A 54,127-nucleotide genomic window follows, 5' to 3' on the forward strand; every position below is an offset into this window, starting at 1 on the left:
GCGTGCAGCCGGTGCCGTGGGTGTTGTCGGTGGCGTGGCGCGGCGCCGACAGCCACAGCGGCCCCTCGGCGGAGAACAGCAGGTCGATGCTCTCGGCACCGCCACCGTGGCCGCCCTTGACCAGGACGGCCCCGGGACCCAGCGCCAGCAGTTCCTCGGCGGCGGCCAGCATCGACGCGCGGTCGTCGCCGACCGGTCGGCCGACGAGGCGGGCGGTCTCGGGCAGGTTGGGCGTCACGAGCGCGGCGCGCGGGAACAGTGCGGCCTTCAGCGTCTCCACCGCCTCCTCGCGCAGCAGCGGGTCGCCGCTCGCGGCCACCATCACCGGGTCGAGCACCACCGGACCGTGGCCCCAGGCATCGAGCCCGGCGGCGACCGCCTCGGTGACGGCGGGGTTGGCGAGCATGCCGATCTTCACCGCGTCGACGACGAGGTCGGAGAACACCGCGTCCATCTCGGCGCGCACGAAGTCGGCGGGCACCTCGTGGATCGCCGAGACGCCGAGGGTGTTCTGCGCCGTCAGCGCCGTCACCACGCTGGCGCCGTAGACGCCGAGCGCGGAGAAGGTCTTGAGGTCGGCCTGGATGCCGGCGCCGCCGCCCGAATCCGAGCCGGCGATGGTGAGCGCGATCGCGGTCATGTCCTCTCCCCTCTCCTCCACGGCCTCCCGCCGGCCCGGCCGGCCTTGCGCCGCCGGATCTCTTCTGGTGCACTGCGCGCCGATCGAACCCGACCCCGCGCGAGGCGCCCGATGAAGCCGTTCTTCGTTCTCGTCAAATGCCAGCTCGGCAAGGCCTACGAGGTCGCCTCCGCCCTCGCCGAGGCCGAAATCGCCTCGGAGATCTACTCGACCGCCGGCGACTACGACCTCCTGACCAAGTTCTACGTCGACGCCGACACCGACATCGGCCACTTCGTCAACGAGAAGGTCCATTCGGTGCCGGGCATCCTCGACACCAAGACCATCATCACCTTCAAGGCGTTCTGATCAGGCCCGGCTCGCCTTGAGCCAGGCGGCGCAGCGCGCCTCCGGATCGGCGGCCTGGAGCACGTCCGAGACCACCGCGATCGAATCGGCGCCGGCGGCGTAGACCCCCGGCGCGCGCTCCAGCGTGATGCCGCCGATCGCCACCAGCGGTCGGCCGGCGAGGCGCTTCCACTCGCCGACGCGCTCGAGGCCCTGCGGCGCCCACGGCATCACCTTCAACGTCGTCGGATAGACCGGGCCGAGCGCGACGTAGTCCGGATCGGCCGCGAGCGCGCGGTCGAGTTCCTCGTGCGAGTGGGTGGAGAGGCCGAGCCGGATGCCGGCGCGGCGGATCGCCGGCACGTCGGCCTCCACGAGATCCTCCTGGCCGAGGTGGACCCAGTCGGCGCCGAGGTCGATGGCGTCCCGCCAGAAGTCGTTGACGACCAGCGTCGCGCCGGCGGCGCGGCAGAGCGCGATCGCCTCGGCGATCTCGGCGCGGCGGAGGGCGGCGTCGTCGGTCTTGGTGCGCAGCTGCACGAGCTTCAGGCCGAGCGGCAGGAAGCGCGGCAGCCACGCGGCGCGGTCGACGATCAGGTAGAAGCGGTCGAGCATGGTCACCCCGAAAACGGCGAGAACGGCGCCCCGAACACGGGCGTCGAGGGCTGGGCGAGGTCGGTCTCGGCCATCAGGCCGGCCTCGTGGGCGCGGCGGCCGGCGCGGATCGCCTCGGCAAAGGCCTCGGCCATCGCCGGCGGGTCGCCGGCGGTGGCGACCGCGGTGTTGAGCAGGATGGCGTCGTAGCCCATCTCCATCGCCGCGGCGGCGTGGCTCGGCGCGCCGAGGCCGGCGTCGACCACCAGTGGGATGTCTGGGAAGCGCCGGCGCAGCAGCTTCAGGGCGTAGGGGTTGTTGAGCCCGCGCCCGGTGCCGATCGGCGCGCCCCAGGGCATCAGCACCCGGCAGCCCGCCTCGACGAGACGCTCGCAGAGGACGAGGTCGTCGGTCGTATAGGGGAACACCTCGAAGCCGTCGGCCACCAGCGCCCGCGCCGCCTCGACGAGGCCGAACGGATCGGGCTGCAGCGTCTCGTCGTCGCCGATCACCTCGAGCTTGATCCAGGGCGTGCCGAACACCTCGCGCGCCATCTTGGCGGTGGTCACCGCCTCGCGCACGCCGTGGCAGCCGGCGGTGTTCGGCAGCACCGCGACGCCGAGCGACTTCACAAGGTCCCAGAAGGCGTGACCGGCCTTGGCGCCGCCGACCGACTCGCGCCGGAGCGACACCGTCACGATCTCGGCGCCGGAGCGGATCACCGACTGCCTGAGCGCCTCCGGCGAGGGATAGCGCGCGGTGCCGATCAGGAAGCGGCTCTCGAAGGAGCGGCCGTAGAAGGTCACCATGGCTCAGCCTCCCTGCCGCGGGCTGAACACCTCGATCGAGTCGCCCTCGGCGAGCACGACGTCGGCGCGGGCGTCGCGCGGCACGAACTCGCCGTTGACGGCGGTCGCGACGACGGTCGGGTCGAAGTCCTGCGACAGGACGAAATCCGCGAGGGTGCCGGCGGCGCCCTCGACGGGTTCACCGTTGAGCGTCACGCGCATGGGCGGGGGTACTCCGGTCCGTGATCAGGTTGACGATCGCCTCCGCCAGCGCCGGCGCGATCAGCCAGCCGTGGCGGTAGAGGCCGTTGACGGCGACGAGCCGGCCGTCCTCGACGATCCGTGGCTCGTTGTCGGGGAAGGCGGGGCGCAGCCCGGCATTGAACTCCAGCACCTCCGCCTCGGCGAAGGCCGGGTGCAGCGCGTAGGCCTGGGTCAGGAGTTCGCCGGCCGAGCGCAGCGTCACCGTGTCGGAGACGTCGGTCTCGATCGTGGTGGCGCCGATCATGTAGACGCCGTCGGCGCGCGGCACCACGTAGAGCGGGTGGCGGTGGTGCAGCAGCCGCACCGGCCGGCGGATCGCGATCTCACGGCAGCGGATCAGCGCCATCTCGCCCTTGACGCCGCGCAACTCCGGGAAGCGGTCGCGAGCGCCGAGGCCGCGGGCGTCGACCACCCGCTCGGCGGCGAGGTCGGCGACGTCGCCCGTCCACGAGAACAGGATCGGCACGCCTGCCTCCGCCAGCGCGGCGGCGAGCCCGGCGTAGGCGTCGCGGGTGTTGAGGTGTCCCTCGGAGGGGTAGAACAGCGCGCGGCGGAAGCGCTCGCCGACCTGGGGCTCCAGCGCCGCGAGTTCGTCGGCGCCGAGGAGGCGGTGGTTCGCGGTCTTGGCGGCGAAATGGTCGAGGGCGCCGGGCTCGCGGGGGCCGGCCACCACCAGCGAGCCGTTGCGCTCGACGCCGGGGAAGAGATCCGGCCAGAGGTCCATGGCACGGCGGCCGAGTTCGACCAGCGCCGGTGACGACACCTCGGCTTCGATCTCCGGCGCCAGCATGCCGCCGGCACGCCAGCCGGCACCGGCGGAGAAGTCGGCCGCGCGCTCGTGGACCGTCACCGACAGACCGGCGCGCGCCGCGGTCAGCGCCGTGACGAGGCCGAGCGGACCGGCGCCGACCACGGCGAGGTCGGTTCGGGTGGGCTTGGGACCGGGCTCGTGAAGCATGTCGCCCTCGCGGTCGTGCGGCGGGAGGGCGGTGGCGGCGTTGCCGCTTCCGGTGACGTCCCTCCGCCGGCATGACCCGGATCAGGTTCTAAGGGTTCGTCTCAGCCCGGCACGCGGGCGCCCCTCGTCACTGCGCCGACATATGAGCGCCGCGACCGCCGCTGTCAATCGCGGGAGAGGCCGGCCCGATGGTTCAGCGCGGCGCCGCCTCGCGCGCGGCGCTCGCGCGGCCGAGCCGGCGCTCGCGCCACATCACGAAGATCCCGGACCCGATGACGATGGCCGAGCCGAGCGCGACCGCGAGGCTCGGGACGTCGCCGAAGACGAGATAGGAGATCGCCACGATCCAGATCATGTTGGCGTAGTCGAACGGGGCCACCACCGAGGCCTCGGCGTGGCGGTAGGCCTCGGTCATCAGCACCTGCCCGACGCCGCCGAACAGGCCCGCCGTGACCAGGATCGCCGCTTCGGCCGGTGTCGGCACCACCCAGCCGAACGGGATGGTGAAGAGCGCGAAGCAGGCGGCGGCCGAGGAGAAGTAGAACACGATCGCCCCGGTGCCCTCGGACCGGGTCAGTTCGCGCACGGTCACCATGGCGAGGGCCGCGAAGATCGCCGACGCCAGCGAGAAGGCGGCGCCGATCGCCTGCCCCGGCCCGGCCGTCGCGAAGCCGCCGACGTGCTCGGACAGCACGATCAGCACACCGAGAAAGCCGATCGCCACCGCGGACCAGCGGTAGAGCCGCACGGTCTCGCGCAGGATCAGCGCCGCGAAGATCACGCCGAACAGCGGGCTGGAATAGTTGATCGCGGTGGTGTCGGGCAGCGGCAGGTAGGCGAGCGAGGCGAACCAGCAGAACATCGAGATCGTGCCGACCACGGCACGGCGGACGTGGCCGAGCGGTTTCGACGTGACCAGTCCCGACGGCAGCTCGCCGCGCACTGCGAGCCAGACGAGCACCGGCAGCGTTCCGAAGGCGGCGCGCGCGAACAGCACCTCTCCGGGCGGAATCGCCGCGGAGACGAGCTTGATCAGCGTGACCATGGCGGCAAAGGCGAGCGTCGACAGGATCTTGAGGACGACGCCACGGGTCTGGGAGGGCACGGGAGGGATTCTGAAACGATTTTGGGGCGCCCCGTTCTGACCACGAAGCACCCCGTCGCGCAACTGTCCGTTTCCGCGAGGACGCGCGACCGCTCCCGGCCGGCAACGGCTGCCGACGCCGGGAGCGAGCGCGTCGTACCTGCCTCGCAACGTCCCGACTCGTCGGGACTTCGCGAAGCTTCGGTCTTTCGGCCGGCGCCCGGTCGGGCGCCTATCGCCCGCAAAGCTCCGACCACGGGTCGGAGCGTCGCGAGCTCGGTTTCAGGCGAGGTTCGCCTTGAAGAAGGCGATCGTCCGGCCCCAGGCGAGATCGGCCGCCGCCTTGTCGTAGCGGGCGGCCGAGGTGTCGTTGTTGAAGGCGTGGTTGACGCCGTCGTAGACGTGGATCTCGTGGGCGACGCCCGCCGCCTTCAGCGCCGCGTCGTACTCCGCGATGCCGGCGTTGATGCGCTCGTCGAGGCCGGCGTAGTGCAGGAGCATCGCCGCCTTGATGTTCGTCACCGCCTTCGGATCGGGCGTGCGGCCGTAGTAGGCGACGCCGGCGGCAAGATCCGGCGCGGCGGTGGCGAGCTGGTTGACGAGGCCGCCGCCCCAGCAGAAGCCGACCGCGCCGACCTTGCCGGCCGCGTCCTCGCGGCCCTTCAGGTAGGCGACCGTGGCGACCGCATCGTTCAGCGTCGCCATGGCGTCGAGCTTGCCGATCATGTCGCGGGCCTGATCCTCGTCGGCGGGCGTGCCGCCGGCCGGTGACAGGAAGTCCGGCGCCAGCGCCACGAAGCCCTCCACCGCGACCCGGCGGGCGACGTCGCGGATGTGCGGGTTGAGGCCGCGGTTCTCGTGGATCACGATCACCGCCGGCAGCTTGCCCGTCGCGCCAGCCGGCTTGACCAGATAGCCGGACATCTCGCCCGAGGCGCCCTTCCAGCTCACCGTCTCGGCGGCGACGCGCGGGTCGTCCTCGGCGAGGATCGCCGCGCGGGCCTGATTGGCCTCGAGCAGCGGCACGATCGCCGCGGCGGCGGCGGCCGAGCCGGCGGCGCGCTTCAGCTTCTCCATGAAGCCGCGGCGGTCCAGCGTGACGTGGGTGTACTCGTCGTAGAGCCGGATCATCTCCGGCGTGATGGTGACGCGCTCGCTCATCCCCTCTCCTCCTCGGCTGGCTCCGTCGAAGCCCCCGTCGGCAGAATGGGGAGGTCGGCGCCCCTTGGAAGGGGCTTCACGGCTTCGTGACCGGCGGGCCAGCCCGAGCGAACTCACACCTCGTCGGGATCGAGACTCACCCGGGCCTTGGCCTCCTCCCAGATCCGCTCGGCGCGCGCCTCGTGCCAGCCGAGGCAGTAGCCCATCGCCCGCTCGATCGCGGCGACGTCGGCGCCGGCGTATTCCGGCGCGGCGTGGACGACGCCGGCCATGCGCTCGGCCATCAGCACGTCGTTGAGATAGCCGAGCACGTCCTGCGCCGCCTTGACGTCGCGCAGCGCGCGCCGGCGGTCGCGCGAGGACATCTCGCGGCCGAAGAAGTCGAGGCCGTAGCGCAGCTTCTTGAAGGCCTTGCGCAGGTCGTGGCGCTCCTCGCCGGAGAGGGCGTCGACGTCGCGGCCCATCCGCGCGACCTTGGTCCAGAGCCGGCGCAGCGCTTCCTCGGCAAACGCCTCGGCGGGCGCCGCCAGCGCCTGCGACTGGCCGAGGTCGGTGAAGGACAGCCAGCCGCGGCCCTCCACATAGGCCGCGAGGTCGATCAGGTAGGCGCCGACGCGCGGGCCGCCGAGCGTCTTCACGAGTTCCGCGCGCAGGCTCGCCCGCCGCGCCGCGAGCACGGCGAGCAGCGGCGCCGCGTCGACCCGGTGGGCGCAGGGGGCGACGATCTCCTCGGCGAGCACGTCGAGGTCGCGCAGGTCGCCGACGACGCCGGCGAGCCAGCGCGTCTCCTCGATCAGCCGCGCCGCGGCCGGACGGTCGATCACCTTGCCGAAGATCGACAGCGCGCTGCGCAGCCGGCGCAGCCCGACGCGGAGCTGATGCGGCCCCTCCGGATCGGCGCTCTCCTGCACCACCACCGCGTTGGCGGCGATCTGCGCGAAGCAGGACCGCAGCACCGCCCGCAGCGCCACTTCCACGGTCATGTCGGCGGTGATTTCGGGCTCCTCGGCCTTCACCGGTGCCGTCGGCCCGGCGGCCGCCTCCGCCTCGGCGAGGCGGTAGCCGCGTTCGGACTTCGGCACGTCGGAGAAGCGCACCGGCACCGTGGCGAGCGCCTGCCGCGCCACCTGGAACAGGGCGCGGGGATCTCCGCTCTTCAGCTCGAACTCGGCCTCGGCGAAGGTGGCGCGGCGCTCGCCGGCCACGATTTCGGCGTCGTCCACCGCATATTCGATCTCGTCGCCGCCGCGCGTCACCAGGAGACGCTGCGTCCGCGTCATCCGGATCGTGAACAGCTCGACCAGTTCGGCCGTGCCGATCAGGTCGCGGATCCGGGCCTCGAGATCGCCGTCGCCGATCGCCGAGAGGTCCGGCGCCTCGCCGGCGAGCGGCACGGTGACCTCGCGCCGCTCGGCGAGCGCGCCGATCGGCCGGTCGGCGGTCTTGACGGTCTGCTCGATCCGCCGGCCCTTGCGCCGGATCCGGAGCGAGACCGCGGCGGCGCGCAGCGCCCGCTCGGGCGTGTCGTAGTAGGTCGAGACCAGCGTCTCGGTCTCGGCCGTGCCGACCGCCAGGTCGTCGACCGCACCGGAACGGCGCAGCGCCTCGACCTCGCCCGCGCGCAGGTCGAACTTCAGCTCGGTCTCGGTCTCTGCGGCCATGGAATCCCACCGGTGTCGCGGCACTCGGCCGGGCGGTCCGAGTCGGCGCACACGGCAGCCGACTTCGGTGTCACAATCAATCACGCTCGCGCGCGGGCGAATACGTGGCGACCCGCCAGACATAGGCCGCGACCACCAGCCCCACGACACCCTTGGAGACCGGATCGACATAGGCCTCGACCTCGGCGAAGCGCGCCTCGAGCATGTATCCGGCCGTCGCCAGCAGGCCCGTCCAGATCAAAGTTCCGAGCGTCGTCCAGACGAGGAAGCGTCCCGTGTCCATCCGCGCGATGCCGGCCGGCACCGACACCAGCGTGCGGATCGCCGGCACGAGGCGGCCGAGGAACACCGCGAGGTTCGCCCGCCAGCGGAACCAGTCGCGGGCGCGGTCGAGGTCGTCGAGCGACATGGTCAGGAGCCGGCCGTGGCGGACGATCAGCCGTTCGATCCGCCCGGCACCGAGCCAGCGGCCGACCAGGAACCACACCCACGCCCCCGCCACCGACCCCGCCGTGCCCGCCAGCACGACCCCGATCGGGTCGAGGCTGCCGCGCGCGGCGGCGAAGCCGGCCAGCGGCATGATGATCTCGGAGGGGATCGGCGGGAACACGTTCTCGAGGAACATCAAGAGCGCGACGCCGGGATAGCCGCCCTTCTCCACCACCCCGACCACCCAGTCGAACATCGCCCGTCTCCCCGCCTCGCGCTCCCACATATGAAGACGCGCCGGCCGCGCGCAAGGGCGCCGCGGTCCCGCCGCGCCCGCCGCGGGTTTCGCCGGGGCGGCGGAGTGTTTCGGAACGTCTTTGCGGCTCCTTGCCGCAAACCGCCTCCGCCACGCCAAGCCGCTGCCACAATCGCCCCGACGATTGGAAAATCGTGCTCGCAAACACCCCGAATGCGGCGATCACCGCGCGTTCCCTTGATACGATTGGAAAATTCGACTTGAAAACTTGGGCGCACTCCGCTCCGATGGTCGCACGCACGGCGGCGTCGAAGAACGCGAACGAAGGACGGCCGCCGCACGCGTCGATTGCGTGAACGCCGGCCGGGGGCCGGCATCAGGGAGTGCGCACTCATGAAACTCGTCACCCGCCTCCTGGCGGCCACGATCCTCGCCGCCGGCCTCGCTTCGGCCGCCGAGGCCAAGACGCTCGTCTACTGCGCGGAAGGCAGCCCCGAGGGCTTCGACCCGGCGCCCTACGCCGCCGGCACCACGCACGACGCCTCGTCCGTTCCGGTCTACAGCCGCCTCACCGAATTCGAGCACGGCACCACCAACGTGATCCCGGGCCTCGCCGAGAGCTGGGACGTGTCGGCCGACGGCAAGGAATACACTTTCCACCTGCGCAAGGGCGTGAAGTTCCACACGACGGAGTATTTCACCCCGACGCGCGACTTCAACGCCGACGACGTCCTGTTCTCGTTCAAGCGCCAGAACGACAAGGAGGACCCCTGGTACTCCTACGCCGGCGGCACCTGGGAATACTGGGTCGGCATGGACATGCCCGCCCTGATCAAGGACATCGTCAAGGTCGACGACTACACCGTCAAGATCGTCCTGAACGAGCCGAACGCGCCGATGCTGGCGAACCTCGCCATGGCCTTCGCCTCGATCATGTCGAAGGAATACGCCGACAAGCTCGCCGCCGAGGGCAAGCAGGCCGACCTGAACCAGATGCCGATCGGCACCGGTCCGTTCAAGTTCGTCGCCTATCAGAAGGACGCGGTGATCCGCTATCAGGCCTTCGCCGACTACTTCGGCGGCAAGCAGCCGATCGACGACCTCGTCTTCGCGATCACGCCGGACGCCTCGGTGCGCGTGCAGAAGCTGAAGGCCGGCGAGTGCCACGTGGCGCCCTATCCGAACCCGGCCGACATCGAGGCGCTCAAGACCGATTCCTCGATCCAGATGCTGGATCAGGCCGGCCTCAACATCGGCTACCTCGCCTACAACACCATGATGAAGCCCTTCGACGACGTGCGCGTCCGCAAGGCCCTCAACATGGCGATCAACAAGAAGGCGATCCTCGAGGCGGTCTACCAGGGCTCCGGTCAGGCGGCCAAGAACCCGATCCCGCCGACCATGTGGTCCTACAACGACAAGGTCCAGGACGATCCCTACGACCCGGAGGCGGCCAAGAAGCTGCTCGCCGAGGCCGGCGTCAAGGATCTGTCGATGAAGATCTGGGCGATGCCGGTGTCGCGCCCCTACAACCCGAACGCCCGCCGCATGGCCGAGCTGCTGCAGGCCGACTTCGCCGCCGTCGGCGTCAAGGTCGAGATCGTCTCGTTCGAGTGGGGCGAGTACCTGAAGCGCGGCCAGGACAAGAACCGCGATGGCGCCCTGCTCCAGGGCTGGACCGGTGACAACGGCGACCCCGACAACTTCCTCGGCGTACTGCTCGGCTGCGCCGGCGTCGGCGGCTCCAACCGCGCCAACTGGTGCAACCCGGAGTTCGACGAGCTGATCAAGAAGGCCCGCACGATCCCGAACCAGGCCGACCGCGCCCTGCTCTACGAAAAGGCGCAGGAGGTCTTCAAGGCCGAGGCGCCGTGGGCGACCATCGCCCACTCCACCACCTACATCCCGCTCGCCAAGGGCGTGACGGGCTACAAGGTGGACCCGCTCGGCCTGCACTGGTTCGACGGCGTCGACATCACCGAGTGACGCTCGTCCGCTTGCGCCGGGACGGCGCCGGAGGTCTCCCCTCCGGCGCCGTCGTCGTTCCGGGCCGCACCCGCAGAGGCATCGCCACGACGTGACCGCCGCCACGCCCGTCTTCCGCCCGCTCGCGCCCGCCGACACCGCCGCCGTGGTCGCGCTCTGGCACGAGGGTTGGCACGACGGCCACGCCGCGCACCTTCCCGAAGATGTCGCGGCCGAGCGGACGCCCGAAACATTCGCCAAGCGGCTCGCCGACATGACGGAAGATGGTTTCGTCGCCACGATCGACGGTTCCGTCGTCGCATTCGCGGCGCTGTGGCAAGACGAAGTCGACCAGTTCTACGTCGCTCGCGCCGCGCGCGGCACGGGGCTTGCGCGCCGGTTCCTTTCCGTGCTTGAAGGCGCGCTCCTGGAGCGGGGGGTGGACTTCGGCAAGATCCAGTGCGCCGGCGGCAACGTCCGGGCGCACGCGTTCTACACGGCCTGCGGCTGGCGCGACGGCGGCTTGCGCGATCTGCCGCTCTGGACCGCGGACGGTCGTCCAGTGCACCATCCGACCCATCTCTTCGAGAAGTTCCTGACCCGTTGAGGTCCCATGCTCGGGTTCGTCCTCAGACGCCTCGGCCTCCTGATCCCGACCTTCGTCGGCGTCAGTCTGGTCGCCTTCCTGTTCATCCGGTTCCTGCCCGGCGACCCGATCCTGCTGCTCGCCGGCGAGCGCGGCCTGCCGCCGGAGAAATACGCCGAGCTGATGCACGCCTACGGCTTCGACCGCCCGGTGTGGGAGCAGTATCTGACCTACGTCTGGAACCTGCTCCACGGCGACTTCGGCACCTCGATCAACACGAAGCGCCCGGTGCTCTCCGAGTTCGCGACGCTGTTCCCGGCCACGATCGAGCTGTCGCTCTGCGCCATCCTGTTCGCCACCGCGATCGGCGTTCCCGCCGGGGTGGTCGCCGCGGTCAAGCGCGGCTCGTCCTTCGACCACGGCCTGATGTCGGTGGCGCTGGTCGGCTACTCGATGCCGATCTTCTGGTGGGCGCTGCTCCTCATCATCGTCTTCTCCGGCACGCTGCAGTGGACGCCGGTGTCGGGACGGATCTCGCTGCTCTACTTCTTCCCCTCGGTCACCGGCTTCATGCTGGTCGACAGCCTGATCTCCGGCCAGAAGGGCGCCTTCGCCTCGGCGGTGTCGCATCTGGTGCTGCCGACCATCGTGCTCGGCACCATCCCGCTCGCCGTGATCGCGCGCCAAACCCGTTCGGCCATGCTTGAGGTGCTCGGCGAGGACTACGTCCGCACCGCCCGCGCCAAGGGTCTGTCGCCGTTCCGCGTCGTCGCGGTCCACGCCCTGCGCAACGCCATGATCCCCGTGGTCACCACCATCGGCCTGCAGGTCGGCGTCCTGCTCGCCGGCGCGATCCTGACCGAGACGATCTTCTCCTGGCCGGGCGTCGGCAAGTGGCTGGTCGACAGCATCTTCCGGCGCGACTATCCGGCGGTGCAGGGCGGCCTCGTGCTGATCGCCGTGGTGGTCATGGTGGTCAACCTCGTCGTCGACATGCTCTACGGCCTCGTCAACCCGAAGATCCGGCACGTGAGGTGAGGCCATGACCGACACCGCCCGCCCCGCTACCCGCACCGCCGCCGTTCGTCCCGGCCCGCTCGCCGAGTTCTGGCGCTATTTCTCGGAGAACCGCGGCGCCGTGATCGGCCTCGTCGTCTTCGTGTTCCTGGTCGCGATCGCGCTCGCCGCGCCGCTGGTCGCGCCCTTCGGCCCCGGCGAGCAGTTCCGCGACAAGCTGCTGTCGCCGCCGGCCTGGGTCGCCGGCGCCGACCCGCGCTTCCTGCTCGGCACCGACCCGATCGGCCGCGACATCCTCTCGCGCCTGATCTACGGCGCCCGCTTCTCGCTGTTCATCGGCGTGGTCGTGGTCACGCTGTCGCTCGTCGGCGGCATCGTGCTCGGCCTCGTCGCCGGCTATTTCCGCGGCTGGGTCGACACGCTGGTGATGCGGGTGATGGACGTCGTGCTCGCCTTCCCCAGCCTGCTCCTGGCGCTGGTGCTGGTCGCCATCCTCGGACCGGGCCTCCTCAACGCCATGATCGCCATCGCGATCGTGCTGCAGCCGCACTACGTCCGCCTGACCCGCGCCGCGGTGATGGCCGAGCGTGGCCGCGACTACGTCACCGCCGCCCGCGTCGCCGGCGCCGGGCCGATCCGGCTGATGTTCGTCACCATCCTGCCGAACTGCATGGCGCCGCTGATCGTGCAGGCGGCGCTGTCCTTCTCCAACGCGATCCTCGACGCCGCCGCGCTCGGCTTCCTCGGCATGGGCGCGCAGCCGCCGACGCCGGAATGGGGCACCATGCTCGCCGAGGCGCGCGAGTTCATCCTGCGCGCCTGGTGGGTCGTCACCTTCCCCGGCCTCGCCATCCTGATCACCGTGCTCGCGATCAACCTGATGGGCGACGGCCTGCGCGACGCGCTCGACCCGAAGCTGAAGCGGAGCTGACCGGCCGATGCCGTCACTCCGCGCCCTCGCCACCGCCGTCCTCGTCCTCGCCCTGTCGTCCGGCGGCGTCGCCGCCCGCGGCGAGCGTCCGGCCGTGCCGGCGCCGTCCGAGCCCGCGCCGGCGCCGAAGACCGGAGAGCCGGCGAGATCCGACGCCGCCTCCGGGGAAGCCGGCACCGCACCCGACAGCGACAAGTCGGCGGAGAAGACCTACGACCTCGCGATTCCCGCCGACTTCGCCGCCGCCATGCGCGACCTCGGCTACCGCGCCGATCTCGACCGCACCGACGGCGGCCGTCCCTCGATCCTGAGCCGGGTGGCGCGCACCGACTTCGACGTCACCTTCTTCGGCTGCGAGGACGACCGGCGCTGCACCCACGTGCTCGTCACCGCGACCTGGGACTACGGCGAGAGCGGCGACCCGCTCGCCGCCCTCAACGAGTGGAACGACACCAAGGTCTTCGGTCGCGCCTGGTACCACGAGGACACCGACGCCGTCGGCCTCGACGTCACCTGGACCCTCGCCGGCCGCATCGACCTCGCGACGCTCGACGACCAGCTGCGCTGGTGGAACGACGCCGTCGAGGAGTTCCGGACCTTCCTGAACGAGAACATCTACGAAAACGGCCCTCCGGAGACGCAGGATGCCTCTGCTCGAGATATCTAACCTCTCCGTCGACTTCAGGACGGCCGGCGGCCGCTTCCGCGCCGTCGACGGCATATCCCTGTCGGTCGACGCCGGCGAGATCGTCTCGGTGGTCGGCGAGTCCGGCTCGGGCAAGTCGGTGTCGATGCTGGCGCTGATGGGCCTGCTGCCCTGGACCGCCACCGTCACCGCCGACCGCCTCGCCTTCGACGGCAAGGACCTCCTGACGATGTCGGCGCGCCAGCGCCGGCGCATCGTCGGCAAGGACATGGCGATGATCTTCCAGGAACCGATGTCCTCGCTGAACCCGTGCTTCACCGTGGGTTGGCAGATCGAGGAGGTGCTGAAGGTGCACCTCGGCCTCGACCGCGCCGCCCGCCGGCGCCGGGCGATCGAGCTGCTCGACCTCGTCGGCATCCCCTCCCCGGCCGAGCGGGTCGACGTCTATCCGCACCAGATGTCCGGCGGCATGAACCAGCGCGTGATGATCGCGATGGCGCTCGCCTGCAATCCGAAGCTGCTGATCGCCGACGAGCCGACCACCGCCCTCGACGTCACCATCCAGGCCCAGATCCTCGACCTCCTGGTCCGCCTGCAGCGCGAGACCGGCATGGCGCTGGTGTTGATCACCCACGACATGGGCGTCGTCGCCGAGACCGCGCACCGCGTCCAGGTGCAGTATGCCGGCCAGAAGGTCGAGGAACAGGCTGTCGCCGGCCTGTTCGCCGACCCGCACCACCCCTACACCGCCGCCCTGCTCGCCGCCCTGCCCGAGCGCGCCACCGAGCGCCGGCTGCCGTCGATCCCCGGCGTGGTGCCCGGTCAGTTCGACCGGCCGGAGGGCTGCCTGTTCTCGCCGCGCTGCGGCTTCGCCACCGCCCGCTGCGTCGAGAAGGCGCCGCCGCGCCAGGGCGCCAAGGCCGGCATGGCGCTCTGCCACTACCCGCTCGCCCAGGGCCGCCCGGTCGGCCATCCCGGCCCGGCCCAGATCCTCGACCGCAGGCTCTCCGCATGACCGTCGCCGCGCTCTCCACCGCCCCCGTCCTCGCCGCCGAGGGACTCGCGCGGCACTACCGGCTGTCGCGCGGGCCCTTCGCCGAGGCCGCCACCGTACGCGCCCTCGCCGAGGCGAGCTTCACGCTCACCGCCGGCCGCACCCTCGCCGTGGTCGGCGAGAGCGGCTGCGGCAAGTCCACGCTCGCCCGCCTCGTCACCATGATCGAGCCGCCGACCGCCGGCCGTCTCGTCGTCGACGGCAAGGCGGTCGAGCCCGGCGCCCGCGTCGGCGCCGAGGTCCGCCGCGCCGTGCAGATCGTGTTCCAGGACCCCTACGGCTCGCTCAACCCGCGCCAGAAGATCGGCCACATCCTCGAGGAGCCGCTCGGGATCAACACCAAACTCGCCGCCGCCGAGCGCCGCGCCGCCGCCGAGGCGATGATGGCCCGCGTCGGGCTCCGGCCCGAGCACTACGACCGCTACCCGCACATGTTCTCCGGCGGCCAGCGCCAGCGCATCGCGATCGCCCGCGCGCTGATGCTGCGGCCGAAGATCCTCGTGCTCGACGAGCCGGTCTCGGCGCTCGACGTCTCGATCCAGGCGCAGGTGCTCAACCTCCTGATGGACCTGCAGCAGGAATTCGGGCTCGCCTATCTCTTCATCAGCCACGACCTCTCGGTGGTCCGCCACATCGCCGACGAGGTGATGGTGATGTACCTCGGCCGGGCGGTCGAGCACGGCAGCCGCGACGAGATCTTCGGCAACCCGCGCCACCCCTACACCCGCGCCCTGTTGTCGGCGACGCCGACCACCGATCCCGAGGCGCGGCGCGAGCGCATCCGGCTCACCGGGGAGCTGCCCTCGCCGCTCCGGCCGCCGTCCGGCTGCGCCTTCCACCCGCGCTGCCCCTACCGCTTCGAGCCCTGCGACCGCGACACCCCGGCGCTCGCCGCCTCCGGCGCCGACCACCCGGTCGCCTGCCACGCGGTGCACCAGGGCAAGATCTGAGCGCTTCGTCGTGCTGTTCCCGACCGTCGATCCCGTCGCCGTCGCGCGCGCCCTGATCGGGGCGCGCCTGACGATCGACGGCGTCGGCGGCGTCGTGGTGGAAACCGAGGCCTACGACCGGGACGACCCGGCCTCGCACTCCTTCGCGGGCCCGACCGACCGCAACCGTTCGATGTTCGGGCCGCCGTTCCACGCCTATGTCTACCGCTCCTACGGCATCCACTGGTGTCTCAACGTCGTCTGCGGCGCGCCCGGCCACGGCGCCGGGGTGCTGATCCGCGCCCTCGAGCCCACCGACGGTCTCGACCGCATGGCCGAACGGCGTGGCGTCGCCGAGCCGCGGCTACTCTGCTCCGGCCCCGGCCGGGTGGGTCAGGCGCTCGGCGTCACCCGCGCCCTCGACGGCCTGCCGGTCGACGCGCCGCCCTTCGCCCTCGAACCGCCGGAGTTGCCGTGTCCGGTGGTGACCGGACCGCGGATCGGCATCTCGCGCGGCGTCGACAAACCCTGGCGCTTCGGCCTCGCCGGTTCGCGCTTCGTCAGCCGCCCCTTCGCCGGCACCGCCCGGACGCGGGTTGGCGGAGCGCCGCGCGAGGGCTAGCCTGAAGCGGGCGATCAGGGAGGGACGACATGGCGACCAGCACGACCCGGCGGCACGTCCTCGCGCTCGCCGCGGCGATCCTCGCCACGACGACGATCGGAGGCGGGGCGATGGCAGCGGACGGCGGCGTACGCGGACCGAAGGACATCTTGATCCGCGAAGCGCAGCGCTGGGGCACCGTGCGCATCATCGTCATCCTGAGGATGGCCGAGGCCGACAAGACCGACGAGGCCAAGATCCGCAGCGCCCAGGACGCGGTGCTGATGCGCGCCTTCGGCCGCACCGACATGCCGGACCTGCGCCGCCACACCCTGATCCCGAGCTTCGCCCTCGACGCGAAGCCCGACGAGATCGAACGCCTGTTCGCCGACCCCGACGTCGCCATCGTCCAGGTCGACGGCATGGCCGCGCCGAACTGAAGGCCGGCCGAGCGGCGCCCGGTGCGTGTCGGGCGACAGCAAGGCCCGCCGGCGCGCGCTTCTCGCGCTCGGCACAGCCCTCCCTCCTCCAAACCGACTTGGTCCGCGTAGGCGGACCACCCACGAGAGTCTTCGCTCCACGTCCGCCGGCACATTTCATGGCCACGTCGTAGATGGTCCGCCTACGCGGACCAAGCCGGGTCCGGAGTGTGGTGGAGAACGCGCAGCCCCCTGGCGATGCCCGCAGTGCGACGCCGTTCCCCGCATGGCCGCACCCGGCCACTACCGCTCCCCCGTCAGCCCGCGGCCACGTGGGCGCGCCAGCCGCCGGTGGCAGTGATGTCGGTGGCGCCTTCCGCGCCCGCCGCCTCGCACAGGAAGCCTTGCACGGACGTGCCGTCGGCGAGGCGGACGACGCCGACGCCGAGCGGTGCGGGGATCGCCGCCACGAAGCGGCCGAAGCCGGCCGGCGGCAGCGCCCACACCTCGAGCGCGATGCGCCCGCCCGTGCCCGGCGCGACGCGGACGAGGCCCGGCCGGTGCGGCGGGCCGCCCGGCAGCGCGTAGAAGCGGTAGTCCGGCGCGGTCTCGCCGGCGCGCACGAACACCGCGCCGAGGCCGGTCAGTTGGCCGTTCAGCGCCATGCCGGAGAGATGGGCGCCGACCACCGCGATCGGGATGAGGCCGTCGGGCACGCCCGCCGCCGGCGGCGGTGCGTCCGGCAGCGTCAGGCCGGTCGCGCCGAGCGTCGGCCGCACCGCCGCGTGCAGCCGACGCCCCACCGCCGCGAGCAGCCCGTCGGCGCCGGCACGGCCGATCAGCGTCACGCCGCCGGGCCGGCCGTCGGAGCGGAAGCGGCCGGGCACGGCGAGGGCCGAGAGGTCCATCAGGTTGACGAAGTTGGTGTAGGTGCCGAGCCGGCTGTTGGCGGCGATCGGCTCGGCCGCGATCTCGTCGAGTGTCACCGGCGAGGGGTAGGTCGGCACCACCATCAGGTCGATGCCGGCGAGCACCGGGTCGAGCGCCCGCCGCGCCGCCGCGAGCCGGTAGAGACCGTCGAAGGCGTCGGCCGCCGAGCGCGACCGCGCGCCGCCGACGATCGCCCGCGTCACCGGGTGGACCTTGTCCTCGTTCGCCTCGAAGAAGCCGCGGATCGCCGCGTAGCGCTCGGCGACCCAGGCGCCCTCGTAGAGCAGGTCCGCCACCGCGTAGAACGGTTCGAGGTCGACCGGCACGAAAGTCGCGCCGAGGGCCGCGAGATCGGCGACGCTCTCGTCGAAGGCCGCGCGCGCGATGTCGTCGCCGAAGAAGCGTAGGCTTTCCGCGGTCGGCAGGCCGACGCGCAGCACCGGCGGATGGGCGACCGGCCCGCGCGGCACGTCCTTCGACCACGGATCGGCCGGGTCGTAGCCGGCCATCACCGTGAACACCGCGTGGGCGTCGTCGACGGTCGTCGCGAACACGGAGACGCAGTCGAGCGTGCGGCAGGCCGGCACCACGCCGCGGGTCGGCACCGCGCCGACGGTCGGCTTCAGGCCGACGACGTTGTTGAGCGCCGCCGGCACCCGGCCGGAGCCCGCCGTGTCGGTGCCGAGCGCGAACGACACGAGGCCGCGCGCCACCGCCACCGCCGAGCCCGACGACGAGCCGCCCGGCACCAGCGCCGGGTCGCAGGCGTTGACCGGCACCGGATAGGGCGTTCGCACGCCGACGAGGCCGGTGGCGAACTGGTCGAGGTTGGTCTTGCCGATCACGATCGCGCCGGCTGCCTTCAGCCGCGCCACGGCGGTGGCGTCGGCGGCGGGCACGTAGGCGTATTCGGCGCAGGCCGCCGTGGTCGGCAGACCGGCGACGTCGATGTTGTCCTTGACCGCGAAGGGCACGCCGTAGAGCGGGCGCGCCGGGTCGAAGGCTCCGAGCGCCTCGGCGGCGGTCACCGCCTCGGCCTCCGGCGTCAGCGCGGTGAAGATGCCGGGGTCGGCCGCCGCCGCGATGCGGGCGTAGACCTCCCGCACCACGTCGGCGGGCGCGAGCCCGCCGGCGTAGGCGGCGCGGAGCCGGACGAGGTCGAGGGCGAGATCGGTCATGGGCGGATCGGAAGCTCCGGGAAAACGGGCGCCGACGGCATCGGCCGGCGGAGAACGGGGTGTCAGGGCGACGGCTCGGGGCCGCCGAGGGCGTATTCGTCGAAGGCCTGTTCGACGGTGCCGATGTGCTCGCGCATCGCCGCCTCGGCGGCGGCGCGGTCGCCGCGGTCGATGGCGCGCACGATGCGCTCGTGCTCCTCGTAAGAGCGGGCGAGGCGACCGAGGGTGCGGAACTGGGCGCGGCGGAACGGCTGCAGCCGCATCCGCGCCGACAGCGTCACCTCGGCGAGATAGCCGTTGTGGGCGCCGAGGTAGATCGCGGTGTGGAAGCTCTCGTTGATCTCGTGGTAGCGCTGCGGATCGCCGGCGTGGACGAGGTCGCGCAGCAACTCGTGGATCTCGGTGAGGTTGCGCCGTTCGGACGCCGTCATCGACTGCGCCGCGAGGCCGGCGCAGACCGCTTCGAGCTCGCCCATCGCCTCGAACAACTCGTGCAGCCGCTCGGTCGACAGCCGCGCCACCACCGCACCCCGGTGCGGGCGGATCTCGACCAGCCCGCTCGCCGCCAGCTGGCGCAGCGCCTCGCGCACCGGCGTGCGCGACACCCCGAAGCGCGTCGCGATCCGCGTCTCGTCCAGCGCGGTGCCCGGTGCGAGTTGGCCGCTGACGATCTCGTCGGCGAGCGTCAGGCGCAGGTCGTCGGTCAGCGTGCGCCCGCGCCGCTCGCCGAGGTCGCCGGTCGCGCTCACCGTGCCGCCTCGGGATCGTCGACGACGCTGACGTGGGCGGCGACCACGCGCCACCCCTCGGGCGTGCGCACCCAGGTCTGCATCTGCCGCCCCACCTTGCCGGGGGCACCGTCGCGGCGGAACAGGGTCGCGGCCACCGCGAAGTCGTGGCCGTAGGTGGTGATCACGGTGCGCTCCAGCCGGCGGGCCAGCCCCGCCGGCGAACGGGCGGCGCGGAAGGCCATGATCTCCGCGTAACCGTAGAGGTTCTCGCCGCCGCCGTAGCGGATCGTCGTCGGCGCGTCGAGGAACAGCCGATCGAGCACGGCGACGTCGTTGCCGACCAGCGCCGTCTCGTACTCGGCGAACACGGCCTCGACCTCGGCCTTCACGTGGGGAATGTCGATCTCCATCGCCTCACGTCCGGCTCTCGATGCGGGCGCGCAGGGCCCGCAGGAAGGGAATGTCGCGGTACTGGTCGTCCTCTACCACGTCCCAGGCGACGCCGGCGGGCTGAGGATGACGGGTGCCCGTGACGATCAGTTCGCGCTCGGTCGCGACATAGTGGAGCGCGGAATCGTGGCCGAGCATGGGCACGCGTTCGTCCGCGACCACCTGGACCGAGTGCACCGAGGTCGCGATCGGCGTCGCGGCGGTGACGATGCCGATCTCGCGGAAGATGCCGAGTTCGAGGTCGGCGAAGCCGCCGCCCTTGCCCGTGCGCCCACCGGCGCGCGTCGCCGCCACCGACCCCACCACCACGAAGTCGAGCGGCTCCATCTCGTCGAACTCGACCGGCGTGCCGTGCTCGAGGAAGCCCTGGCTGGTGGCGGCGAGCTCGAACTGCACGCCCCTCGCCTCGAGGTCGGCCGGGTCGAGCCGGACGAAGGGGAAGCCCTTCGTCAGCTCCGGCACCGGGGCGTAGACGATCTTGCCGTCGTAGAGCGCACGCAGGCGCACCGGGATCTGCGGCGGATCCGGGTTGCACTTGACGATCCGCGCCGCCTTCCATTCCGGCGCCCGGGACAGGTGCAGCGCTGCGAGGTCCGCCCCGGCGAAGTTCGGGATCCGGCTCGCCGCCGGCCCGACCGCCACGCCCGTCTCGACCAGCCGCGTCCACACCTCGTGCCGCAGCGCGTCCTTGGTCCCGTTGCGCCCCGCCCAGCGGGCCTCCTCGCTCATGTCCCTACGTTCCTCGTCCACGCGCCCGTTCCCCCGTTCTCCCCCGGGACCGGCCGTCCGCCGATCCCGGGGGAGAAGGGTCTCATTCCTCGACCATCGCGATCGGGGCCTTCGCCACCCCGGCCGCCTCCAGCGCGGCGGCGACGCGCAGCGCCACGTCCTCGCGCCAGGGTGCGGCGATCACCTGCACGCCGATCGGCATCCGCTCGCCCGCGAGCCAGATCGGCACCGAGGCCACCGGCAGGCCGGCGAAGGAGATCGGCTGGGTGAAGATGCCGATGTTCTGGCGCGCGAGCACCGGCTTGCCGTTCACCGTCATCGTGGTCTCGTCGAGGCCGAGCGCCGGGAACGGCGTCGCCGGGGCGAGCACCACGTCGACTTCCTCGAACAGCCGGTTCACCGCCGCCCGGTACCACGAGCGGAAGCGCTGCGCCGCCACGTACCAGCCGGCCGGCACCATGGTGCCGGCGATGAAGCGGTCGCGGGTCTCCGGGTCGAAGTCGCCGGGACGGCTGCGGATCCGCGACAGGTGCAGCGTCGCCGATTCGACGTTGGTGATCAGGAAGGCCGCCGCGCGCGCCCGCGCCGCCTCCGGGATCTCGACGATCCGGTCGGTGCCGAGCGCCGCCGCCACCGCGTCGACCGCCCGGTCGGCGGTGTCGAAGCCCTGGCCGCGGAAATAGCCGCCGGCGATCGCGATCCGGAGCCCTGCCGTGCCCGCGCCGACGAGCCCGGCGGTCGCCAGCACGGGCCGGTCGGCCTGGTGCGGGTCGAGCGGGTCCGGCCCCTGCAGCGCGTCGAAGGCGAGCGCGAGGTCGGCCGCCGAACGGGCGAACGGCCCGAGGTGGTCGAGGCTGGCGGTGAACGGGAACGAGCGTGCCCTGGAGATCCGCCCGAAGGTCGGCTTCAGGCCGAAGGTGCCGCAGAAGGACGACGGCACCCGGATCGAGCCGTTGGTGTCCGAGCCGATCGCCAGCGCCACCATGCCCGCCGCCACCGCCGCGCCCGAGCCCGACGACGAGCCGCCGGTCATGCGGCCGAGGTCGTGCGGGTTGCGGCAGTCGCCGTCGTGGGCGTTGCGGCCGGTGAAGTCGTAGGCGTATTCGCCCATGTTGAGGGCGCCGAGGCAGACCGCGCCGGCGGCCTTCAGCTTCGCCACCACGGTGGCGTCGTGGCCGGCGACGGAATTGTCGCGGTTGATCTTCGAGCCGGCGCGGGTCGTCACGCCCTCGAGGTCGCAGAGGTTCTTGACCGCGTAGGGCACGCCGGCGAGCGGCAGCACCTCGCCGGCGGCGACGCGGGCGTCGACCGCGTCGGCCTCGGCGAGCGCGCGCACGGCGGTGACGTCGGTGAAGGCGTTGACCCGTTCGTCGAGTTGCGAGATGCGGTCGAGCGCCCGGCGGGTGACGTCGCGCGCGGTGATCGTGCCGCGCGAGACCAGCGCCGCGATCTCCGCAGCGGTGCCGTCGAGGGGATCCATGGTCATCGGCCGGCCTCGAAGTTGCCCGCGGGCTCGACGTCGTCGGCGAGCGGGAAGTCGAGCACCAGGGCAGCCATGCGCTGCGCGGTCGCGACGTTGGCGATCACGCCGTCGCGCCACTCCGGGGCGATCTCGAGGCCGACGACGGCCTCCATGTGCGCCACGTGCGCGGCGGCGTCGAATTCCGGTGTCCTCATCATGCCTCCTTGGAGACCGCGTCGGCGAGCGCGGCGAACGGCGTCGACCAGCCGACGATGGCGCCCTGCGCCCGGATCATGGCGAGGGTGGCCTCCTTGAAGGCAGCAAAATAGCTCTCGGTCGCGTCTTCAATCAGAAGGTTGACGTATCCACGGTCGTTGGCCTCGCGCATCGTGGTCTGGACGCAGACCTCGGTGGTGACGCCGGCGAAGACGAGGTGGGTCACGCCGAGTTCCTTCAGGAGGTCGCCGAGCGGCGTGGCGTAGAACGCGCCCTTGCCGGGCTTGTCGATCACGTGCTCGCCCGGCAGCGGCGCCAGTTCCGGCACGATCTCCGCCCCGGGCTCGCCGCGGATCAGCACCCGGCCCATCGGCCCGGGATCGCCGATCCGTAGCGACGGCTCGCCGCGGTCGCGCTTGGCGGGCGGACAGTCCGAGAGGTCCGCCGCGTGGTTCTCGCGGGTGTGCACGATCGGCCAGCCCTTGGCCCGGAAGAGGCCGAGGAGGTCCGCGACCGTCGGCACGATCGCCTGCAGGCGCGTGACGTCGTTGCCGAGCGATTCGCCGAAGCCGCCGGGCTCGACGAAGTCGCGCTGCATGTCGATCACCACCAGCGCGGTGCGGGCGGGATCGAGCTCGTAGGCGAACGGGGCGGCGGGCACGGTGATCACGTCGGCTGTCTCCCTGCGTCGGCGGTGCTACGGACGGCGCGGCTCCGGGAAGCGTCGGCGCCACCACCCCTCTCCCAGTCCCTCTCCCACAAGGGGAGAGGGGACGATGTGGACATCATTGCATCGGACCGTCGACCACGCGCCGTGTTCGGCACGCCATCGTGGCCGAGGCGCGCGGTCCGAACCGCGTCCCCTCTCCCCCTGTGGGAGAGGGACAGGGAGAGGGGTAGCCCCACGCGCGACCAATCCCCCGCCGAACCCCGCGACCCGTCACCCGGGCACGACCTCCCCACCGCGTCCCCTCTCCCCTTGTGGGAGAGGGACAGGGAGAGGGGGAACCCCACGCGAGTCGCCGTCCACGCCGCCCGCACCCCCGCCCCGCCCATCAATGGTGCCCCGCCATGTGGATGCCGATGGTGTTGCGGTCGGTCTCGGCGGTCGGTGCGATGTAGCCGATCTTGCCCTCGCTCATCACCGCGACGCGGTCGGCGAGTTCGAGGATCTCGTCGAGATCCTCCGACACCAGCAGCACCGCCGCCCCGCGGTTGCGCTGGTCCATGATCTGGCCGCGGATCTCGGCGATTGAGGCGAAGTCGAGCCCGAAGCAGGGGTTGGCCACCACCAGCACCTCGACCTCGCCCGACAGCTCGCGGGCGAGGATGGCGCGCTGGACGTTGCCGCCGGAGAGGTTCTGGATCGGCTCGTCCGGCCCGGGCGTCTTGACCCGGTAGGCCGCGATCAGTTCCTTGGCCTTCGCCCGCATCGGCCCCGGCGACAGCCACGGCTTGCGCTTGGAGATCGGCGGGCGGTCGAACGAGCGGAAGGCGAGGTTCTCGGCGACGCTCATCCGCGGCACCGCGGCGTTCTTCAGCGGCTCCTCGGGCAGGCCGTAGACCTTGAACGCGGCCATCTTCTCGCGTTCCGGCTCGTAGGGCTGGCCCTTGACGAACAGCCGGCCGTCGGCGAGCGGGCGCTGGCCCGACAGGCACTCGATCAACTCGGACTGGCCGTTGCCCGAGACGCCGGCGATGCCGACGATCTCGCCGGCGTGGACCTTCAGGCTAACCGCCTCGATCGCCGGCAGGCCCTCGTCGTCCTCGGCGAACAGGCCGGCGAGTTCCAGCACCACCGGGCTCTCGCCGCTGTCGCGCCGGGCGGCGCGCTCGCGCAGCTTCATGTCGCCGATCATCATCCGGCTCATCTCGGCCACCGTCAGGCTCTTGGCCGGCGCCGAGCCGACGTAGGCACCCTTGCGCAGCACCGTGACGTCGTCCGCGAACTGGGTGACTTCGCGGAACTTGTGGCTGATCATCAGCACGGTGAGGTCGCCGCGCTCGGTCATGCCGCGCACGAGGCCGAGGATCTCGTCGGCCTCCTGCGGGGTCAGCACCGAGGTCGGCTCGTCGAGGATCAGGAAGCGCTGGTCGAGGTAGAGCTGCTTCAGGATCTCGAGCTTCTGCTTCTCGCCCGCCGCCAGCGACGACACCGGCACGTCGAGCGGCACCTTGAACGGCATGGTGTCGAACAGCTGCTCGAGCCGGCGCCGCTCGGCCTTCCAGTCGATCACCGCCGGCACGTCGGCGCGGGCGATGACGAGGTTCTCGGTCGCGGTCAGCGAGGGCACCAGCGTGAAGTGCTGGTAGACCATGCCGATGCCGAGGTCGCGCGCCGCCTTCGGGTTGGGGATCTCCACCTTGGCGCCGTTCACCAGCACCTCGCCGCGGGTCGGCTGGTAGAAGCCCATGATGCACTTCACCAGCGTCGACTTGCCGGCGCCGTTCTCGCCGAGGAGGGCGTGGAACGAGCCCGGCTTGACGTCGATCGACACCGTGTCGAGCGCGGTCAGCGCGCCGAAGATCTTGGTCATCCCCCGGGTCTCGAGACCGATCGCGCGCGGGGCCGGCTTTTCGAGGGCGCTCATCCCATCACTCCTTCACGGTCGACGATCACGGCGACGGGTCCGCCGCCGTCCGGTCCCTGGTGTTCGGCTCCGCCCGAGACGAAGATCTCGGCGTGTCCGACGAGCCCGGCGAGCGCCCCGGCCACGAAGGCGCGGGCGTGGCGGGTCGACGAGATGTCGCTGTCGTCGAGCATGGTGTGGCGCAGGCCGCGCAGCCGGCCGGTCGAGCCGGCCTCGGCCTTGGCGAGCAGCGCGACGAGGCGGCCGCGCTCGGCCGCGGCCAGCTGGCCGTCGGCGGCAAGGCCGAGCCGGCGCAGCGCTGCGCGCACCGGTTCGACGTCGATGCCGTCGGCCATCACCGCGTGGTCGACCGAAAGCGGTCCGACCCAGCCGCGGCCCGTGCCGAGCACCACGATCTCGTGGCCGAGGAGTTCGACCCCGCCCGACGTGCTCGCCCGCCCGGACCACAGCGAAAAGTCGCGCCCGATCGCCACGTCGTCGACCGCGTCGCGGTCGATCTCGCCGAGCGCCACCGCGACGCCGAGCGCCGAGGCCCCGCGCGACAGGCCCATGGACTTCAGCGTGTCGCGCGTCGCCGTCGTCGCCCCGCGCGCCTCGGCGGCGCGGACCCGGTCGGCGGTGAGCAGCGGGCACTTGATCTGGACGAAGTGGACGTCGGCGGGATCGTCGAGGCCGGCGTCGGCCATGGCGGCGCGCACGCCCGCCGCGACCATCTCGACCTGACCGCGTCGGCCGAGATCCTCGGCGGGAAGGTCGCCCGTGTGCGCCGCGCCGATCGCCAGCGCCGGCCCGGGCGCGTCGCCCGTCTCTTCGGCGGACCGGCGCTCCAGCACCAGGAGATGCGGCGACAGCCCGCCCTCGGTGCCGCCGGACATCACCAGCGACACAGCCGCCGCGGCCGGGCGGCCGACGTGGCCGGCGAGGGCGTCGGAAAGGGCGCGCACCGCGAAGGCGCGGGTGAAGTCGTTGACGCAGCCGTTGCCCTCGGTCTTGCCGAGGATGGCGACGACGCCGGCCGGATCGATCCGCCCGTCCGCGATCGCCGCCTCCAGCGCCGAGACGTCGTCCGGCGCGGCGGCCGGCAAGCGGTGGACGAAGGCCCGGCGCAACACCATCACAGCACCTCGATCAGCGCCGCGCTGGTGGTGACGGCGCCGAACACCCCGCCCTGCATCTTCACCATGTCGAGGGCGGCGAGGTGGTTGTCGTGCTTGGTGGCGCCGCAGCAGTCGGCGACGATCACGCACTCGAAGCCGCGGTCGTTGGCCTCGCGCATGGTGGTGTGGACGCAGACGTCGGTGGTGATGCCGGTCAGCACCACGTTGCGGATGCCCTTCAGGCGCAGGATCAGCTCGAGGTCGGTGGCGCAGAACGAGCCCTTGCCGGGCTTGTCGATGATCACCTCGCCGGGCAACGGCGCCAGTTCCGGGATGATCTCCCAGCCCGGCTCGCCGCGCACCAGGATCCGGCCCGCCGGCCCCTGGTCGCCGATGCCGGCGCCGATCCGCTGCGAGCGCCAACGCTTGTTGGCGGGCAGGTCGGAGAGGTCCGGCCGATGGCCCTCGCGGGTGTGGACGATGGTGTAGCCCTTGGCCCGCATCGCCGCCATCAGCGCGCCGATCGGCTCGATCGGCGCGCGCGTCAGCGACAGGTCGTAGCCCATGCAGTCGACGTAACCGCCCTTGCCGCAGAAGTCGGTCTGCATGTCGATCACGATCAGCGCGGTGTTCTCCGGCCGGAGATCACCGTCGAACGGCCACGCGTAGGGCTCCGCGGCCGCGGTCCGCCCGCCCGGCACCTGGGCCGCGTCGACCCGTTCGTCGAGGGTGGTCATGACCGCACTCCGCAGGTGAAGTTGTGGGGGAAGCCGGACGCGTCCCGCTCGCAGGGACGACGTGGGGACACGGCCGCGCGCCCGGAACCCGATACCGCGTCGGCAGCGCAGGCGAGCGGCCCCCCAATCGTCCCCTCCCCCTCGGAGGGGGAGGGGCAGGGAGAGGGGGCACCGCCGCCGGACGCCCGCGCACCGTCGCCGGCCACTCGCGCACCGCCCCCGTCGCGCCCGTCCGGCCACCACCTGAGCACAAGATCGATCCCGTGCATCGCGCTACTCCGCCGCTTCCGCCGTCGCCGCGCTCTCGCCGTAGGCCCGCTCCGGCGCCGGGAAGCCGCAGGAGGTGCCGTCGACCACCTTGACCGCGTCCTCCCACGGCAGCCGATAGGTGCCGGCCACCATGTCCTTCATGAAGCTGTAGGGGCAGTCCATCGCCCCGCCCTTCACCGCCACGTAGCCGCGGTGCCAGAGCTGGTAGATGTTGTTCTCGACGCCCCAGCCGGTGCGCGCCTCGCGCACGAGGTCCGGCCGAACCTCGGCGGTGACGATCTCGTCGGCCCGGCCGGTAGTGCCGTGGGCGAGCACCGTGCCGTCGAAGTTCACGATCATGCCCTCGCCCATCGAATCGAAGGTGCCGTCCGAGCCGCACATACAGACGTTGGCGGTCACCATCAGGTTCTGGAAGGCGTTGGCCTGGTTGGTGAAGCGCCAGCTGTCGCGGATCGGCGCGGTGTAGCCGGCCGTGCGCAGCATGATCTCGGCGCCCTTGTAGGCGCACTCGCGCGCCATCTCCGGGAACATGCCGTCGTGGCAGATGATCAGCGCCAGCTTGGCGCCCTTCGGCCCGTCGATCACGGGAATGCCGAGGTCGCCCGGCTCCCACGGCTCGACCGGCACCCAGGGATGGAGCTTGCGGTAGTAGAGCTTCACCGCACCCTGGTCGTCGATCACGATCCCGACGTTGTAGGGATTGCCGTTCGGGTTGTACTCCATGATGGAGAAGCAGCCCCAGATCCGGTGCTCGGCGCAGGCCGCCCGGAAGGCCGCGACCTCCGGCCCGTCCATCCGGCACATGATCGCCGGGTTGGTGTCCATCGAGAGGCCGTGCAGGGCGTATTCGGGGAAGACCACGAGGTCCATGGTCGCCATGTTGCGCCGGGCCTTGCCGACCATGGCGACGATCTTCGCCGTCTGCGCCGCGAGATCCGCCGGCGTCGCGACGACCGGCAGCTGCAATTGCACCAGCCCGATCACCACGCCGTTCTCGGACTTGTTGAGACCACCGAGCCCGTTCATCGTTCCCGCCTCGCTTGGTGCCAAGGTCACTTGGTGATGGAGAGTTCGCCCGGCGCGCCCTTCAGGCTGCGCTTCGGCGAGATGGACAGGATCATGATGACCAGCGTCATCGCGTAGGGCGCGGCGTTGAAGAAGTGGTAGCCGCGGGTGATGCCGATCGACTGCAGCGCCGGCCCGAGCGCGCCGGCCGCGCCGAACAGCAGCGCCGCGCCGAAGCAGGCGAGCGGGTTCCAGCGCGCGAAGATCACGAGCGCCACCGCCATCAGGCCCTGGCCCGACGACAGGCCCTCGGTCCAGGAGCCCGGGTAGAACAGCGACAGGAAGGCGCCGCCGACGCCGGCGAGGAAGCCGCCGGCCGCGGTCGCGAGCAGGCGGACCAGCTTGACGTCGATGCCGAGCGCCAGCGCCGCCGGGGCGCTGTCGCCGGTGGTGCGCACGATCAGCCCGACCCGGGTCGAGCGGAACGCCCACCACATCGCGATCGCGAGCGCGATGCCGATCAGGAACAGCGGGTTGATCTCGAGCGCCTTGGCGAGGTTGGGGTCGGAGGCCCACCAGCCGAACTCGATCGCCGGCAGCCGCGGCGCGACCGGCTGGATGTAGTCCTTGCCGAAGAAGAAGGCGAGGCCGCGCCCGAACAGCATCAGCGCGATGCCGATGGCGATGTCGTTGACGAGGCGCAGGCCGCAGATCACCCCGTGCAGCGCCCCGAACAGGGTGCCGGAGAAGCCGGCGACCAGCACGCCGAGCCAGGGGTTGCCGGTCTCGTAGGAGATGGCGTAGCCGGCCATGGCGCCGAACACCATGGTGCCCTCGAGGCCGAGGTTGATGCGGCCCGACTTCTCGGTCAGGCACTCGCCGAGCGAGACGAACAGGAAGGGTGTGGAGACCCGGATCGCGCCCGCCAGCATGGCGAGCAGCACGGTGGAGAGGCCGACGTCGTCCATGGATCAGGTCCCCCGCGCCTTGAAGATCGAGAAGCGGCCGTAGAGCGTCTCGGAGACGAGCAGCACCACGAACATCAGGCCCTGCAGCACCAGCACGGTGGCGTCGGGCAGGCCCATGCGGCGCTGGACGAGGCCGCCGGCGGCGGCGAGGCCGCCGAGGAAGATCGCCACCGGCACGATGGCGAGCGGATTGTGGCGGGCGAGGAACGACACCAGGATGCCGGTGAAGCCGTAGCCGGCGATCAGCGAGGCGTTGGCCTTGCCGTGGATCGCGCCGACCTCGAAGAAGCCGGCGAGGCCGGCGAAGGCGCCGGCCAGCGCCGTCGAGATCACGATCAGCCGCCCCACCGGCAGGCCCTGCGCCATCGCGGCGCGGACGTTGCCGCCGGTGATGCGGGCGGCGAAGCCGAAGGTGGTGCGGTTCATCAGGACCCAGGTCGCGGCGGCGCAGACGAGGCCGGCGACGAGGCCCCAGTGCACGCTCGTGCCGGGGATCGACCCGATCATGTAGTCGGGCCCGATCGGCATGGTCGAGGGCTTGTTGGGGTCGGAGGGGTCGCGCAGCGCGCCCTCGACGAAGAAGTTCAGGATCGAATAGGCGATGTAGGTCAGGAGCAGCGACGAGATCGTCTCGTTGATGCCGCGGTAGTGCCGGAGGAAGCCGACGAAGCCGATCCAGAGCCCACCGGCGATCACCGCCGACACCGCCATCACCGGGATCACCACCACCGGCGGTAGCACGCCCACCAGCGGGATCGCCGACACCGCCGCCGCGAAGCCGCCGAGCACCAGGGCGCCCTCGCCGCCGATCACGGTCATGCCGAGCCGGGCCGGGATCGCCACGCAGAGCGCGGTCAGGATCAGCGGGGAGGCGCGCACCAGCGTGTTCTGCCAGGAGAAGGCGGTGCCGAAGCCGCCGGTCCAGACCAGCGAATAGAAGGTCAGCGGGTTCTTGCCGACGGCGAGCAGGAACAGCCCGAACAGGATCGCCGAGGCGACCAGCGCCAGGAGCGGGATCACGACGAACTCGGACGAGCGGCGCAGGCGGTCGAGGCTCTCGGCGAGGCCCGCCGAAGGCGGCGCGGATGCGGTCGTGTCGGCCATGGGGACTCCGGGTTGGACGGTCGGAGATCGTTGCGGTCGAACGGGGAGCCCTCGGCTCCCCCCTCTCCCCCCGACCCTCCCCCTCCAGGGGGGAGGGAGCGCCAGCGTCGGCGGTGTGCGGACCGGGTGATCGTCGGCCGTGCGATCCCAATCGCGTCCCCTCCCCCCTGGAGGGGGAGGGACAGGGAGAGGGGGCCCGCGCGCGAGCCGTCGACGGTCGACCCGCAGCCCGGCTCAGGTGATCGAGCCGACCACGCCCTCGATCAGGTAGTCCGTCGCGTTCAGCTCCGGCGCGTAGTTGTCGAGCGAGGCGCCCTCGGCGACCAGCACCGAGCCGTCCTGCTTCTTGATCGGGCCGACGAAGATCGGCTTGCCGGCCTTGACGTCCGCCCGCGCGGCGTCGGCGGCGGCGATCGCCTCCGGGGTGGCGCCGGCGCCGTAGGGGGTCGACTGCACGAAGTCGAGGTCGAAGCCGCCGCCGATGAAGTTCGGCAGCGCCTCGCCCTTGGCGAGCTTGGCGGCGTAGTCCTTGTAGATCGTCTCCCACTTGTACTCGGCGCCGGTGATGAAGCCCTTGGGCGCGAGCGGGGCCTGGGAGGCGTTGTGGCCGCAGGTCTTGGCGCCGCGGCTCTCGGCGGTCTCGATCACCACCTTCGGGCCGTCGACGTGGCAGGTGATGACGTCGCAGCCGGCGTCGACCAGGGCGTTGGTGGCCTCGGCCTCGCGCACCGGCATCGACCAGTCGCCGGTGAAGATCACCTGCACGGTCGCGTTCGGGTTCACCTTCTTGGCGCCGAGGGCGAAGGAGTTGATGTTGCGCAGCACGGTGCCGATCGGCTTGGCGGCGACGAAGCCGAGCTTGTTCGACTTGGTCGAGAGGCCGGCGGCGACGCCGTCGATGTAGTGCGCCTGATCGAGCTGACCGAAGTAGGAGCCCGCGTTCGTCGGGTCCTTGTCGGTCCACAGCGGGGCGGCGTGGCGGAACTGCACGTCCGGATACTTCTTCGCCATGTCGAGCATGAACGGGTTGTAGTAGCCGAACGAGGTCGCGAAGATCAGCTTGGCGCCGTCGAGCGAGATCATCGACTCCATCGACTGGGCGACGGCGACGGTCTCGGGAACGTTCTCCTCCTCCACGACGGTCACGTCCGGCACCTGCTTCAGCGCCGCCGCGGCGACGGCGTGGGCCTGGTTCCAGCCGAAGTCGTCCTTGGCCCCGACGTAGAGGATGCCGATGGTCAGCGCCTCGGCGCGGGCCGGCAGCGTGGTGATCAGGCCGGTGGAGAGGCCGGCGAGGCCGAGACCGGTGCCCTTCAGGAACGTGCGGCGATCGAACGGACGAGAGATCATGACTCCGGAATTCCCCCTTGTGTCGGGCGTCGGTGGCGACCTCACGGGCCGCTGCGCCTGACGACATGGAGAGCAACCGCCGTGCCAGTCCGGCCCACGGGACGGCCCCGCCGGGATTCACCTTTCATTTACGCGCACTTGCCGCGGCACGTCCGGCGCTGCCGCGAACCGGCGCCGCCGTGGCCACGGCGCCGCCGAGGACGATTGCATACAATCACCCCGCCGACGCCTTCGATTTGTGCAATTCGCACCTCGACCCTGCCCGCTCCGCGGGCAGCCGCTCAATAGATCGACCGACCGCCGATCGTCAGCAGGCTGCGCATGTCGTCGTCGTCGTCGATCCAGCGCCGCAGCGCCCCGACGGTGACCATCCGATCGCCCTCGCCGGCCCCGGCGAAGTGCTCGTAGGGCTCGAACGGGTCGCCGAGGTGGGAGATCAGGGCGAAGGCGCCGGTGAAGTCGGCGCCCTGCGTATAGGTCGAAGGCGTCACCACCGTGCGCAGCCCGGCGGCGTTGGCCGCCTTCAGGCCGTTGAGGCTGTCCTCGAAGGCGACGCAGGCGCGCGCCGGCAGGCCGAGCCGCTCCAGCGCCATCCGGTAGATGTCCGGCGCCGGCTTCTTGTTCGCCACCGTCTCGCCGCCGACGATGGCGTCGAACAGGTCGAGCCCGGCCGGCTCCAGGTTGGCGATGATCACCGCCTCGGCGTTGGCGATCGACGACGTCGTCACCAGCACCAGCTTCAGCCCGCGCGAGTTGGCCTCGTCGATCAGCCGCTCGACGCCCGGCCGGAGTCGGGCCGCGCGCTGGTCGATCATGCGGGCGTAGAGCGCGCTCTTGCGGACGTGGATCTCGTTGATCGCGGCGAGGCCCTCGGCCGCCATCTCCGGCACGTAGGTGTCGACGAAGTGGCGGATCCGCTCGCGCCCGCCCGACACCAGCAGCAGTTGGCGATAGAAGCCCTGGTCCCACGACCACGGCAGGCCGAACGCCCTGAACGCGGCGTTGAAGGCCTGACGGTGCACTTCCTCGGTGTCGGCCAGCGTGCCGTCGACGTCGAAGATCAGCGCCTTGAGCCCGGACATCGCCCCGTCACCCCAGAAGGTCACGCACCGCGTCGGCGAGGTCGGCGAAGTCGCCGATCACCCGGTCGGCGCCGAGTTCCGCCGGCGGCACCGCCGTGTAGCCGTAGTCGACGACCACGACGGGCATCCCCGCCGCGCGCGCGGCCGCGACGTCCGCGCCGCTGTCGCCGACCATCAGGCAATGATGCGCGGTCGCGCCGAGAAGTTCCACCGCCTTCTGCAGCAGATCCGGCGCCGGCTTGCGCGGCGGCCCGAAGTCGCCGCCGACGACCACGCGCAGAACGTCGTCGAGACCGAAATGGGCGACGATTTCCCGCGACACCGCGGTCGGTTTGTTGGTGCACACCGCCATCGGCACCCCGGCCGCGGCGAAGGCGCGCACCGCCGCCTCGACGCCCGGGAACAGCCGGGTGTCGCGCGTCGCGCGCGGCTCGTAGAGGCCGAGATACTCCTCGACCGCCGCGCCGTGGGCGGCGGCGTCGAGGCGGACGTCGTGGGCGAGGAAGGCCCGCTCGACGAGGTTGCCGACGCCGTGGCCGATCATCCGCACCACCGCCGCGCGCGGATGCGGCGCGAGGCCGTGGCGCTCCATCAACTCGGCGAGGGCGCCGGCGATGTCCGGCACGCTGTCGACCAGCGTGCCGTCGAGGTCGAACACGAGCGCGGGAGCGGGGGTGGCGGGCGCGCTCATCGGGCGGCCGCCGTCTTCAGCGCCGCGACGTTGGCGGCATAGGCCGCCGCGCCGCCGCGGAACACGCTGGTGCCGGCCACCAGCACGTCGGCCCCGGCCGCCGCCAGCACGCCGGCGTTCTCGACCGAGACGCCGCCGTCGATCTCGATCCGGATCGGCCGGTCGCCGATCAGCGCGCGTACCCGCCGCACCTTCTCGACCACCGCCGGGATGAAGGCCTGCCCGCCGAAGCCCGGGTTCACGGTCATCAGGAGCACGAGGTCGGTCTCGTCGAGGAGATACTCGATCGCCTCGGCCGGCGTGCCCGGGTTCAGCACCACGCCGGCCTCGAGACCGAGCCCGCGGATCGCCTGCAGCGAGCGGTGGACGTGCCGTCCGGCCTCGACGTGGACCGAGATCACGTCGGCGCCGGCGTCGGCGAAGGCGGCGAGAAAGGGATCGGCCGGCTCGATCATCAGGTGCACGTCGAAGGGCAGCGCCGTGTGCGGGCGCATCGCCTTGATGACCGGCGGACCGAAGGTGATGTTCGGCACGAAGTGGCCGTCCATGACGTCGAGGTGGATCCAGTCCGCCCCGGCCGCCTCGATCGCCCTCAACTCCTCCGCCAGCCGCGCGAAGTCGGACGACAGCATCGACGGTGCGATCAGCACGGACATGGAACGACGGCTCCCCAGGGTCTGCTCGGACGGCTCGGTTCGGACGGCCGGTCCATACACCAGCCCGTCCGGCGGCGGAACCCGTGGATTCGGCGGAACGATCCGATCCCGCTGCAAGATCTCGTCACCATCCTGTTAACGCTCCCCGACGAAGCGTTTTGACAAGAACGAGAGAACTATAGTTCAAATCAATCAGGATCTTTCAATTGTAACTAAGCGTATCAGGAACGTATCCAAATGTTTCTGACTCAGAATAAACCGTCCTTCACGATCGTCGTCACGAACTACAACTATGTCGAATTCGTCGCTTCGGCCATCAAATCCGCCCTGAACCAGACATGGCCGGCGGTGGAGATCGTCGTGGTCGACGACGGCTCGACCGACGGGTCCCTGACGGTGGCGCGCGGCTTCGCCGCCGCGAACTACCGTGTCGTCGCCAAGGAGAACGGCGGCCAGAACTCGGCGATCGCCGCCGTGCTGCCGTCGATCGCCACCGACTACGTGATCGCGCTCGACGCCGACGACCGGCTGGCGCCGGGCGCCTGTGCGGCGATCGCGACGGCGATCGGCGCGGACAGGCCGAACGCCGTGATGTACCGCCTGGAGTGCCGCGACCGCGCCGAGCGACCGATCGGCCTCTTGCCGGAGGAACCGTTCCGGCGCACCGGCGCCGCCGGACACATCGCCGCCCACGGCGGCATCCCGGCGCCGCCGACCTCGGGCAACGCCTACCGCACCGACTTCCTGCGCGAGCTGTTCGCCTTCCTCGACGACGGCTCCTTCAGCTTCGACGGCTACGCCTCCTGGGCCGCCGCCTGGACCGGCGACGTCGTCTGCCTGGACGCCGTGCTCGGCGTCTACCGCGTCCACGGCGCCAACGTCTCGGCGCTCGGGGCGCGGGTCGACCGGGTCCGCCGGGCCCGTGTCGTCGGCTTCGCCCTCGCCCACTACCGCCATCTGCACGCCTGGCTCGCCACCCGGGGCGAGGCGCCGGCGCGCTGGCAGGACCTCGTCGACGCCTACACCTGGCGCGACCTGATCGCCTGCAAGGGCGGCGCGGTGTTCAGCGAATTCGCCTGGACCGAGCTCTTCGTCGCCGCGGTCCGCAAGTTCGGCCGCGCCGGCCACCTCGGCCGCTGGCGCCGGACGAAGAACATCCTCGCCGTGGCGCTCGCCTGCGCCGTCCTGCCGCTCCGCGATCTCGCCTGGAGGCCGTGATGCTCCGCTCCTTCCTGATCTACCTGCCGTCGGTCGCGCTGGCGCGCGGCGGCGCCTTCCTGGTCACCTTCGCCGCCACCCACGCGCTGGCGCCGGCGGCCTTCGGCTATTTCGCGCTGGTGATGCTGATCGGCGAGTTCGCCGACCAGTCCGCCGCCAACTGGATCCGCGTCGCCCTCGCCCGCTTCGGCGCCGGCGAGGCCGGCGTGTCGCGCGGCTTCGCCCTCGCGATGGCGCGCGTGCTCGCCGCCTGCGCCGTCGTGGCGGTCGCGGGCACCGCGGCGATCGCCGGCTGGCTCGCCCCCGAGCGGGCCGGCACGGTCGCCCTCGCCGCCGGCGCCTACGTCGGCGCCACCACGCTCACCCGCTTCGGCCTGACGCTGGTCCAGACTACCGGTGCCGCCGGCCGGGCGTCGCTGCTCGAGACGCTGCGCGCCCTCGCCGTGCTGGTCGGTTCGCTCGCCGGCTTCCGGCTCTCCGGCGAGTTCCTGCTGCCCTCGCTGCTCGCCAGCCTCGGCACCGCCGTCGTCGGCCTCGCCGCGCTCGCCGTCGGCCTCGCCGCCACCGACCCGCGGCTGCCGCGGAAGGTGCCGCTGCGCCGGGTCGCCGCCTACGCGGCCCCGCTGGTCGCCCTCACGGTCCTTTCTCAGGTGATCGCCGGCCTCGACAAGGCGATGCTGAAGTCGCTCGGCGACGCCGCGAGCCTCGGCGTCTACGTCGCCGCCTTCACGGTCGGCCGCGCCGGCTTCGACATCCTCGGCACCGCCTTCAACCAGGGCGCCTTCGTCCGCCTCGCCGCGCTCTGGAACGCCGGCCGCCACCGCGAGGCCGAGGGCGAATTGCGCCGGCAGGTCGCGCTGCTCGCGGCGGTGTTCCTGCCGGCCGTCGGCACGCTGCTGTCGGCGCGCGACGCCGTCGCCCTCGCCCTGTTCCCGGACGCCTACCGCGACGCCTTCCACGACGTGATCCCCTGGGTCGCCCTCGGCGCCGTCGCGCTCAACCTCAAGTATTTCGCCTTCGACGCCGTCTTCCACATGCACGAGCGCAACCTGCGCCAGCTGCCGGCCCTCGTCGCGGGTGCCGCCACGTCGGCGGCGATCGGCTGGGCCTTCGCCGGCGCCGATCCGGCCTGGACCGCCGCGCGGATGTTCGCCGGCGGCGCGCTCGCCGCGCTGGCGGTCACCGTGCTGCTGTCGCGCCGGCTGGCGCCGGTGGCCCTGCCGGGCCGCGCCATCGTCGTCGCCGCCGTGCTCGGCCTCGCCGTCGAGGCCGTCGGCATGGTGCTGCGCAACCACCTGTTCGACGACCTGCCCGCGCTCGCCGTCGTCGCGCTGATCGGCGCGGTCGGCGTCCTCGCCTGCGCCGCCTCGCTCGCCGTCGCCCTGCTCCTGGAAGCGCCCGACCGCCGCGGCGTCGCGCTCGCGCTCGTATCCACCGACCCCGACCGCATCACCGGCATCACCAGCTACGCCGCCGGTCTGTTCCCGGCGATCGCCGCCGCGGCGGGCCGGCCGGTCACGGTCTACACCAACGTCGACCCGGCGCTGCTGCCGGGGCTCGACGCCGCGCGCATCGTCCGCCTGCCCGGCAAGCCGCGCGGCCTGCCGTTCAAGCTCTACGAGCCGCTCGTCCACCAGGGCGCCGTGATCGCCGCCCGGCTCGCCGGCGCCCGCACCTATCTCTCCGCTACCCCCGTCGGCGCGCCGCTGCCGGTGATCGACCAGATCGTCACCATCCACGACTTCTACGACTTCGACCGCAGCCAGCGTCCGCTGCGCAGCGTGGTCTACGCGCTCCTGGCGTGGCGCTGGTCGGCGCTGGTCTCGCGCGCCGTCGTCTGCGTCTCCGACGCCACCCGCGAGGAGGCGCGCGCCCTGATGCCGGCCTTCGCCGGCCGCTGCACCGTGGTCAAGGAGGCCTCGAAGTTCCGCGACGACGACCGCGACCCGCCCGCCGGTCCGCCGGCCGACTTCCTGATGGTCGCCAACATCCAGCCGAACAAGAACGCCGAGGGCCTGCTCGACGCCCTCGCCCGCGCCGAGCGCCGGGGCGAACGTCCGGTGGTGCGCTGGATCGGCAGCGACCGCGGCGGCGCGATCGCCCGCTGGGCGGCCGCCAACCCGATGCCGGCCGGCTTCGTGGCCCTCGGCGCGCTCCCCGACGCCGAACTCCGGTCGGCGATCCGGGCCGCGGTGGCGCTGGTGGTGCCCTCGCGCAAGGAGGGCTTCTGCCTGCCGGTGCTGGAGGCGCAGGCCCTCGGCACGCCGGTGATCGCCGCCGACATCCCGATCCTGCGCGAGGTCGCCGGCGCCGGCGCGCTGTTCGTGCCGCTGGACGATCCCGACGCGCTCACCGCCGCCATGGCGCACCTCGCCGGCGATCCGGCGCTGCGCGACCGGCTGGCCCGGGCCGGCCGCGCCAACGCGCGCGGCTATTCCTGGTCGCGCGCCGCCGCCGAGACGCTCGCCCTCGTCGACGGTCTCGACCACGGCCGGCGCCACGGCCTCGTCGTCGCCGGCCGGGCCTGAACCGGCGCGGGCACTGGCATCAAACGTCGCAGCGACCGAAGACGGCCTTTACGAACCCGGGCCCGTCGTCCTTCAAGTGGGGTCGGCGGTCCGTCGCGGGGGCGGCGCGCCATGCCTTCGGGAGGACGGGAGTTGATCGACGATCCGCGCGCGTTTCTGAGGAGCCTCTACGACGCCGCCGTCGCGGCCGCCGATCCGGCCCGCGTGATCGGCGCCCACCTGCCCCCCGTCGTCGCCGGCCGCACCGTGGTGGTCGGTGCCGGCAAGGCCTCGGCCGCGATGGCCGCGGCCTTCGAGGCGGCCTGGACCGCGGCCGGCCGCGGTCCGCTCGAGGGCCTCGTCGTCACCCGCTACGGCCACGCCCACCCCTGCGCGCACGTCGAGATCGTCGAGGCCGCCCATCCGGTGCCCGACGAGAAGGGCGCCGCCGCCGCCGGCCGCATCTTCGACCTCGTGAAGGACCTCGGGCCCGACGACCAGGTCGTGGCGCTGATCTCGGGCGGCGGGTCCTCGCTGTTGTCGCTGCCGCCGGACGCGGTCGGCCGCGAGGCCAAGCGCGCGGTCAACCGGGTGCTGCTCGCCTCCGGCGCCTCGATCCACGAGATGAACTGCGTGCGCAAGCACCTGTCGCTGATCAAGGGCGGCCGGCTCGCCCGCGCCGCCCATCCGGCGCGCGTCCACTCGCTGGTGCTGTCGGACATCCCCGGCGACGACCCCGCGCTGGTCGCCTCCGGCCCAACCATTCCCGACGGCACCACCCGCGCCGACGCCCTCGCCATCGTCGAGCGCTACCGCATGGATCTGCAGGCCGAGGCGCTCGCCTTCTTGAACTCGGAGGCCGCCGACGCCCCGAAGCCCGACGATCCCGACTTTGCCGGCGACACCCACGTGGTGATCGCGGCCGCGCAGATGTCGCTCGACGCCGCCGCCGCGGCGGTGCGCGCCGCGGGCCTGCCCGCCCACGTGCTCTCCGATTCGATCGAGGGCGAATCGCGCGACGTCGGCGCGGTCCACGCCGCGCTCGTCCGCCAGATCGTCGCCCGCGGCCAGCCGTTCCAGCGCCCCTGCGTGGTGCTGTCGGGCGGCGAGACCACGGTGACGGTGCGCTCCAAGGGCGGCCACGGCGGCCGAAACGTCGAGTTCCTGCTGTCCTTCGCGATCGGAATCGCCGGCCTCTCCGGCGTCCACGGTCTCGCCGCCGACACCGACGGCATCGACGGAACGGAAGACAACGCCGGCGCCTTCTGCGATGGTACGACCGCGGACCGGCTCTTCGCCGGCGGCACCAACCCGAAGTCCTGGCTCGCCGCCAACGACGCCTACACGGCGTTCGCTTCGATCGGCGACCTGTTGGTGACGGGGCCGACCCGCACCAACGTCAACGACTTCAGGGCCGTCCTGATTGAGTGATACCGCCTCCCTCGTCGCCCGCCTGCCGCCTCCGGACCGCATCGCGCTCTTCCTCGACGTCGACGGCACGCTGATCGGCCCGACCGCGGCCGACCGTGCCCGCGGCATCCCGCGCCCGCGCCTCGACCTGCTCGCCCGCGTCCAGAAGGCGACCGCGGGCGCGACGGTGATCCTGACCGGCCGCTCGGTCGACGCGGTCGACGCCATGTTCGCGCCGCTGCACCTGCCTGTCGCCGGCCTGCAGGGCGCCGACCGCCGCTATCCCGGCGGCAAGCGGGTGATGCCGGTGCTGACGGCCGAGGAGCGCCGCATCTACGAGAAGATCGCCGAGGACGTCGCGCTCTACTTCCCGCACATCGAGATCGAGTGGAAGCCCGGCGGCATGGCGCTGGTGTTCGACCCGCGCGACCCCGCCGTCGGCCAGCTGATCGCCCTCGCCGAGGACCGCGCCGACGGCGCCTTCAAGGTGATGCCGGGCCGCGTCGCCGTCGACATCGTCCCGCGCGACACCGACAAGGGCCGCGCACTGTCGCTTTTCATGGTCGACGGCGCCTGTGCCGGCCGCGTGCCCGTCCACATCGGCGACGACGTGCCCGACGAACCCGCCTTCGTCGCCGCCCGCAACCACGGCGGCTTCGGCGTCAGCGTCGGCCGCCCCGCCCCTTGCGTCGACGCCCGCCTGCCCGACCACGAGGCCGTCTGGGCCGTCCTCTCCGCCTGGATCGCCGCCTACTGACGACAACCGCGCACGCCGACGGCCTGCCGCTCCGGGACGCGCCGACGGATCGGCCGATGGTATGGCGGCGCACCGTCGGCTAGGATCTGAACATGAAACCCGAGACGGTGACACTGTGGCGTCCGGTCGGTCCGGCCGAACTCGAGCTCATCCGAGACGGCGGCATGCTGTCGTTCCCGCCGCGCCTGCCGGATCAGCCGATATTCTATCCGGTCCTGTCGGAAGATTACGCCATCAGGATCGCGCGCGATTGGAACGTACCGCAGAGCGGCGCGGGTTTCGTGACGCGCTTCGAGGTGCGCCGCGACTTCCTCGACCGATACGACGTGCAGGAAGCCGGTGGCCGCGCATTGCGCGAATACTGGATACCGGCCGAAGAACTCGACGCGTTCAATGCAGCGATTGTCGGGCCCATCGAGGTGGTGAGGGAGTATCGTTGAGGCTTCCGGCGAAGCCCGGTTCGGCTTCGTCGAGATCCGACATCACCCGACCGACTTCGAGCGGCCCGCGATCGCCTCGTTCGATGGCGGACGGCAGGCGTACGGGGGCCACCGCACGGCCGACGTTGCCAAGGCCGACCCTGCCGAACGTGCCGGGTGTCGCCTTCGGCGGACGCGAGGCGCGGGCCGGCATGCGGTCCCGGACAGACCTCTGGGCCTCGTCCCGCATAGGCCCTGCCTCCACGAGGCGCCGAACCTGTTCGAGTGCCGCATCGACAAGGTCGAGCGGCTGGGACCTGCCGCGCGACGACGACGAGCGGTCCGGGTACCTCTTCGCCGCGCTGGAACGCGCCGCGATCCGAATACCGCTACGCGAGAACGCCCCGGCATCATAACATCGTCCCCCACGTCGATGGAGCGGACGGGAGGCCGACCGTGGACGGGCACGCGCTGACCCGCGCCAGCACGATCGGGCCGCTGGTCGACGTGATCGACCGCGACGGCGGCTCGGTCGCGCGCGTCTTCCGCGCCGCAGACCTGCCGGTCCGCCTCGTCGAGCGGCCCGAGATGCTGGTGCCGCTCGCCTTCCAGACCCGCCTCGTGGTCGCCGCCGCCCGCGAGATCGGCGACGACCTCCTGCCGGTCCGTCTCTCGGCCGCCGCCGGCACGGCCGGGCTCGGCGCCTACGCCGGACACGTCCTCGGCGCACCGACGCTCGGGGCGGCGATCGCGATCGGCAACGCCCTCGTCCATCGCATCCTGCAATCCGCGACGGTGACGCGGCTCGAGCGCCGCGGCGCCACCGTGCGCTGGCTCTACCGGGTCGACGCCGCGCTCGACGCCGGCCGCGCCGAGAACGAGCTGCTGGCGGTCGGCTACATCCTCGCCATGCTGCGCCGCTTCGCCGGATCCGGCTGGACGCCGATCCGGGTCGAGCTTCCCGGCCCGCCGCCGCCCGCCCGCGCCGCGATCGAGCAGGGCTTCGCCGCCCCGCTCGCCGAGGGGCCGGACGCCGCCGTGGTGTTCCCGGCCGACCTCCTCGACGTCGCCGGCCCCGGCCCGGCCACTGACCCGGACGCCGCCGCGCTGCCCGCCCCGCACGACCTGCCGTCCCGCGTCCGCGCCATGGTCGATCTCGCCATGCTCGACGGCGCGCCCCGCCGCGAGCGCGTCGCGGCCTGGCTCGGGCTCTCCACCCGCACCATGCAGCGCCGCCTCGCCGACGACGGCCTCGCCTTCGCGGCCCTGCTCGCCGCGGTGCGCGCCGACCGCGCCGCCGATCTGCTCGGCCGCGGCGCCACGGTCGCCGACGTCGCCTTCGATCTCGGCTATTCCGACCCCGCCCATTTCGCGCGCGCCTTCCGCGCCTGGACCGGCCGGCCGCCGTCCTCGTTCAGGGCCGGGCGAAGGCCTCGTCGACCTGCCGGGCCATGAAATCGGCGGCGCGCGCGAAGGCGGCGTCGGTGTCGCCGCGGAAGGTGAACAGGCGGTCGATCAGCAGCCGGTCGGCGGAGAGGTCCACCGCCTGGATCTTCCCGATCTGCACCAGCGTGCTCATCTTGTGGATGCCGCCGTAGACGAGGATCCGTGCGCCCGCCGCCCGCGCCGCCGCGATCAGCGCCTCCGGCCGTGCCGTCGTCGCCGAACAGCCGCCGGCCGGACAGGCGATCCGCACCGTGCGATAGGGGCCCGTGCTGCCGAAGGCCGCGCCGAGCAGTTCGTCGAAACCGTCGACCCGTGCGGCGTGGGCGGCGGTGCGCTCGGCCGACTCGCCCGCGGTGTCGTCGTTGTCGAAGGCGGCGACCGCCACCGTCACCGCCGCCGGCGGCGTCGACGCACCGGCCGCCACGGCCCATCCGCCCGCGGCGAGCGCCGCCGCGACTATGCCGCACCGCAGCAAAAATCCCGCCCGTGCCGCTCCCGCCGCCCGTCCGGCCCGCGCACCGGTCTCGTCGCTCCCACGTCCCATCGTCGTCCTCCCTGGTCGCCACGGCCTCCGCCGCGCCTCGGGAAGGGGAGCGCGGACCCGGCCGCCGCGCCTGCCATTTCGTGCCAAAGGGGCGGTTTTCGGCGCCGAGCCCGTCCGAGCCCGCGCTCGCCGCAGCCGGCTCGCCGGCGAAGATGAACGGATTTTAATCTTCCCTCTTCTGCCCTCGACCTGCGGCGATCCGTACCATTACGAGGATTTCATTTGCGGGTGCAGTGCAAAATGGAGAATTCTTCCCGGGTCAGCCTGACCTATGGGAGGTAACGATGGCCTGGACGACCCCGAAGTGCGAAGAGCTGTGCGTCGGCATGGAAATCAACATGTACTTCCCGCCGGAAGTCTGATTTCCCCCGCGGTCGACCGGTCTCCGGTCGGCCGCACCCTTTGCGACGATGGCGGGACCAGACCATGCGTGACCGGCCCGGGGCCGCGACGCGGCTTCGTGCTCTGATCCTCGGAGCGGCGGCCGGCGGCGGCTTTCCCCAGTGGAACTGCAACTGTCCGAACTGCGCCGGGCTCCGGCGCGGCGAACCCGGTCTCGAGGCCCGCACGCAGGCGTCGCTGGCGGTCACGGTCGACGGCAAGCGCTGGGCGCTCCTCAACGCCGCCCCCGAGATCACACAGCAGATCGCCGCCAATCCGGCGCTGCACCCGCGCGATCCCGCCGTGGTCGGCGGCCGGCACTCGCCGATCGCCACGGTGCTCGTCACCAACGCGGACATAGACGCCATCGCCGGCCTGCTCGGCCTGCGCGAGAAGCAGGCGTTCCGCCTCGTCGGCACCGCCGAGACCCTCGGCGTCATCGACGCCAACCCGATCTTCCGCGGTCTCGACCGCGACCTCGTCCGCTTCGAGCGGATCGCACTCGGCGACACCTTCGAGCTGGTGCCCGGGGCGACGGCGCGGCTGTTCCCGGTGCCGGGCAAGATCCCGCTGTTCCTCGAGGGCGAGCGGGTCGTCACCGACCTCGAGGGCGAGCAGACCGTCGGCGTCGAGATCGTCGGCCCGGCCGGCGAGCGCCTCGCCTACGTGCCGGGCTGCGCCCGGATGACGCCGGCGGTGGCGGACCGGCTCGCCGGTGCCGACGTCGTGTTCTTCGACGGCACCGTCTTCACCGACGACGAGATGATCCGCCTCGGCGTCGGCACCAAGACAGGCAAGCGGATGGGTCACATGGCGATGAGCGGTCCGGACGGGACGCTCGAAGCCTTCCGGACGATCCCGGTGAAACGCCGGATCTTCGTCCACGTCAACAACACCAACCCCGCCCTCCGGGAGGGATCGCCCGAACGCCGGGCGGTGGCGGACGCGGGTTGGGAGATCGGCCGCGACGGGATGGAGGTCCCGCTATGACCAAGCTCATGACCCCCGACGAACTGGAAGCCGCCCTGCGCCGCATCGGCGCCGAGCGCTACCACAACCTGCACCCCTTCCACCGCAAGCTCCACGGCGGCGGCTGCACGATCGACCAGGTCCGCGCCTGGGCGCTCAACCGCTACTGCTATCAGGCGATCATCCCGCAGAAGGATGCCGCGCTGATGGCGCGCTGCGAGGATCGCGAGCTCCGCCGCGAGTGGTTGCACCGCATCACCGACCACGACGGCCTCGACGGCAACGAGGGCGGCATCGAGCGCTGGCTGGTGCTGACCGACGGTCTCGGCTTCGACCGCGACTACGTCGTCGGCCGCACCGGCGCCCTGCCGGCGACCCGCTTCGCCACCGAGGCCTACCTGCACTGGGTGACCGAGAAGTCGCTGCTCGAGGCGGTGGCGTCGTCGCTGACCGAGCTGTTCGCGCCCAAGCTGCACGAGGAACGCATCTCGGGCATGCTGGAGCACTACGACTTCATCGACGAGCGCGTGGTCGCCTATTTCCGCAAGCGCCTCGACCAGGCCCCCCGCGACGCCGCCTTCGCGCTCGACTACGTCCGCCGCAACGCCCGCACCATCGAGCAGCAGCAGGCGTCGCTCCGCGCGCTCACCTTCAAGACCGAGGTGCTCTGGGCCCAGCTCGACGCGCTCTGGCTCGCCTACGTCGAGGACATGCCCGCCCCCGGCGCCTGGCGCCCGGGCGAGGGCATGCGCGAGGTCGACGCCGCGGCGTAAGGCGGGGCGGGGTTCAGACGCGTTCGGTGCCCCTCGCCTCCGCCCCCGACGGCAGAGCCCGGCCCGACACCCCCACCGCGTCCCCTCCCCCCTGGAGGGGGAGGGACAGGGAGAGGGGGCCGCCCGCGCCGACGTCGGCCACACCGGGAGAGACACGGAACGGCAAGCCACTGCCCGTCCGCCCCCTCTCCCCAACCCTCCCCCTCCAGGGGGTAGGGAGCATGTCGAGAAGGTGGACGGGGAGGAGCGAGACCGCGAACCGACGCTCCGGCGCGACGCCCCCACCGCGTCCCCTCCCCACTGGAGGGGGAGGGACAGGGAGAGGGGGCCGCCCGCGCAGACATCGGCCACACCGGGAGAGACGCAGAACGGCCAACGCAGGCCCGTCTGCCCCCTCTCCCCAACCCTCCCCTCCAGGGGGGAGGGAGCATGTCGAGGCGGAGGTGAGGGAGGAGCAGATGTTCCGCCCGTGCTACCGCCACCGAAGCCCGACTGCCGACTGCCGACTGCCGACTGCCGAGACCCTACTGCCTAATGCCTAATGCCTACTGCCTACCGCCCACCGCCCCCCTTCCCCGAGGCCTCCATGTCCGCCACCCCGACCGACCGCCTGCCCGACGACGCCGTGCCGCGGCTGCCGAGGGGCGTGCGCGTGAAGTTCGACGCGGTGCGCTCGACCCACATGCTGCTCGCCCCCGAGCGCGCCGTCCGGCTCGACGCCGTCGCCGCGGCGATCCTGGCGGAGACCGACGGCGTCCGCTCGTTCGGCGACGTGGTCGCCGCGCTGGCGGCGAAGTACCGGGCGCCGGCCGACCGGATCGCGTCGGACGCCCGCACGTTCCTCGTCGGCCTGATGGACCGGCGCATGCTCGAGGTGACCGCCCGATGAACGCCCCGACCCCGGCCGAGAGCCTCGCCCGCCCCGCCCGCGTCGTGCCGCCGCCGATGGCGATGCTGGCCGAGCTGACCCACCGCTGCCCGCTGAAGTGCCCCTACTGCTCCAACCCGCTGGAGCTGGTGCGCCGTTCCGAGGAGCTCTCCACCGAGGACTGGGCGCGGGTGCTGCGGCAGGCGGCGGCGATGGGCGTGCTGCACGTCCACTTCTCCGGCGGCGAGCCGGCGGCGCGGCGCGACCTCGAGGACCTCGTCGGCATCGCCCGCGAGGTCGACCTCTACACCAACCTGATCACCTCCGGCGTCGGCCTCACCGAGACGCGGGTCAAGGAGCTGTCGGCCCGCGGGCTCGACCACGTCCAGCTCTCGGTCCAGGGCACCGACGCGGCGATCGCCGACAAGGTCGGCGGCTACAAGGGCGGCTTCGAGCAGAAGATGCGCGTCGCCGAGTGGGTCGCGGCGGAGGGCCTGCCGCTGACCGTCAACGCGGTGATGCACCGCGCCAACCTGCACAAGGTCGGCGAGACGATCGACCTCGCGGTCCGCCTCGGCGCCCGCCGCATCGAGATCGCCAACACCCAGATCCACGGCTGGGCGGTGAAGAACCGCGCCGCCTTGGTGCCGACCCGCGCCATGGTCGACGCCTGCACCGCCACGGTGATGGAGGCGCGCGAGCGGCTGAAGGGCGTGCTCGTCATCGACTACGTGCCGCCGGACCACCACTCGGTCTACCCGAAGGCCTGCATGGGCGGCTGGGGCAAGGTCGGGCTCAACGTCGAGCCGGACGGCAAGGTGCTGCCCTGCCACGCCGCGGCGACCATCCCGCACCTTTCCTTCGAGAACGTGCGCGAGCGCGACCTCGCCTGGATCTGGAACGAGAGCGCGGCGTTCAACGCCTACCGCGGCGACGACTGGATGCCCGAGGCCTGCCGGTCCTGCGAGCGCAAGACCGTCGATTTCGGCGGCTGCCGCTGTCAGGCCATGGCCTATGCCGGCGACCCGAACGCCATGGACCCGATGTGCTCCAAGAGCCCGCTGCGGGCGATGATCCACGACCTCGTCGAGGCCGAGAGCGTCGACGCCCATCCCCCGGAATACGTCTATCGCAGCATGTGAGCCCGCCTCGTGGCGGCGCGGCCCGGTGGACGGGCCCTCCCCGCGGCGGCCCGTCCGAACCGGGCGCCGCGGAACACGACCGTTCCCGCCGTCAGATCGGTTCGCCCTCGGCGCCCGCCTTGGCGCAGCGCCAGCGCACGATCCGGTACTTCGGATGACTGGTCGACCACTCCGCGATCCGCGGCTGCGCCCAGTAGAGGCACTCGGCCAGCGAAGTCACTTCCGCGACCGGCAGCGTGCGCTGCTCGCAGGCCTTGGGATCCGACAGCAGGCAGATGGTCATCAGGATGTCGATGGCGTTCATGTCCGGCACCATGTTGCAATCTTGCGTCGCGCGGCGATGACGGCGGTTCGGCGCCGCGACGAACGGAGTACATCCCATGTTACTCCAACGGCGGCGCAATGGATCACGCCGATCGAATGCACGTGATCCGCGCTCGCTCCGCCTCCGTAAATCTCGCCCGGGGAGTAGAACGGGAGGCGGGGATGCTCTGTTCCCAGACGAAGACACATCGGCGGCGGAACGCCGCCATCGCGGTGCTTCTCACTATCTCGGCTTCGATCGGCGCCACGGATCGCGCCCACGCCGTCTTCTCCGGCGACATGAGCCCGCGCGCGCCCTCCGGCGACGCCGAATACGCCGCCGGCATGGTCGCCTGGGCCGCCGAGGACTGGAAGGCGGTGGTGTTCCACATGGCGCGCGTCACCGGCAACCGGCCGCACCACGACAACGCCTGGGCCCGCCTCGGCTACGCGCATCGCAAGCTGCAGCGCTACGACGCCTCGCTGTTCGCCTACGGCCGGGCGCTTTCGATCAACCCGCACAACCGCGCGGCGCTCGAATATCTCGGCGAGGCCTATGTCGAACTCGGCCGCTTCGTCGACGCCGTCGGCGTGCTCGACCGCCTCGCGGGCGAGTGCAAGCGCGTCGAACTCACCTTCTCCGACGGCGACTTCGGCGACGGCTGCGAGGAATTCGCGTCTCTGAGGACGCTGATCGACCTCGTCGGCGGCGACACCTCCGACGTCGTCGCGCGCTGGCGCTGAACGCCGCTCACCCGATACCCGGCACCTTCGGCAGGAAGTCGGCGCCGCGCGTCGCCCAGAACTGGCGCAGCGCCAGCGCCGCCGGCAGGAGGCGCTTGTCGGTGCGGCGGACCATGAACCAGTGCCTGACGATCGGCAGGCCGACCACGTCGAGGATGGCGAGGCGGCCGCTCTCGACCTCGAAGGCCACCGTGTGGGCGGAGATGAAGGAGATGCCGAGCCCGGCCATCACCGCCTGCTTGATGGTCTCGTTGGAGGCCATCTCGATCTCGCGCGGCGGCGCGCCGACATAGGCCTCGCCCATGAAGGCCTCGAAGGACGAGCGCGTGCCCGAACCGTCCTCGCGCACCAGGAAGGTCTCGCCGGCGAGTTCGGCCGGCTGGATCGCGCGCCGGCCGGCGAGCGGATGGTCGGGCGGGGCGACGATCACCTGCGGGTGGTCGCCGATGACCTGGGATTCCACCTCGAACTCGCGCGGGGGCCGGCCCATGATCGCGAGGTCGATCTCGTAGTTGCGCAGCGCCGCCAGCGTCTCCTCGCGATTGCCGACCATCAGCCGGATCTCGACCCGCGGCCGCTCGCGGCGGAAGGCGGCGATCGCGCGCGGCGCGAAATACTTGGCGGTCGAGACGACGCCGATCGAGACCGCGCCGGAGCCGGCCTCCTTCAGCTCGGCGAGGGCGTCGCTGCACTCGCCGAGCAGCGCCTCGATCCGGGCGAGCGTGGTGGCGATCTCGTCGCCGGCGGCGGTCGGGCGGAAGCGGTCGCCGACACGCTCGATCAGCGGCAGGCCGACGAGGTCCTCGAGCGCCTTGACCTGGGCGGTGATCGCCGGCGGTGTCACGTTGAGTTCGGACGAGGCCGCCGTCACCGTGCCGGTCCGGATCACGGCCGCCAACGAGCGCAGCTGCTTCAGCGTGGTGTGGCGCATCGGGTCCCTCCCCGTCCCCACCGGAGCGCCCCTCGTCTCAGCGACGAGAACCGGTCGGGCCGGCCGCTTGGTTTCAGCGTTTCTGAAGGGCCGGACCAGAATATTGGAATTCGGCGGCTTTGCTGTCGAGTGTAAGATCGTCGCGCTCCTTTCGGCGTGCGACGCCGCGCGCCCTCGACAGGCCGCCCCCGCTCCGTCCACCATTCCCGGGCGCGCCGTTGGACAGGCGCCGATCCGCCCGTCATGATGCCGCCCGTCGGTAGAGCGACGGACGAACGGAGACGACGGGTCGATGACGGACAGGAACGGCCTCACGGCCCATCTCGACGGCTGGGCGGGGCGGGACGCCACCCGCAAGGCGGTGGCACGCGCGATTCTCGGCCTCGCCGAGGCCGGCCGGCGGATTTCCGCGCTGGTCGCCGAGGGCGTGCACGGGTCCGGCCACGGCGCCGTCGTCGGCGAGAACTCCGGCGGCGATTCGCAGAAGCAGCTCGACTGGCAGACCCACGAGATCGTCGTCGAGGCGCTGCGCTTCACCGGCGTCGCGGCGGTCGGCTCCGAAGAGGCCGAGGCGCCGGACGTGCTCGACCCGAACGGCGCGGTGGTGGTCGCGGTCGATCCGCTCGACGGCTCCTCCAACATCGACAACAACGTCGCGATCGGCACGATCTTCGCGATCCTGCCGGCGCTCGCGGAGGGCGATTCCTTCCTGCAGCCGGGCTCGCGCCAGCTCGCGGCCGGTTTCGTGGTCTACGGCCCGCACACCGACCTCGTGCTGACGCTCGGCGAGGGCACCCACATCTTCACGCTCGATCCCGAGGACGGCGTCTTCCGCATCGCCCTCTCGAACGTGACGATCCCGACCGACACGGCCGAGTTCGCCATCAACGCCTCGAACTACCGGCACTGGCAGCCGGGCATCCGCGCCTGGTTCGACGACTGCATCGCCGGCGCCGCCGGCCCGCGCGAGAAGGACTTCAATATGCGCTGGGTCGCCGCCCTGGTGGCCGAGGCGACGCGCATCCTGATCCGCGGCGGCATCTTCCTCTATCCCGGCGACGACCGCCGCGGCTACGCCCAGGGCCGGCTGCGCCTCGTCTACGAGGCCAACCCGATCGCCTTCGTGGTCGAGCAGGCCGGCGGGCGCGCCACCAACGGCACCGAGCGCGTGCTCGACCTCGTGCCGACCGACCTGCACCAGCGCACCCCGCTGATCTTCGGTTCGACCACCGAGGTCGGGCAGGTCGAATTCTACGAGCGCAACCCCGTGCCCGCCGATCGGTCGCCGCTGTTCGGCTACCGCGGCCTGTTCCGCTGAGGGCGGGGCACTTCAGCCGGAGGGCGGACCCGAGGTCATGTCGGAGCGGCATCCGATCATCGCGATCACCGGTTCGTCCGGGGCCGGCACCACGTCGGTGCGGGCGACGTTCGAGCAGATCTTCCGCCGGGAGAGCATCGACGCCGCCTACATCGAGGGCGACAGCTTCCACCGCTGGGACCGCGTCGCCATGAAGGCGAAGTCGGCCGAGGAGTCGGCCCGGGGCAACTACACCTTCAGCCACTTCGGGCCGGAGGCGAACCTGCTCGAGGAACTGGAGGCGGTGTTCCGCAGCTACGGCGAGAACGGCACCGGCCGCTTCCGCCACTACGCCCACGACCACGAGGAGAGCCGCCTGTTCGGGATCCCCGAGGGCACCTTCTCCGACTGGGAGGACTTCCCCGAGGACACCGACCTCCTGTTCTACGAGGGCCTGCACGGCGCCGCGGTCACCGGCGAGGTCGACATCGCCCGCCACGTCGACCTCAAGATCGGCGTCGTCCCGGTGATCAACCTCGAGTGGATCCAGAAGATCCACCGCGACAAGGCCACCCGCGGCTATTCCACCGAGGCGGTCACCGACACCATCCTCAGGCGGATGCACGACTACGTGCACTACATCTGCCCGCAGTTCACCCAGACCGACATCAATTTCCAGCGCGTGCCGACCGTCGACACCTCCAATCCCTTCGTCGCGCGCTGGATCCCCACCGCCGACGAATCCATGGTGGTGATCCGTTTCCGCAACCCGCGCGGCATCGACTTCCCCTACCTGCTGTCGATGATCCACGACAGCTTCATGTCCCGCGCCAATTCCATCGTCGTCCCCGGCCCGAAGATGGAACTCGCCATGCAACTGATACTGACGCCGAAGATCCTCCGGCTGGTGGAGCGCAAGAAGCGCCTCCTGTGACGAACACGGAGCCGACCAATGGAGACTTGCGCCGGCGCGCGCGGGTTTCTAATCGGATCGTCGCACCGATCCGCCACCAGTCCGCACGCGGGCCGAACGCGCCCGCCGCCTCCGATTTCAGGGAGGCGCCAACGTCGAGAGGACGGAGACAACATGGCCCGCATCACCCTGCGCCAGCTGCTCGACCACGCCGCCGAGCACGGCTACGGCGTTCCCGCCTTCAACATCAACAACATGGAGCAGGGTCTCGCGATCCTCGAGGCGGCCGAGGCCACCCGGTCCCCGGTGATCATCCAGGCGAGCCGCGGCGCCCGCTCCTACGCCAACGACATCGTGCTCGCCAAGCTGATCGACGGCCTCGTCGAGCTGCACCCGGACATTCCGATCTGCATGCACCTCGACCACGGCAACGCCGAGCCGACCTGCGCCACCGCGATCCAGTACGGCTTCACCTCGGTGATGATGGACGGCTCGCTGAAGGCCGACGGCAAGACCCCCGCCGACTACGAGTACAACGCCGGCATCACCCGCCGCGTCGTCGACATGGCGCACTGGGCCGGCGTCTCGGTCGAGGGCGAGATCGGCGTGCTCGGCTCGCTGGAGTCCGGCATGGGCGAGAAGGAGGACGGCCACGGCGCCGAGGGCGTGCTCGGCCACGACCAGCTCCTGACCGATCCCGACCAGGCCGTCCAGTTCGTCAAGGACACCAAGGTCGACGCCCTCGCCGTCGCCATGGGCACCAGCCACGGCGCCTACAAGTTCACCCGCAAGCCGGACGGCGAGGTGCTGGCGATGGGCGTGATCGAGGCGATCCACAACAAGCTGCCGAACACCCACCTCGTCATGCACGGCTCGTCGTCGGTGCCGGAGGACCTGCAGGAGATCATCAACCGCTACGGCGGCCAGATGAAGCCGACCTGGGGCGTGCCGGTCGAGGAGATCCAGCGCGGCATCAAGCACGGTGTGCGCAAGATCAACATCGACACCGACAACCGCATGGCCATGACCGGCGCGATCCGCAAGGTCTTCGCCGAGAACCCGTCGGAGTTCGACCCGCGCAAGTACCTGAAGCCGGCCATGGAGGCGATGCGCAAGCTCTGCATCCAGCGCTTCCAGGAGTTCGGCACCGCCGGCCACGCCGACCGCATCAAGCCGCTCTCCACCGCCGCCATGGCCAAGCGCTACGCCAGCGGCGAACTCGACCCGAAGTTCGGCTGAGCCGGATCGACGACGGGCCGGCGCCGGCCGGCCCGTCACCGTCCCGACGCGGTCAGTTCGCCCGCCGGCAACGCCGCAGGCGACCGGCGAGGACGAGACCGTCGCGGAACGACAGGGCGAGCAGGAAGAGGTTGGCCGGTCCGGCGATCAGTTCGACGCCCTGCAGCAGCATGTAGGTCAAGTCGAAGCTGCCGGCGGCCGCGAGCCGGTGCAGGATCAAGGCGGTCGGCAGCAGCACCAGGAGTCCGTTCGCCTGCACGATCCGCATGCGCCGCCGCTTGGCCGCCACGCGCGGATCGTCGCTCCCGGCCCCGAGCCGGCGGCCGGTCAGGGCGAGCACCGCCATCGTCGGCACCAGCAGCCACAGCCCCTCCGCGATCGCTGTCTTAGCCGCCAGGATGGCGGTCGCGTCGCCGGCCATCTCGCCCCGGAGCGTGAGCACGATGAAGGTCGAGATCGTCGCCATTGCCACGACGCCGGCGACGGGATGCAGGAAGCGGATCATGCCCCGCCCTCCGTGTCCCGCTCCAGGGACGCGCGGAGCCGCCGCAGGACGAGGACGGTTTGCGCGAGATCGTCGGCCGGCACGAGGCCGGCGAGCAGTTCGGCGACCGGAGTCCAGGCCGCCCCTGCGGCCGCGAAACGCCGGCGGCCCTCGTCGGTGAGCACCACGAGGCGGGCCCGCTTGTGGTGCGGGTTGTCTTCCAGCGCCACCAGACCGGCATCCGCGAGGTCGTCGACCACGCGCTGCACGGACTGACGGGCGAGACCCATGCCGCGGGCGATCCGCGACACGGTTGCGCCCTCGCCGTCGCCGGCGACGGCGCCGAGCACCTGCCAGCGCGCGCTGGTGAGGCCGAGCGGACGTGTCAGCGCGTCGCCGCTGGCGAGAAGGGCGCCGTTCAGACGGAACACCTCGAGCACGAGGGCATCGACGGGATGGGAGAAGACGTCTTCGGGTTTCTTCATGATGACAGCATCATGCCAATATAGCAGTATACTGTCAATATCGATCGGATACGGCCGCGCCCGTCCCCCTCGCGCACCCTTTCGGCGGCCGTCCCGTCCGCCGGTGGACGGGACGTGTCCGTTTCACCACCGCCCTCACCGCCCGCGGGCGATTCCTTCCAGCACGCGCAGATTCATCTCGGCGGCGAGGCGCATGCCGTGCGCGGCCACCATCATCGGCACCAGATGCGGCGGCACCGCGCCGTCGCCGGCCATCAGCCGGACCGGGCCGGCGAAGGCGTCCCAGCCGATCCGCTCCTCGGCGACGTCCCGCCGGTCCTCGTCGATCCGCTCGCCCATGTCGTCCTCCCTCGTTCCCTTCCGTCCCGCTCCACTCTGGCGGGTCTTCGTGACGTTCGTCCGGTCGGTCAGCGCCGCCGCGCCAGGAATCCGATCAGCGCGTCGATCAGCGCGCCCTTGACGCCGCGGCTGCGGCGGGGGCCGTGGTCGTAGCCGCCACGGCCATGGCCGTAGCCGCCGAAGGGGTCGCCGTAGCGGTGGTCGCCGTAGCGATGGTCGTCGTATCGACGATCGCGGTAGCCGCCCTTCTTCCAGGACTTGCCGCCGTATCCGTGCCGACGGCCGCCGAGGGCCTCGGCCACCGCGCGCTTCAGCATCTTGCCGATCATGGGTCCTGCTCCTCTCGTGTCGGGCGGCCCGCGCCGCCGCGCGGGAGCCGACATCGCGCGCCGTTCGGCGCGCCAGAGGGGCCCGGTCATCCCGAGCCGTATCTCGGGTCGGAGGCGGGCAAGGTCAAGGGCGCCCGGCGACGTAACGCCGCTCGCGAGGGGCGCGGACTTTTCGCGCGCGATGGCGCAAGATCGCGTCCGCGAGGAGAGAGCGCCGGGGAGGTGGCGCGGGAGCCATGACGACGACCAACGTCCACCTGCCGGTCGAGGAGATCGTGCCGACGGCGATCGACCTGCGCCGCGAGTTCGAGGAGGCCGGCGTCGCCGCCATCCTCGGCGAACTCGACCGCGACCTCGTCGGTCTCGCGCCCGTCAAGCGGCGCATCCGCGAGACCGCCGCGCTGCTGCTGGTCGAGCGGGCGCGCGCCCGGCTCGGCCTCGCCCACCGCGCGCCGACGCTGCACATGAGCTTCACCGGCAACCCCGGCACCGGCAAGACCACGGTCGCCGAGCGCATGGCCTCGCTGCTGCACCGGCTCGGTTACGTCCGCAAGGGCCACCTCGTCTCGGTCACCCGCGACGACCTCGTCGGCCAGTACATCGGCCACACCGCCCCGAAGACCAAGGAGGTCATCAAGAAGGCGCTCGGCGGCGTGCTGTTCATCGACGAGGCCTACTACCTCTACCGCCCTGAGAACGAGCGCGACTACGGCCAAGAGGCGATCGAGATCCTATTGCAGGTCATGGAGAACCAGCGCGACGACCTCGTGGTCATCCTCGCCGGCTACGCCGACCGCATGGAGAAATTCTTCGAGAGCAACCCCGGCTTCCGCTCCCGCATCGCCCACCACATCGACTTCCCGGACTATGGCGACGACGAGTTGCTCGAGATCGCCGTGCGCATGCTGGCCGGCGCCGGCTACCGCTTCTCGCCCGCCGCCGTCGAGGCCTTCCGAGCCTACGTCGCGGCGCGGCGGACGCAGCCGCATTTCTCCAACGCCCGCTCGATCCGCAACGCCCTCGACCGCGCCCGCCTGCGCCAGGCCAACCGGCTGTTCGAGGAGGCCGCCGG

59 protein-coding genes and 1 riboswitch (2 of these 60 cut by a window edge) are annotated in these 54,127 nt (G+C 71.8%); of the genes, 26 read left to right on the forward strand and 33 right to left on the reverse strand.

Annotated elements, in window-relative coordinates; all coding sequences use genetic code 11:
- Positions 1-640, reverse strand: partial view of a bifunctional hydroxymethylpyrimidine kinase/phosphomethylpyrimidine kinase gene (gene thiD, locus EDD54_RS07900; RefSeq protein ID WP_126541589.1) — the 5' portion only. It extends 182 nt beyond the left edge of the window; 640 of the gene's 822 nt are visible here — the first part of the coding sequence; the start codon lies at positions 638-640; its stop codon lies off the left edge, out of view.
- A 111-nt stretch (positions 641-751) separates the two neighbouring features.
- On the opposite strand from thiD, the gene EDD54_RS07905 reads away from it, so the two are divergent.
- On the forward strand, positions 752-988 hold the full coding sequence (locus EDD54_RS07905) for an Lrp/AsnC ligand binding domain-containing protein (protein ID WP_126541588.1): 237 nt from the start codon (positions 752-754) through the stop codon (positions 986-988).
- Here EDD54_RS07905 and EDD54_RS07910 read toward each other — a convergent pair whose 3' ends face one another.
- The 8 genes from EDD54_RS07910 to EDD54_RS07945 form a co-directional block, all read right to left on the reverse strand.
- Positions 989-1,582: a thiamine phosphate synthase gene (locus tag EDD54_RS07910; RefSeq protein WP_126541587.1), complete on the reverse strand. Its 594-nt coding sequence runs from the start codon at positions 1,580-1,582 to the stop codon at positions 989-991.
- Between the two features lie 2 nt (positions 1,583-1,584).
- Positions 1,585-2,370, reverse strand: coding sequence for a thiazole synthase (locus EDD54_RS07915; RefSeq protein ID WP_126541586.1), 786 nt, complete (start codon positions 2,368-2,370; stop codon positions 1,585-1,587).
- A gap of 3 nt (positions 2,371-2,373) precedes the next feature.
- Positions 2,374-2,571 carry a sulfur carrier protein ThiS gene (thiS, locus tag EDD54_RS07920; protein ID WP_126541585.1) on the reverse strand — a complete coding sequence of 66 codons (198 nt, stop codon included), beginning with the start codon at positions 2,569-2,571 and terminating at the stop codon, positions 2,374-2,376.
- Positions 2,549-3,571 (reverse strand): glycine oxidase ThiO, encoded by a 1,023-nt coding sequence (thiO, locus tag EDD54_RS07925; protein ID WP_126541584.1) that lies wholly within the window; start codon positions 3,569-3,571, stop codon positions 2,549-2,551. The genes thiS and thiO overlap by 23 nt, the downstream gene beginning before the upstream one ends.
- Positions 3,572-3,612: 41 nt before the next feature.
- A riboswitch (TPP riboswitch) is annotated at positions 3,613-3,706 on the reverse strand.
- Between the two features lie 58 nt (positions 3,707-3,764).
- Positions 3,765-4,676 carry a DMT family transporter gene (locus tag EDD54_RS07930; protein ID WP_245515666.1) on the reverse strand — a complete coding sequence of 304 codons (912 nt, stop codon included), beginning with the start codon at positions 4,674-4,676 and terminating at the stop codon, positions 3,765-3,767.
- Between the two features lie 261 nt (positions 4,677-4,937).
- A complete protein-coding gene (locus tag EDD54_RS07935; RefSeq protein ID WP_126541583.1) occupies positions 4,938-5,816 on the reverse strand; it encodes a dienelactone hydrolase family protein in 879 nt (292 codons plus the stop codon).
- A 113-nt stretch (positions 5,817-5,929) separates the two neighbouring features.
- Positions 5,930-7,477 (reverse strand): CYTH and CHAD domain-containing protein, encoded by a 1,548-nt coding sequence (locus EDD54_RS07940; protein WP_165644327.1) that lies wholly within the window; start codon positions 7,475-7,477, stop codon positions 5,930-5,932.
- A gap of 76 nt (positions 7,478-7,553) precedes the next feature.
- Positions 7,554-8,162, reverse strand: a complete 609-nt coding sequence (locus EDD54_RS07945) for a DedA family protein (protein WP_126541581.1) — start codon at positions 8,160-8,162, stop codon at positions 7,554-7,556.
- A gap of 393 nt (positions 8,163-8,555) precedes the next feature.
- Between EDD54_RS07945 and EDD54_RS07950 the strand changes: the two genes are divergently transcribed.
- From EDD54_RS07950 to EDD54_RS07990, 9 genes are all read left to right on the forward strand, one after another.
- Positions 8,556-10,148, forward strand: a complete 1,593-nt coding sequence (locus tag EDD54_RS07950) for an ABC transporter substrate-binding protein (protein WP_126541580.1) — start codon at positions 8,556-8,558, stop codon at positions 10,146-10,148.
- Positions 10,149-10,239: 91 nt separating this feature from the next.
- On the forward strand, positions 10,240-10,734 hold the full coding sequence (locus EDD54_RS07955) for a GNAT family N-acetyltransferase (RefSeq protein WP_126541579.1): 495 nt from the start codon (positions 10,240-10,242) through the stop codon (positions 10,732-10,734).
- A gap of 6 nt (positions 10,735-10,740) precedes the next feature.
- Positions 10,741-11,751, forward strand: coding sequence for an ABC transporter permease subunit (locus EDD54_RS07960; RefSeq protein ID WP_126541578.1), 1,011 nt, complete (start codon positions 10,741-10,743; stop codon positions 11,749-11,751).
- A 4-nt stretch (positions 11,752-11,755) separates the two neighbouring features.
- Positions 11,756-12,661: an ABC transporter permease subunit gene (locus EDD54_RS07965; protein ID WP_126541577.1), complete on the forward strand. Its 906-nt coding sequence runs from the start codon at positions 11,756-11,758 to the stop codon at positions 12,659-12,661.
- Positions 12,662-12,668: 7 nt separating this feature from the next.
- Complete coding sequence (locus tag EDD54_RS07970) at positions 12,669-13,328, forward strand: YbjN domain-containing protein (RefSeq protein ID WP_126541576.1); 660 nt, start codon at positions 12,669-12,671, stop codon at positions 13,326-13,328.
- Positions 13,306-14,322: an ABC transporter ATP-binding protein gene (locus EDD54_RS07975; protein ID WP_126541575.1), complete on the forward strand. Its 1,017-nt coding sequence runs from the start codon at positions 13,306-13,308 to the stop codon at positions 14,320-14,322. Before EDD54_RS07970 ends, EDD54_RS07975 begins: the two co-directional genes overlap by 23 nt.
- A complete protein-coding gene (locus EDD54_RS07980; RefSeq protein ID WP_126541574.1) occupies positions 14,319-15,311 on the forward strand; it encodes a dipeptide ABC transporter ATP-binding protein in 993 nt (330 codons plus the stop codon). Before EDD54_RS07975 ends, EDD54_RS07980 begins: the two co-directional genes overlap by 4 nt.
- A gap of 10 nt (positions 15,312-15,321) precedes the next feature.
- On the forward strand, positions 15,322-15,912 hold the full coding sequence (locus EDD54_RS07985) for a DNA-3-methyladenine glycosylase (RefSeq protein ID WP_126541573.1): 591 nt from the start codon (positions 15,322-15,324) through the stop codon (positions 15,910-15,912).
- A gap of 29 nt (positions 15,913-15,941) precedes the next feature.
- Positions 15,942-16,331, forward strand: a complete 390-nt coding sequence (locus tag EDD54_RS07990; RefSeq protein ID WP_126541572.1) for a hypothetical protein — start codon at positions 15,942-15,944, stop codon at positions 16,329-16,331.
- Between the two features lie 296 nt (positions 16,332-16,627).
- On the opposite strand, the gene atzF is transcribed toward EDD54_RS07990, so the two are convergent.
- From atzF to rpe, 17 genes are all read right to left on the reverse strand, one after another.
- On the reverse strand, positions 16,628-18,418 hold the full coding sequence (atzF, locus tag EDD54_RS07995) for an allophanate hydrolase (protein WP_126541571.1): 1,791 nt from the start codon (positions 18,416-18,418) through the stop codon (positions 16,628-16,630).
- A gap of 62 nt (positions 18,419-18,480) precedes the next feature.
- Positions 18,481-19,167: a GntR family transcriptional regulator gene (locus EDD54_RS08000; RefSeq protein ID WP_126541570.1), complete on the reverse strand. Its 687-nt coding sequence runs from the start codon at positions 19,165-19,167 to the stop codon at positions 18,481-18,483.
- Positions 19,164-19,559, reverse strand: coding sequence for an oxalurate catabolism protein HpxZ (gene hpxZ / locus EDD54_RS08005; protein ID WP_126541569.1), 396 nt, complete (start codon positions 19,557-19,559; stop codon positions 19,164-19,166). The genes EDD54_RS08000 and hpxZ overlap by 4 nt, the downstream gene beginning before the upstream one ends.
- A 4-nt stretch (positions 19,560-19,563) precedes the next feature.
- Positions 19,564-20,328 carry a 5-formyltetrahydrofolate cyclo-ligase gene (locus EDD54_RS08010; protein WP_126541568.1) on the reverse strand — a complete coding sequence of 255 codons (765 nt, stop codon included), beginning with the start codon at positions 20,326-20,328 and terminating at the stop codon, positions 19,564-19,566.
- A gap of 82 nt (positions 20,329-20,410) precedes the next feature.
- Entirely contained in the window at positions 20,411-21,814 is a 1,404-nt protein-coding gene (locus tag EDD54_RS08015) for an AtzE family amidohydrolase (protein WP_126541567.1), read from the reverse strand.
- Positions 21,811-22,005: a DUF4089 domain-containing protein gene (locus EDD54_RS08020; RefSeq protein ID WP_165644660.1), complete on the reverse strand. Its 195-nt coding sequence runs from the start codon at positions 22,003-22,005 to the stop codon at positions 21,811-21,813. The genes EDD54_RS08015 and EDD54_RS08020 overlap by 4 nt, the downstream gene beginning before the upstream one ends.
- Positions 22,005-22,676 carry a cysteine hydrolase family protein gene (locus EDD54_RS08025; protein ID WP_126541565.1) on the reverse strand — a complete coding sequence of 224 codons (672 nt, stop codon included), beginning with the start codon at positions 22,674-22,676 and terminating at the stop codon, positions 22,005-22,007. The genes EDD54_RS08020 and EDD54_RS08025 overlap by 1 nt, the downstream gene beginning before the upstream one ends.
- 385 nt (positions 22,677-23,061) lie before the next feature.
- Positions 23,062-24,597: an ABC transporter ATP-binding protein gene (locus EDD54_RS08030; protein ID WP_207620472.1), complete on the reverse strand. Its 1,536-nt coding sequence runs from the start codon at positions 24,595-24,597 to the stop codon at positions 23,062-23,064.
- Positions 24,594-25,712 carry a cyanuric acid amidohydrolase gene (gene atzD, locus EDD54_RS08035; RefSeq protein ID WP_126541564.1) on the reverse strand — a complete coding sequence of 373 codons (1,119 nt, stop codon included), beginning with the start codon at positions 25,710-25,712 and terminating at the stop codon, positions 24,594-24,596. Before atzD ends, EDD54_RS08030 begins: the two co-directional genes overlap by 4 nt.
- Positions 25,712-26,431, reverse strand: coding sequence for a biuret amidohydrolase (biuH, locus tag EDD54_RS08040; RefSeq protein ID WP_126541563.1), 720 nt, complete (start codon positions 26,429-26,431; stop codon positions 25,712-25,714). The genes atzD and biuH overlap by 1 nt, the downstream gene beginning before the upstream one ends.
- 273 nt (positions 26,432-26,704) lie before the next feature.
- On the reverse strand, positions 26,705-27,727 hold the full coding sequence (locus EDD54_RS08045; RefSeq protein WP_126541562.1) for a formamidase: 1,023 nt from the start codon (positions 27,725-27,727) through the stop codon (positions 26,705-26,707).
- 26 nt (positions 27,728-27,753) lie between these two features.
- Entirely contained in the window at positions 27,754-28,674 is a 921-nt protein-coding gene (locus tag EDD54_RS08050) for an ABC transporter permease (RefSeq protein ID WP_126541561.1), read from the reverse strand.
- Between the two features lie 3 nt (positions 28,675-28,677).
- Positions 28,678-29,778, reverse strand: a complete 1,101-nt coding sequence (locus tag EDD54_RS08055; RefSeq protein ID WP_126541560.1) for an ABC transporter permease — start codon at positions 29,776-29,778, stop codon at positions 28,678-28,680.
- Between the two features lie 234 nt (positions 29,779-30,012).
- Positions 30,013-31,128, reverse strand: a complete 1,116-nt coding sequence (locus EDD54_RS08060) for a BMP family ABC transporter substrate-binding protein (protein WP_126541559.1) — start codon at positions 31,126-31,128, stop codon at positions 30,013-30,015.
- Positions 31,129-31,409: 281 nt separating this feature from the next.
- The gene (locus tag EDD54_RS08065) at positions 31,410-32,210 is read right to left on the reverse strand and encodes an HAD-IA family hydrolase (protein ID WP_126541558.1); all 801 of its coding nucleotides are present in this window, start codon (positions 32,208-32,210) and stop codon (positions 31,410-31,412) included.
- A gap of 7 nt (positions 32,211-32,217) precedes the next feature.
- The gene (gene gph / locus EDD54_RS08070) at positions 32,218-32,901 is read right to left on the reverse strand and encodes a phosphoglycolate phosphatase (protein WP_126541557.1); all 684 of its coding nucleotides are present in this window, start codon (positions 32,899-32,901) and stop codon (positions 32,218-32,220) included.
- Positions 32,898-33,557: a ribulose-phosphate 3-epimerase gene (rpe, locus tag EDD54_RS08075; RefSeq protein WP_126541556.1), complete on the reverse strand. Its 660-nt coding sequence runs from the start codon at positions 33,555-33,557 to the stop codon at positions 32,898-32,900. The genes gph and rpe overlap by 4 nt, the downstream gene beginning before the upstream one ends.
- 237 nt (positions 33,558-33,794) lie before the next feature.
- On the opposite strand from rpe, the gene EDD54_RS08080 reads away from it, so the two are divergent.
- The 6 genes from EDD54_RS08080 to EDD54_RS08105 all read left to right on the forward strand — a co-directional run bounded on the left by EDD54_RS08080 (position 33,795) and on the right by EDD54_RS08105 (position 41,323).
- Positions 33,795-34,775, forward strand: coding sequence for a glycosyltransferase family 2 protein (locus EDD54_RS08080; protein ID WP_126541555.1), 981 nt, complete (start codon positions 33,795-33,797; stop codon positions 34,773-34,775).
- Positions 34,775-37,303, forward strand: coding sequence for a glycosyltransferase (locus EDD54_RS08085; RefSeq protein WP_126541554.1), 2,529 nt, complete (start codon positions 34,775-34,777; stop codon positions 37,301-37,303). The genes EDD54_RS08080 and EDD54_RS08085 overlap by 1 nt, the downstream gene beginning before the upstream one ends.
- 111 nt (positions 37,304-37,414) lie before the next feature.
- Complete coding sequence (locus EDD54_RS08090; protein ID WP_126541553.1) at positions 37,415-38,713, forward strand: glycerate kinase type-2 family protein; 1,299 nt, start codon at positions 37,415-37,417, stop codon at positions 38,711-38,713.
- A complete protein-coding gene (locus EDD54_RS08095) occupies positions 38,706-39,449 on the forward strand; it encodes a trehalose-phosphatase (protein WP_126541552.1) in 744 nt (247 codons plus the stop codon). The genes EDD54_RS08090 and EDD54_RS08095 overlap by 8 nt, the downstream gene beginning before the upstream one ends.
- Positions 39,450-39,541: 92 nt before the next feature.
- Positions 39,542-39,889 carry an ADP-ribosylation/crystallin J1 gene (locus tag EDD54_RS08100; protein ID WP_126541551.1) on the forward strand — a complete coding sequence of 116 codons (348 nt, stop codon included), beginning with the start codon at positions 39,542-39,544 and terminating at the stop codon, positions 39,887-39,889.
- A gap of 435 nt (positions 39,890-40,324) precedes the next feature.
- Positions 40,325-41,323 (forward strand): AraC family transcriptional regulator, encoded by a 999-nt coding sequence (locus tag EDD54_RS08105; protein ID WP_126541550.1) that lies wholly within the window; start codon positions 40,325-40,327, stop codon positions 41,321-41,323.
- On the opposite strand, the gene EDD54_RS08110 is transcribed toward EDD54_RS08105, so the two are convergent.
- On the reverse strand, positions 41,283-41,738 hold the full coding sequence (locus tag EDD54_RS08110) for a DUF2380 domain-containing protein (RefSeq protein ID WP_165644445.1): 456 nt from the start codon (positions 41,736-41,738) through the stop codon (positions 41,283-41,285). The genes EDD54_RS08105 and EDD54_RS08110 overlap by 41 nt on opposite strands.
- Positions 41,739-42,142: 404 nt before the next feature.
- Here EDD54_RS08110 and pqqA point away from each other — a divergent pair, with 404 nt between their 5' ends.
- From pqqA to pqqE, 5 genes are all read left to right on the forward strand, one after another.
- A complete protein-coding gene (pqqA, locus tag EDD54_RS08115) occupies positions 42,143-42,220 on the forward strand; it encodes a pyrroloquinoline quinone precursor peptide PqqA (RefSeq protein ID WP_126541970.1) in 78 nt (25 codons plus the stop codon).
- Between the two features lie 64 nt (positions 42,221-42,284).
- Entirely contained in the window at positions 42,285-43,229 is a 945-nt protein-coding gene (pqqB, locus tag EDD54_RS08120) for a pyrroloquinoline quinone biosynthesis protein PqqB (RefSeq protein ID WP_126541548.1), read from the forward strand.
- Positions 43,226-43,981 carry a pyrroloquinoline-quinone synthase PqqC gene (gene pqqC, locus EDD54_RS08125; RefSeq protein WP_126541547.1) on the forward strand — a complete coding sequence of 252 codons (756 nt, stop codon included), beginning with the start codon at positions 43,226-43,228 and terminating at the stop codon, positions 43,979-43,981. Before pqqB ends, pqqC begins: the two co-directional genes overlap by 4 nt.
- Positions 43,982-44,567: 586 nt before the next feature.
- Complete coding sequence (gene pqqD / locus EDD54_RS08130; RefSeq protein WP_126541546.1) at positions 44,568-44,870, forward strand: pyrroloquinoline quinone biosynthesis peptide chaperone PqqD; 303 nt, start codon at positions 44,568-44,570, stop codon at positions 44,868-44,870.
- Positions 44,867-45,991, forward strand: coding sequence for a pyrroloquinoline quinone biosynthesis protein PqqE (gene pqqE / locus EDD54_RS08135; RefSeq protein WP_126541545.1), 1,125 nt, complete (start codon positions 44,867-44,869; stop codon positions 45,989-45,991). The genes pqqD and pqqE overlap by 4 nt, the downstream gene beginning before the upstream one ends.
- Before the next feature lie 91 nt (positions 45,992-46,082).
- Here the strand turns inward: pqqE and EDD54_RS08140 are convergent, their stop codons facing one another.
- The gene (locus EDD54_RS08140; RefSeq protein WP_126541544.1) at positions 46,083-46,295 is read right to left on the reverse strand and encodes a hypothetical protein; all 213 of its coding nucleotides are present in this window, start codon (positions 46,293-46,295) and stop codon (positions 46,083-46,085) included.
- A 182-nt stretch (positions 46,296-46,477) separates the two neighbouring features.
- Between EDD54_RS08140 and EDD54_RS08145 the strand changes: the two genes are divergently transcribed.
- Positions 46,478-47,038, forward strand: a complete 561-nt coding sequence (locus EDD54_RS08145; RefSeq protein ID WP_133673972.1) for a tetratricopeptide repeat protein — start codon at positions 46,478-46,480, stop codon at positions 47,036-47,038.
- Between the two features lie 7 nt (positions 47,039-47,045).
- Here the strand turns inward: EDD54_RS08145 and EDD54_RS08150 are convergent, their stop codons facing one another.
- Positions 47,046-47,969, reverse strand: coding sequence for a LysR family transcriptional regulator (locus EDD54_RS08150; RefSeq protein WP_126541542.1), 924 nt, complete (start codon positions 47,967-47,969; stop codon positions 47,046-47,048).
- Between the two features lie 292 nt (positions 47,970-48,261).
- Here EDD54_RS08150 and EDD54_RS08155 point away from each other — a divergent pair, with 292 nt between their 5' ends.
- From EDD54_RS08155 to fba, 3 genes are all read left to right on the forward strand, one after another.
- Positions 48,262-49,287, forward strand: a complete 1,026-nt coding sequence (locus EDD54_RS08155) for a class 1 fructose-bisphosphatase (protein WP_126541541.1) — start codon at positions 48,262-48,264, stop codon at positions 49,285-49,287.
- 37 nt (positions 49,288-49,324) lie between these two features.
- Positions 49,325-50,200: a phosphoribulokinase gene (locus EDD54_RS08160; RefSeq protein ID WP_126541540.1), complete on the forward strand. Its 876-nt coding sequence runs from the start codon at positions 49,325-49,327 to the stop codon at positions 50,198-50,200.
- A 153-nt stretch (positions 50,201-50,353) separates the two neighbouring features.
- Positions 50,354-51,418, forward strand: a complete 1,065-nt coding sequence (fba, locus tag EDD54_RS08165; RefSeq protein ID WP_126541539.1) for a class II fructose-bisphosphate aldolase — start codon at positions 50,354-50,356, stop codon at positions 51,416-51,418.
- A 52-nt stretch (positions 51,419-51,470) separates the two neighbouring features.
- Here fba and EDD54_RS08170 read toward each other — a convergent pair whose 3' ends face one another.
- From EDD54_RS08170 to EDD54_RS08185, 4 genes are all read right to left on the reverse strand, one after another.
- Positions 51,471-51,923: a hypothetical protein gene (locus EDD54_RS08170; protein WP_126541538.1), complete on the reverse strand. Its 453-nt coding sequence runs from the start codon at positions 51,921-51,923 to the stop codon at positions 51,471-51,473.
- Entirely contained in the window at positions 51,920-52,387 is a 468-nt protein-coding gene (locus EDD54_RS08175; RefSeq protein WP_207620335.1) for a MarR family winged helix-turn-helix transcriptional regulator, read from the reverse strand. Before EDD54_RS08175 ends, EDD54_RS08170 begins: the two co-directional genes overlap by 4 nt.
- Positions 52,388-52,522: 135 nt before the next feature.
- Positions 52,523-52,726 (reverse strand): hypothetical protein, encoded by a 204-nt coding sequence (locus EDD54_RS08180; protein ID WP_126541536.1) that lies wholly within the window; start codon positions 52,724-52,726, stop codon positions 52,523-52,525.
- 68 nt (positions 52,727-52,794) lie between these two features.
- Positions 52,795-53,055 (reverse strand): hypothetical protein, encoded by a 261-nt coding sequence (locus EDD54_RS08185; RefSeq protein WP_126541535.1) that lies wholly within the window; start codon positions 53,053-53,055, stop codon positions 52,795-52,797.
- Positions 53,056-53,291: 236 nt separating this feature from the next.
- On the opposite strand from EDD54_RS08185, the gene cbbX reads away from it, so the two are divergent.
- On the forward strand, positions 53,292-54,127 hold the 5' portion of the coding sequence (cbbX, locus tag EDD54_RS08190) for a CbbX protein (RefSeq protein ID WP_126541534.1). It continues 91 nt past the right edge of the window; only the first 836 of its 927 coding nucleotides appear in the window; the start codon lies at positions 53,292-53,294; the stop codon falls past the right edge of the window.

Source organism: Oharaeibacter diazotrophicus, from assembly GCF_004362745.1.
Lineage (GTDB): Bacteria > Pseudomonadota > Alphaproteobacteria > Rhizobiales > Pleomorphomonadaceae > Oharaeibacter > Oharaeibacter diazotrophicus.

Excerpts from the sequence above, each read along its gene's own strand:
- EDD54_RS08145 (WP_133673972.1), top strand. The coding sequence starts at position 46,478 with ATGCTCTGTTCCCAGACGAAGACACATCGGCGGCGGAACGCCGCCATC.
- EDD54_RS08155 (WP_126541541.1), top strand. The coding sequence starts at position 48,262 with ATGACGGACAGGAACGGCCTCACGGCCCATCTCGACGGCTGGGCGGGG.
- EDD54_RS07965 (WP_126541577.1), top strand. The coding sequence starts at position 11,756 with ATGACCGACACCGCCCGCCCCGCTACCCGCACCGCCGCCGTTCGTCCC.
- EDD54_RS07990 (WP_126541572.1), top strand. The coding sequence starts at position 15,942 with ATGGCGACCAGCACGACCCGGCGGCACGTCCTCGCGCTCGCCGCGGCG.
- fba (WP_126541539.1), top strand. The coding sequence starts at position 50,354 with ATGGCCCGCATCACCCTGCGCCAGCTGCTCGACCACGCCGCCGAGCAC.
- EDD54_RS07910 (WP_126541587.1), bottom strand. The coding sequence starts at position 1,582 with ATGCTCGACCGCTTCTACCTGATCGTCGACCGCGCCGCGTGGCTGCCG.
- EDD54_RS08060 (WP_126541559.1), bottom strand. The coding sequence starts at position 31,128 with ATGATCTCTCGTCCGTTCGATCGCCGCACGTTCCTGAAGGGCACCGGT.
- EDD54_RS08170 (WP_126541538.1), bottom strand. The coding sequence starts at position 51,923 with ATGATCCGCTTCCTGCATCCCGTCGCCGGCGTCGTGGCAATGGCGACG.
- EDD54_RS08050 (WP_126541561.1), bottom strand. The coding sequence starts at position 28,674 with ATGGACGACGTCGGCCTCTCCACCGTGCTGCTCGCCATGCTGGCGGGC.
- gph (WP_126541557.1), bottom strand. The coding sequence starts at position 32,901 with ATGAGCGCGCCCGCCACCCCCGCTCCCGCGCTCGTGTTCGACCTCGAC.
- EDD54_RS08055 (WP_126541560.1), bottom strand. The coding sequence starts at position 29,778 with ATGGCCGACACGACCGCATCCGCGCCGCCTTCGGCGGGCCTCGCCGAG.
- hpxZ (WP_126541569.1), bottom strand. The coding sequence starts at position 19,559 with ATGGAGATCGACATTCCCCACGTGAAGGCCGAGGTCGAGGCCGTGTTC.
- pqqB (WP_126541548.1), top strand. The coding sequence starts at position 42,285 with ATGCGTGACCGGCCCGGGGCCGCGACGCGGCTTCGTGCTCTGATCCTC.
- EDD54_RS07980 (WP_126541574.1), top strand. The coding sequence starts at position 14,319 with ATGACCGTCGCCGCGCTCTCCACCGCCCCCGTCCTCGCCGCCGAGGGA.
- EDD54_RS08180 (WP_126541536.1), bottom strand. The coding sequence starts at position 52,726 with ATGGGCGAGCGGATCGACGAGGACCGGCGGGACGTCGCCGAGGAGCGG.
- thiS (WP_126541585.1), bottom strand. The coding sequence starts at position 2,571 with ATGCGCGTGACGCTCAACGGTGAACCCGTCGAGGGCGCCGCCGGCACC.
- biuH (WP_126541563.1), bottom strand. The coding sequence starts at position 26,431 with ATGACCACCCTCGACGAACGGGTCGACGCGGCCCAGGTGCCGGGCGGG.
- pqqE (WP_126541545.1), top strand. The coding sequence starts at position 44,867 with ATGAACGCCCCGACCCCGGCCGAGAGCCTCGCCCGCCCCGCCCGCGTC.
- EDD54_RS08045 (WP_126541562.1), bottom strand. The coding sequence starts at position 27,727 with ATGAACGGGCTCGGTGGTCTCAACAAGTCCGAGAACGGCGTGGTGATC.
- EDD54_RS08100 (WP_126541551.1), top strand. The coding sequence starts at position 39,542 with ATGAAACCCGAGACGGTGACACTGTGGCGTCCGGTCGGTCCGGCCGAA.
- atzF (WP_126541571.1), bottom strand. The coding sequence starts at position 18,418 with ATGACCGATCTCGCCCTCGACCTCGTCCGGCTCCGCGCCGCCTACGCC.
- EDD54_RS07915 (WP_126541586.1), bottom strand. The coding sequence starts at position 2,370 with ATGGTGACCTTCTACGGCCGCTCCTTCGAGAGCCGCTTCCTGATCGGC.
- EDD54_RS08030 (WP_207620472.1), bottom strand. The coding sequence starts at position 24,597 with ATGAGCGCCCTCGAAAAGCCGGCCCCGCGCGCGATCGGTCTCGAGACC.
- EDD54_RS08085 (WP_126541554.1), top strand. The coding sequence starts at position 34,775 with ATGCTCCGCTCCTTCCTGATCTACCTGCCGTCGGTCGCGCTGGCGCGC.
- EDD54_RS08010 (WP_126541568.1), bottom strand. The coding sequence starts at position 20,328 with ATGAGCGAGGAGGCCCGCTGGGCGGGGCGCAACGGGACCAAGGACGCG.
- thiO (WP_126541584.1), bottom strand. The coding sequence starts at position 3,571 with ATGCTTCACGAGCCCGGTCCCAAGCCCACCCGAACCGACCTCGCCGTG.
- EDD54_RS07945 (WP_126541581.1), bottom strand. The coding sequence starts at position 8,162 with ATGTTCGACTGGGTGGTCGGGGTGGTGGAGAAGGGCGGCTATCCCGGC.
- EDD54_RS07970 (WP_126541576.1), top strand. The coding sequence starts at position 12,669 with ATGCCGTCACTCCGCGCCCTCGCCACCGCCGTCCTCGTCCTCGCCCTG.
- EDD54_RS08080 (WP_126541555.1), top strand. The coding sequence starts at position 33,795 with ATGTTTCTGACTCAGAATAAACCGTCCTTCACGATCGTCGTCACGAAC.
- EDD54_RS07935 (WP_126541583.1), bottom strand. The coding sequence starts at position 5,816 with ATGAGCGAGCGCGTCACCATCACGCCGGAGATGATCCGGCTCTACGAC.
- EDD54_RS07940 (WP_165644327.1), bottom strand. The coding sequence starts at position 7,477 with ATGGCCGCAGAGACCGAGACCGAGCTGAAGTTCGACCTGCGCGCGGGC.
- rpe (WP_126541556.1), bottom strand. The coding sequence starts at position 33,557 with ATGTCCGTGCTGATCGCACCGTCGATGCTGTCGTCCGACTTCGCGCGG.
- EDD54_RS07960 (WP_126541578.1), top strand. The coding sequence starts at position 10,741 with ATGCTCGGGTTCGTCCTCAGACGCCTCGGCCTCCTGATCCCGACCTTC.
- EDD54_RS07975 (WP_126541575.1), top strand. The coding sequence starts at position 13,306 with ATGCCTCTGCTCGAGATATCTAACCTCTCCGTCGACTTCAGGACGGCC.
- pqqD (WP_126541546.1), top strand. The coding sequence starts at position 44,568 with ATGTCCGCCACCCCGACCGACCGCCTGCCCGACGACGCCGTGCCGCGG.
- EDD54_RS07905 (WP_126541588.1), top strand. The coding sequence starts at position 752 with ATGAAGCCGTTCTTCGTTCTCGTCAAATGCCAGCTCGGCAAGGCCTAC.
- EDD54_RS08140 (WP_126541544.1), bottom strand. The coding sequence starts at position 46,295 with ATGAACGCCATCGACATCCTGATGACCATCTGCCTGCTGTCGGATCCC.
- EDD54_RS08185 (WP_126541535.1), bottom strand. The coding sequence starts at position 53,055 with ATGATCGGCAAGATGCTGAAGCGCGCGGTGGCCGAGGCCCTCGGCGGC.
- EDD54_RS08065 (WP_126541558.1), bottom strand. The coding sequence starts at position 32,210 with ATGTCCGGGCTCAAGGCGCTGATCTTCGACGTCGACGGCACGCTGGCC.
- pqqA (WP_126541970.1), top strand. The coding sequence starts at position 42,143 with ATGGCCTGGACGACCCCGAAGTGCGAAGAGCTGTGCGTCGGCATGGAA.
- EDD54_RS08090 (WP_126541553.1), top strand. The coding sequence starts at position 37,415 with ATGCCTTCGGGAGGACGGGAGTTGATCGACGATCCGCGCGCGTTTCTG.
- EDD54_RS08015 (WP_126541567.1), bottom strand. The coding sequence starts at position 21,814 with ATGACCATGGATCCCCTCGACGGCACCGCTGCGGAGATCGCGGCGCTG.
- EDD54_RS08150 (WP_126541542.1), bottom strand. The coding sequence starts at position 47,969 with ATGCGCCACACCACGCTGAAGCAGCTGCGCTCGTTGGCGGCCGTGATC.
- EDD54_RS08020 (WP_165644660.1), bottom strand. The coding sequence starts at position 22,005 with ATGAGGACACCGGAATTCGACGCCGCCGCGCACGTGGCGCACATGGAG.
- pqqC (WP_126541547.1), top strand. The coding sequence starts at position 43,226 with ATGACCAAGCTCATGACCCCCGACGAACTGGAAGCCGCCCTGCGCCGC.
- EDD54_RS08160 (WP_126541540.1), top strand. The coding sequence starts at position 49,325 with ATGTCGGAGCGGCATCCGATCATCGCGATCACCGGTTCGTCCGGGGCC.
- EDD54_RS07950 (WP_126541580.1), top strand. The coding sequence starts at position 8,556 with ATGAAACTCGTCACCCGCCTCCTGGCGGCCACGATCCTCGCCGCCGGC.
- EDD54_RS08175 (WP_207620335.1), bottom strand. The coding sequence starts at position 52,387 with ATGAAGAAACCCGAAGACGTCTTCTCCCATCCCGTCGATGCCCTCGTG.
- atzD (WP_126541564.1), bottom strand. The coding sequence starts at position 25,712 with ATGGTGTTGCGCCGGGCCTTCGTCCACCGCTTGCCGGCCGCCGCGCCG.